General features: G+C 63.4%; 45 protein-coding genes, 1 tRNA gene and 1 riboswitch. Of the genes, 21 read left to right on the top strand and 25 right to left on the bottom strand.

The genetic code is table 11. The features are described from left to right. From B0G62_RS22435 to B0G62_RS31410, 3 genes are all read left to right on the top strand, one after another. The coding region (locus B0G62_RS22435; RefSeq protein ID WP_244193333.1) for a UDP binding domain-containing protein at positions 1-447 on the top strand (447 nt) is incomplete at its 5' end. Positions 448-451: 4 nt separating this feature from the next. Then, positions 452-1,909, top strand: coding sequence for a lipopolysaccharide biosynthesis protein (locus B0G62_RS22430; RefSeq protein ID WP_103706403.1), 1,458 nt, complete (start codon positions 452-454; stop codon positions 1,907-1,909). A 55-nt stretch (positions 1,910-1,964) separates the two neighbouring features. Further along, complete coding sequence (locus B0G62_RS31410) at positions 1,965-2,855, top strand: glycosyltransferase (protein WP_146055342.1); 891 nt, start codon at positions 1,965-1,967, stop codon at positions 2,853-2,855. An 18-nt stretch (positions 2,856-2,873) separates the two neighbouring features. Here B0G62_RS31410 and B0G62_RS22425 read toward each other — a convergent pair whose 3' ends face one another. From B0G62_RS22425 to B0G62_RS22390, 8 genes are all read right to left on the bottom strand, one after another. Beyond that, complete coding sequence (locus tag B0G62_RS22425; RefSeq protein WP_103706402.1) at positions 2,874-3,905, bottom strand: acyltransferase family protein; 1,032 nt, start codon at positions 3,903-3,905, stop codon at positions 2,874-2,876. A gap of 374 nt (positions 3,906-4,279) precedes the next feature. Next, positions 4,280-5,176 carry a M48 family metallopeptidase gene (locus B0G62_RS22420; RefSeq protein ID WP_103706401.1) on the bottom strand — a complete coding sequence of 299 codons (897 nt, stop codon included), beginning with the start codon at positions 5,174-5,176 and terminating at the stop codon, positions 4,280-4,282. Between the two features lie 115 nt (positions 5,177-5,291). Further along, the gene (locus B0G62_RS22415) at positions 5,292-6,053 is read right to left on the bottom strand and encodes a lysophospholipid acyltransferase family protein (RefSeq protein ID WP_103706400.1); all 762 of its coding nucleotides are present in this window, start codon (positions 6,051-6,053) and stop codon (positions 5,292-5,294) included. 43 nt (positions 6,054-6,096) lie between these two features. Next, complete coding sequence (gene gmhB, locus B0G62_RS22410; protein ID WP_103706399.1) at positions 6,097-6,660, bottom strand: D-glycero-beta-D-manno-heptose 1,7-bisphosphate 7-phosphatase; 564 nt, start codon at positions 6,658-6,660, stop codon at positions 6,097-6,099. 35 nt (positions 6,661-6,695) lie between these two features. Further along, positions 6,696-8,795, bottom strand: a complete 2,100-nt coding sequence (glyS, locus tag B0G62_RS22405; protein WP_103706398.1) for a glycine--tRNA ligase subunit beta — start codon at positions 8,793-8,795, stop codon at positions 6,696-6,698. Between the two features lie 17 nt (positions 8,796-8,812). Then, the gene (glyQ, locus tag B0G62_RS22400) at positions 8,813-9,820 is read right to left on the bottom strand and encodes a glycine--tRNA ligase subunit alpha (protein WP_103706397.1); all 1,008 of its coding nucleotides are present in this window, start codon (positions 9,818-9,820) and stop codon (positions 8,813-8,815) included. A gap of 198 nt (positions 9,821-10,018) precedes the next feature. Then, the gene (gene lnt, locus B0G62_RS22395) at positions 10,019-11,683 is read right to left on the bottom strand and encodes an apolipoprotein N-acyltransferase (RefSeq protein WP_103706396.1); all 1,665 of its coding nucleotides are present in this window, start codon (positions 11,681-11,683) and stop codon (positions 10,019-10,021) included. 221 nt (positions 11,684-11,904) lie between these two features. Further along, positions 11,905-12,798 (bottom strand): HlyC/CorC family transporter, encoded by an 894-nt coding sequence (locus B0G62_RS22390; protein ID WP_103706395.1) that lies wholly within the window; start codon positions 12,796-12,798, stop codon positions 11,905-11,907. 302 nt (positions 12,799-13,100) lie between these two features. Between B0G62_RS22390 and B0G62_RS22385 the strand changes: the two genes are divergently transcribed. Genes B0G62_RS22385 through B0G62_RS22375 form a run of 3 tightly spaced genes read left to right on the top strand, consistent with a single transcriptional unit; the run spans position 13,101 to position 14,875 of the window. Then, on the top strand, positions 13,101-13,781 hold the full coding sequence (locus B0G62_RS22385; RefSeq protein ID WP_167401323.1) for a CsgG/HfaB family protein: 681 nt from the start codon (positions 13,101-13,103) through the stop codon (positions 13,779-13,781). A gap of 39 nt (positions 13,782-13,820) precedes the next feature. Continuing rightward, on the top strand, positions 13,821-14,195 hold the full coding sequence (locus B0G62_RS22380; RefSeq protein WP_103706394.1) for a DUF4810 domain-containing protein: 375 nt from the start codon (positions 13,821-13,823) through the stop codon (positions 14,193-14,195). An 8-nt stretch (positions 14,196-14,203) separates the two neighbouring features. After that, on the top strand, positions 14,204-14,875 hold the full coding sequence (locus B0G62_RS22375; RefSeq protein WP_103706393.1) for a DUF799 domain-containing protein: 672 nt from the start codon (positions 14,204-14,206) through the stop codon (positions 14,873-14,875). Between the two features lie 61 nt (positions 14,876-14,936). On the opposite strand, the gene B0G62_RS22370 is transcribed toward B0G62_RS22375, so the two are convergent. From B0G62_RS22370 to B0G62_RS22350, 5 genes are all read right to left on the bottom strand, one after another. After that, positions 14,937-15,644: a gamma-glutamylcyclotransferase gene (locus B0G62_RS22370; protein ID WP_103706392.1), complete on the bottom strand. Its 708-nt coding sequence runs from the start codon at positions 15,642-15,644 to the stop codon at positions 14,937-14,939. 44 nt (positions 15,645-15,688) lie between these two features. Continuing rightward, entirely contained in the window at positions 15,689-16,150 is a 462-nt protein-coding gene (gene ybeY / locus B0G62_RS22365) for an rRNA maturation RNase YbeY (protein ID WP_103706391.1), read from the bottom strand. 22 nt (positions 16,151-16,172) lie between these two features. Then, positions 16,173-17,273 (bottom strand): PhoH family protein, encoded by a 1,101-nt coding sequence (locus B0G62_RS22360; protein ID WP_103706390.1) that lies wholly within the window; start codon positions 17,271-17,273, stop codon positions 16,173-16,175. A gap of 74 nt (positions 17,274-17,347) precedes the next feature. Continuing rightward, entirely contained in the window at positions 17,348-18,721 is a 1,374-nt protein-coding gene (gene miaB, locus B0G62_RS22355) for a tRNA (N6-isopentenyl adenosine(37)-C2)-methylthiotransferase MiaB (protein ID WP_103706389.1), read from the bottom strand. A 240-nt stretch (positions 18,722-18,961) separates the two neighbouring features. After that, a complete protein-coding gene (locus tag B0G62_RS22350) occupies positions 18,962-19,960 on the bottom strand; it encodes a LysR family transcriptional regulator (protein ID WP_103706388.1) in 999 nt (332 codons plus the stop codon). A gap of 122 nt (positions 19,961-20,082) precedes the next feature. On the opposite strand from B0G62_RS22350, the gene B0G62_RS22345 reads away from it, so the two are divergent. The 4 genes from B0G62_RS22345 to ribB all read left to right on the top strand — a co-directional run bounded on the left by B0G62_RS22345 (position 20,083) and on the right by ribB (position 23,988). Next, positions 20,083-20,505 carry a VOC family protein gene (locus tag B0G62_RS22345; protein ID WP_103706417.1) on the top strand — a complete coding sequence of 141 codons (423 nt, stop codon included), beginning with the start codon at positions 20,083-20,085 and terminating at the stop codon, positions 20,503-20,505. A gap of 48 nt (positions 20,506-20,553) precedes the next feature. Further along, positions 20,554-21,753, top strand: coding sequence for an MFS transporter (locus tag B0G62_RS22340; protein WP_103706387.1), 1,200 nt, complete (start codon positions 20,554-20,556; stop codon positions 21,751-21,753). A 163-nt stretch (positions 21,754-21,916) separates the two neighbouring features. Further along, a complete protein-coding gene (locus B0G62_RS22335) occupies positions 21,917-22,774 on the top strand; it encodes a helix-turn-helix domain-containing protein (protein ID WP_407671168.1) in 858 nt (285 codons plus the stop codon). A gap of 140 nt (positions 22,775-22,914) precedes the next feature. Next, positions 22,915-23,087: riboswitch (FMN riboswitch) on the top strand. Between the two features lie 181 nt (positions 23,088-23,268). Further along, positions 23,269-23,988: a 3,4-dihydroxy-2-butanone-4-phosphate synthase gene (gene ribB / locus B0G62_RS22330; RefSeq protein ID WP_103706386.1), complete on the top strand. Its 720-nt coding sequence runs from the start codon at positions 23,269-23,271 to the stop codon at positions 23,986-23,988. A gap of 112 nt (positions 23,989-24,100) precedes the next feature. Here the strand turns inward: ribB and B0G62_RS22325 are convergent, their stop codons facing one another. Continuing rightward, positions 24,101-24,787 (bottom strand): HAD family hydrolase, encoded by a 687-nt coding sequence (locus B0G62_RS22325; RefSeq protein WP_103706415.1) that lies wholly within the window; start codon positions 24,785-24,787, stop codon positions 24,101-24,103. Positions 24,788-25,002: 215 nt separating this feature from the next. On the opposite strand from B0G62_RS22325, the gene B0G62_RS22320 reads away from it, so the two are divergent. Next, entirely contained in the window at positions 25,003-25,398 is a 396-nt protein-coding gene (locus B0G62_RS22320; RefSeq protein ID WP_103706385.1) for a hypothetical protein, read from the top strand. Positions 25,399-25,635: 237 nt separating this feature from the next. Here B0G62_RS22320 and B0G62_RS22315 read toward each other — a convergent pair whose 3' ends face one another. Next, the gene (locus B0G62_RS22315) at positions 25,636-25,833 is read right to left on the bottom strand and encodes a hypothetical protein (RefSeq protein ID WP_027817889.1); all 198 of its coding nucleotides are present in this window, start codon (positions 25,831-25,833) and stop codon (positions 25,636-25,638) included. A gap of 857 nt (positions 25,834-26,690) precedes the next feature. Here B0G62_RS22315 and B0G62_RS22305 point away from each other — a divergent pair. Beyond that, positions 26,691-27,521: a ferritin-like domain-containing protein gene (locus B0G62_RS22305; protein ID WP_103706383.1), complete on the top strand. Its 831-nt coding sequence runs from the start codon at positions 26,691-26,693 to the stop codon at positions 27,519-27,521. 89 nt (positions 27,522-27,610) lie between these two features. Here the strand turns inward: B0G62_RS22305 and B0G62_RS22300 are convergent, their stop codons facing one another. From B0G62_RS22300 to B0G62_RS22285, 4 genes are all read right to left on the bottom strand, one after another. After that, complete coding sequence (locus B0G62_RS22300; RefSeq protein ID WP_103706382.1) at positions 27,611-29,239, bottom strand: DEAD/DEAH box helicase; 1,629 nt, start codon at positions 29,237-29,239, stop codon at positions 27,611-27,613. 281 nt (positions 29,240-29,520) lie between these two features. After that, positions 29,521-30,141, bottom strand: a complete 621-nt coding sequence (gene trhA, locus B0G62_RS22295; RefSeq protein WP_103706381.1) for a PAQR family membrane homeostasis protein TrhA — start codon at positions 30,139-30,141, stop codon at positions 29,521-29,523. 290 nt (positions 30,142-30,431) lie between these two features. Then, complete coding sequence (locus B0G62_RS22290) at positions 30,432-31,727, bottom strand: c-type cytochrome (RefSeq protein WP_103706380.1); 1,296 nt, start codon at positions 31,725-31,727, stop codon at positions 30,432-30,434. A 21-nt stretch (positions 31,728-31,748) separates the two neighbouring features. Beyond that, on the bottom strand, positions 31,749-32,504 hold the full coding sequence (locus tag B0G62_RS22285) for a c-type cytochrome (protein WP_103706379.1): 756 nt from the start codon (positions 32,502-32,504) through the stop codon (positions 31,749-31,751). Positions 32,505-33,085: 581 nt separating this feature from the next. Between B0G62_RS22285 and B0G62_RS22280 the strand changes: the two genes are divergently transcribed. Then, positions 33,086-34,012, top strand: a complete 927-nt coding sequence (locus B0G62_RS22280) for a CopD family protein (protein ID WP_103706378.1) — start codon at positions 33,086-33,088, stop codon at positions 34,010-34,012. Positions 34,013-34,033: 21 nt separating this feature from the next. On the opposite strand, the gene B0G62_RS22275 is transcribed toward B0G62_RS22280, so the two are convergent. Beyond that, complete coding sequence (locus B0G62_RS22275; RefSeq protein ID WP_103706377.1) at positions 34,034-34,333, bottom strand: hypothetical protein; 300 nt, start codon at positions 34,331-34,333, stop codon at positions 34,034-34,036. 295 nt (positions 34,334-34,628) lie between these two features. Further along, positions 34,629-35,861, bottom strand: coding sequence for a galactonate dehydratase (gene dgoD, locus B0G62_RS22270; RefSeq protein ID WP_279629764.1), 1,233 nt, complete (start codon positions 35,859-35,861; stop codon positions 34,629-34,631). Between the two features lie 110 nt (positions 35,862-35,971). Between dgoD and B0G62_RS22265 the strand changes: the two genes are divergently transcribed. Together B0G62_RS22265 and B0G62_RS22260 are read left to right on the top strand one after the other, a co-directional pair. After that, a complete protein-coding gene (locus tag B0G62_RS22265; RefSeq protein WP_103706375.1) occupies positions 35,972-36,625 on the top strand; it encodes a FadR/GntR family transcriptional regulator in 654 nt (217 codons plus the stop codon). 152 nt (positions 36,626-36,777) lie between these two features. After that, positions 36,778-37,380 (top strand): hypothetical protein, encoded by a 603-nt coding sequence (locus B0G62_RS22260; protein ID WP_146055341.1) that lies wholly within the window; start codon positions 36,778-36,780, stop codon positions 37,378-37,380. A gap of 61 nt (positions 37,381-37,441) precedes the next feature. Here the strand turns inward: B0G62_RS22260 and B0G62_RS22255 are convergent. The 4 genes from B0G62_RS22255 to B0G62_RS22240 all read right to left on the bottom strand — a co-directional run bounded on the left by B0G62_RS22255 (position 37,442) and on the right by B0G62_RS22240 (position 41,939). After that, positions 37,442-37,518: transfer RNA gene (locus tag B0G62_RS22255), tRNA-Met, on the bottom strand. A 91-nt stretch (positions 37,519-37,609) separates the two neighbouring features. Then, positions 37,610-39,268: an MFS transporter gene (locus tag B0G62_RS22250; protein WP_103706373.1), complete on the bottom strand. Its 1,659-nt coding sequence runs from the start codon at positions 39,266-39,268 to the stop codon at positions 37,610-37,612. A 283-nt stretch (positions 39,269-39,551) separates the two neighbouring features. Then, positions 39,552-41,174 carry a sensor histidine kinase gene (locus B0G62_RS22245; RefSeq protein ID WP_103706372.1) on the bottom strand — a complete coding sequence of 541 codons (1,623 nt, stop codon included), beginning with the start codon at positions 41,172-41,174 and terminating at the stop codon, positions 39,552-39,554. A 12-nt stretch (positions 41,175-41,186) separates the two neighbouring features. After that, positions 41,187-41,939, bottom strand: coding sequence for a response regulator transcription factor (locus B0G62_RS22240; RefSeq protein ID WP_103706414.1), 753 nt, complete (start codon positions 41,937-41,939; stop codon positions 41,187-41,189). A 293-nt stretch (positions 41,940-42,232) separates the two neighbouring features. Between B0G62_RS22240 and recA the strand changes: the two genes are divergently transcribed. From recA to B0G62_RS22210, 6 genes are all read left to right on the top strand, one after another. Continuing rightward, on the top strand, positions 42,233-43,309 hold the full coding sequence (gene recA / locus B0G62_RS22235) for a recombinase RecA (protein WP_103706371.1): 1,077 nt from the start codon (positions 42,233-42,235) through the stop codon (positions 43,307-43,309). Between the two features lie 338 nt (positions 43,310-43,647). Further along, positions 43,648-44,376 (top strand): recombination regulator RecX, encoded by a 729-nt coding sequence (gene recX, locus B0G62_RS22230; protein WP_407671170.1) that lies wholly within the window; start codon positions 43,648-43,650, stop codon positions 44,374-44,376. A gap of 129 nt (positions 44,377-44,505) precedes the next feature. Beyond that, on the top strand, positions 44,506-45,201 hold the full coding sequence (locus B0G62_RS22225) for a DUF2889 domain-containing protein (RefSeq protein WP_103706369.1): 696 nt from the start codon (positions 44,506-44,508) through the stop codon (positions 45,199-45,201). A 51-nt stretch (positions 45,202-45,252) separates the two neighbouring features. Continuing rightward, positions 45,253-46,419, top strand: coding sequence for an ADP-forming succinate--CoA ligase subunit beta (gene sucC / locus B0G62_RS22220; RefSeq protein WP_103706368.1), 1,167 nt, complete (start codon positions 45,253-45,255; stop codon positions 46,417-46,419). 114 nt (positions 46,420-46,533) lie between these two features. Next, positions 46,534-47,415 (top strand): succinate--CoA ligase subunit alpha, encoded by an 882-nt coding sequence (sucD, locus tag B0G62_RS22215; protein WP_103706367.1) that lies wholly within the window; start codon positions 46,534-46,536, stop codon positions 47,413-47,415. Positions 47,416-47,599: 184 nt separating this feature from the next. After that, entirely contained in the window at positions 47,600-48,304 is a 705-nt protein-coding gene (locus B0G62_RS22210; protein WP_103706366.1) for a TerC family protein, read from the top strand. Positions 48,305-48,387 lie beyond the last annotated feature (83 nt).

The raw sequence follows: 48,387 nt of genomic DNA, 5'->3' as shown, positions 1-48,387 counted from the left end.
GGCGAGGATCTGCGCGGGCGCCACTTCGCGGTCTGGGGCCTGGCGTTCAAGCCGAATACCGACGACATGCGCGAGGCGCCGAGCCGCCGCCTGATTGCCGACCTGGTGTCGCGCGGCGCGACGGTGTCGGCCTACGACCCGGTCGCCACCGACGAGGCGCGCCGCGTGTTCGCGCTCGATCTGGCGCAGTCGCCCGAGCTGCTCGCGCGCATCACGTTCGCGCCGAGCCAGGACGACACGCTCGCGGGCGCCGATGCGCTCGTGATCGTGACCGAATGGACGGCGTTCAAGGCACCCGATTTCGAAGCGCTGAAGGCGGAACTGAAGGCGCCGCGCATCTTCGACGGACGCAATCTTTATGAGCCGGACGCGATGGCGGAACACGGCTTTGAGTACCACTGCATTGGCAGGGTGTTGGTCAAAGCAGCTTCAGAAATAGAGGCATAGCGCGATGTCTAACGTGAATGGTACGTTGCGTCGCAGCGTGCTCATCAATATGGTTGGGCGCTATAGCAATATTGTTATTCAGTTGATGGTAACGGCAATATTGGCGCGCGCGCTGAGCCCCAAGGAATTTGGCTTGATGGCTGTGGTGAGCGTCATTGCCGTCTTCCTGTCGTTCTTGAGCGAAATGGGCCTCGGGCCGGCTGTTGTCCAATTTGGGGAGCTTGTGCCGCGGCAACTTGCAGGCTTGTTCTGGCTGACAGTAGTCGTAGGCATCGCTGCTGGATTGGCGCTCTCACTATGCGGTCCAATGATTTCTCATTTCTACGGGAATGAGATTTATGCAAGCATTGCCAATGGGATTGCGGTCAATATCGCGTTCTCATGCTGGGCAATCGTACCGCTCGCACTTCTTAGAAGACGAAAGCGCTTTCAGACCATCGCCTGGATAGAGGTTTCATCTGCAATATTGTCGGGAATTGGCGCGACGTGGTCTGCGTTGCACGGCTGGGGCGTTTCTGCGCTGGTGCTCAAAAGTACGAGCAACGCGCTCTTTATCTTCTTGTTTTGTTGCATTTGTACCCGGCCACCGCTTCGATCACCGATTTTTTCTAAAATGGGATATGTATTCTCCTATTCGAGTTATCAATTTCTTTTTAATTTTGTTAATTATTTCACGAGAAATATAGATAAACTTTTGATCGGGAAATTTCTGGGCTCGGTGTCGTTGGGTATTTATGATATGTCTTATCGTTTGATGTTAATGCCAATATCAAACTTGACGCATGTTGTAACTCCCGCCATACAGCCGGTTTATGCCGAGCATGTGAATAATCCAGCGATAATTTTCGACTCATATCGAAAACTGATAAGGGTGTTGATCCTAGGTGGCGGATTGCTGGGCGCGATCTGCATCGGCTGTGCGCCCGAAATCATCTCTCTGGGCTATGGCAAACAATGGAGCGCTGCCGTTCCTGTATTTTCGATACTGAGCCTATCCGTTGCGATTCAGGTGATTCTATCTTCCACGGGTTCAGTCTTTCAGGCCCTTGGTGAGACCCGGCTGTTGTTCGTGACTGGCGTTATTTCGACTGCTACGACGGTCTCGGCGATTGTCGCGGGGATTATTGTTGGTGATCTTAAAACGCTTTCTTTGTTGGTGGTCGTCAGCTTCTATATCAATTCCGTGCAGGGATTTTATATATTGGCGCGATTTGGATTTCGGCGTTCCCTGGGAGAGCTTTTTGGTCCCAGTGCGCGAACCCTGATCGGCGTGACGATCGTAACTGTAATCTCGATCTATATACGTGATAAATTTATCACATTAAGTACTTTCTTGTTGTTGTGCTTACTATCGAAGATCTTGCTCATCGGTGGTATCTACTTCGTGATGTTGATAGCGACAGGCGATATAGCGTTCATTCGCCGAGTGATCGCGTTTCGATCGCGGCGCGCAGTTGCGTAACGCAGTCGTTTGACACCGTCTGACGATATTTAAATAAGTCGTTGTGGGATTTAAAATGTTTGTGAGTCGTGTAATAAATAAACTGCGCACAGGCTTCGACAAGCTAACGCCATACTTTGTCGAAATGAAATATCTGATTCGTTCGCAGTTAAGATATTCGGAACACGACCTTCCCGGGCGACTCATCGTTAGTATGACGTCGTACCCACCGCGTTTTCCGACGCTGCATTTGACAATAAAAAGCTTGCTTATGCAGCGTGTTCGGCCGGATTTTTTGGAATTGTGGGTCGCAGAGGATGATTACCATGTTCTCCCTGGTAATGTACGGGAGTTGGAGAATGATGGTCTGATTATTCGTCTCTGTGAAGATTTTCGATCGTATAAGAAAATCATTCCTCGGTTAAAGGAGTCAAAGAATGATTGGGTAGCTATCGCTGACGATGATCTCTATTATTGGTCTACCTGGCTGGAAGAACTTGTTGGGGCTGTGAAACCTGACAAGCGTGAGGTAATTTGTTCACGCTGCCATAAGATCGAATTTATTCGTCCGTCGCTGCCTGCGCCTTATACGGGGTGGATTTTCAACTTTGTCGCGCCAAATGAAAAAGATGTTATTTTCCCAACCGGGATAGGCGGGGTGCTTTATCCACCCGGGGTATTCTTCAAGGATGTTTGTAATCAGAATATTTTTCGTGAGCTATGTCCGACCGGCGATGATATCTGGTTATTCTGGATGGCCGCATTGAATGGTGCGACATTCAGGAGATCTGCCGCACGTCAACGATTCGTGGTGTGGGGTGGAAGTCAAGAGTGCGCCTTATTCAATCAAAACGCACTATTTGACAATTACAACGACAGGCAGATAGCGAACATGTTGAAGAAATATGGTTGGCCGTTTTCTGCTACTGACAGCGTTGCTGGAACGTCAGCAATTAACGAACGCTGAGACTAGAAGAAGAACTGGCTACGTCCGACTGGGAGAAGCGCCTCGTATCGAGTTAGGGGTAGGCGTGATTCTCCTTGCTAAATGAATCAGGTTGCGCTCAAGTACCGAAAAACACACATAGCCAACAGCAATGGAGGCAATCGTCATGATGGCGACCGAGATCACGGGTGCGTTCTTAACGTTTAATCGATTAAGAATGATGCCGATTGATGATAAAACAAAGGGGTGCGTCAGATAAATAGAAAATGAGGCATCACCGATCAATTTCATGATGCGTCCAGGGAATGATGTGGACACCTTTTTTATGATGTGATCTGCGCTCACAAGGCCGGAGAAAAGCATTGCGTAAGGCAGTCCGTATTGCATTACGCGATTTTCAATGTGAGGAGACCCAGAAGAAATTGCTAATGTCGATATGCCGACGAAGATAAGAATCGTATCTATGAAAGAATTTTTAAATTTCGAGTTTATGTAAAGATATGCAAAAATTCCCAACTGGAATTCCAGCAGTAATTTACTCGTCAAAAATTGTAGTGTTGGATTTATGGGTTGAAAAATGGCTCCTGCAGTAGAGAGAAGGAAAATTGTAGATGTGACAAATGTTAGGCGATGTTTGCACCACTTGTTTAATGATGTTGAAAATATTAAATAAAATAAAAATTCATAACTTAAAGTCCAGCCGTTCTGTATTAAGAGCTTGCTTCCGGTTGGGATAAGTGTAAATGAATTAAGGATCGTTGTCGTTCCGCCGCTACTGTTCACTCTGCCAGGCGAAATGAAATAAACAGCGCAAGCAAAAATAGATAGCAGCCAATAGAGTGGAATGATTCGCGCAATACGTGCAATAAGAAAATCACGTGCTGTCAGTTCTCTATGGTCTGTTACATGGAGCATGATGAAGCCGGAAATGATAAAAAAAAGATCGACACCAGACGCGCCGAATGACCATTCATTACCATATCCAAAAATCTGTATATTCTTGTGGGAGGCGTGGTAAACGAGAACGAGTATCGCTGCCAGTCCTCGCAGATACTGTACAGAGAAAAGCATTAAATATCTCGATTATTGTCAAATAGGTAGTTGGATAGTTTTGTTTTTAATAAATTTTGCGAGATCATGCCTGTAATGTAGGGCGTGGTGATATGCGACGATTCCTAAATCGAGTTTTTATTTGATCGATGTCAGGATTAGGAGTCGGCTAGCGGGACTGGATGTATGTTTATTTTTCAGTACGGATTGGCCGGCAAATTTCCGGGCCAGAGATCGGCAGGGGGGGCGTCGCCGCGACTGCCTGGGATAGTTTGGTGAAACGGATTGCGGTTACGGGAGGTTCGCATTTCCTCGCCGTGGTTCTTCACCGGTGAGACTTCATCTACTCATGCTCAATCCGATGAGATTGAATGACGCTGGATGGCCACGCCTCCTCACATCCCCGGCACCATCTCCGGCGGATGCTGCTTCAACTGCTTCCTGGCCTCGCGAAACTCGGGAAAGATCGACTCCACGGTCTGCCAGAACCTCGGACTATGGTTCATCTCCCTGAGATGCGCGAGCTCATGCGCGACCACATAATCCACAATAGAGAGCGGAAAATGAATCAACCGCCAGTTCAAGCGAATCCGCCCTTCGCTTGAACAGCTTCCCCATCGCGTCATAGCCGAAGAAAGCGCATAAGACCGAAACGTCACGCCCAGCCTTTCCGCATAGACCTTAAGCCGCTCGCCAAAGATCCTTGTAGCCTCACCCTGCAACCACCCGGTCACGCGATCCTTGATCTGCTGCGCATCCGCATGCGGCGGCAACGGCAGCGAAAGCACCCGCGTCGCCTCGTCAAAACCCAGCGCACCAGCCCCAAGCCGCACACGCATAGGCTTGCCGAGATAAGGCAATTCTGCGCCGTCGCGCCATTCGACGCGAGGCAGCGCGCGCTGCTCCACCCGCGTTTGCCATTCGACCAGCTTGGTAAAAATCCACCTTTGCTTCTCGACGATAGCGTTCTCGATATCGGCAATCGTCACCCAGCGCGGTGCAGTAATCGTGAGCCCGGTCGCATCGATCGCAAACCCGATCGACTTACGCGACGAGCGCTTGAGCCGATACTGCAGCGTCCTTGCGCCCAGTTCGAGCGTACGCAGCCGCGAGCCATCCGGTGCAAGCGGCGCGAGCGGTGCCTTGGGCGCCTTACCAGGCGACAACGTAGCAGGAGAAGGAGAGGAAGGGGCGGAAGGCGTGAGCACCGCCGCCGGCCCGGAAAAAAGCGGCAGATCGAGTTGCTGATGGTCAAGCGCCGCGTCGTGGCGCGGCGAGGGGGACTTCTGCATCGTCGGGTCGGGTGCGGGTAGGCGTGTGCGCCCCGCGCAGCGGATGGCCTGTCGAATTCGGCGAATAAGCCGGCCGATCAAGCTGACCAGGGAAGCCGGCCAGATAACCCGGCCCTCAGATCTTCGCGGGTTTGGCCGACGTGCCATCCGTTTCGCGGTACGCGTCTGGATCGATGCGGCGCATTTCGGCTTCGATCCAGTTTTCCACGCGTGTATTCACTTCGTCGGGCGTCAGCCCCGTGGTATCGATGGGCTTGCCGATCGACACCGTGACTATACCCGCATATTTGATGAACGAGTTACGGGGCCAGACGTGGCCCGCGTTGTGCGCGATCGGCACCACCGGCGCGCCCGTTTCGATGGCGAAGCGCGGGCCGCCCGTCTTGTACTTGCCCGTCTTGCCCACGGGAATGCGCGTGCCCTCGGGGAACATGATCACCCACGCGCCTTCAGCCATGCGCAGCTTGCCCTGGCGGATAACCGAGGTGAACGCGTTCTTGCCTTCCTTGCGGTTGATGTGAACCATCTTCAGCATGCCCAGCGCCCAGCCGAAGAACGGCACGAACATCAGTTCGCGTTTGAACACGTAACACAGCGGACGCGGCATCAGCGCGGGAAATGCCAGCGTCTCCCAAGCCGATTGGTGCTTGGAGAGCAGCACGGCCGGGCCGTTGGGCAGGTTTTCCATGCCTTCGATGCGGTACCGGATGCCGACCAGCCAGCGCGATGCGAACAGCGTCGAGCGGCACCAGCCCACGGCCATCCAGTAGCGCCGCGTGGCGTTCATGAACGGGAACGCGATGAAGCACGCGGTAGCGTACGGCATCGTGTAGACGATCAGATAAATGAACAGCAGCAGGGAGCGGATAAAGCGCATCGGGTGGGACCGTTCGTGAAAGCGGGGGCGGCCTGAGGTGGTGTCAGGCCGTCTCGTTGGAGAGGAAGTCCAGCGCGAAGGCGCGCAGGTCGTCGTGGATCTGCGTGCCTTCAGGCAGGCCGCCCGCCGCAAGCGTTTTCTGCCCCTTGCCGGTCAGCACGAGGTGCGTTCGGCAGCCGAGCGCGGCACCCGCTTCGAGGTCGCGTAGCGAATCGCCCACCACGGGCGTGTCCGCCGGATCGATCTCGAACCGGTCGGCGATCATCTTCAACATGCCGGGCCTGGGCTTGCGGCAGTCGCAGTGATCCTGCGAGGTATGCGGGCAGAAGAACACGGCGTCGATGCGTGCGCCCACGGCCGCGGCCTGGCGGTGCATCTTCGCGTGCATTTCGTTGAGCGCCGACGTGTCGAACAGCCCCCGGCCGATGCCGGACTGGTTCGTCGCGACGGCGACGCGATAACCCGCCTGGTTCAGGCGGGCGATCGCTTCGAGGCTGCCCGGCAGCGCGACCCATTCGTCCGGCGACTTGATGAACGCGTCGGAATCGGCGTTGATCACGCCGTCGCGGTCGAGGATCACGAGCTTGCGGTTGGAGCTGGTCGGCATGATGTCGTGTCAGGTTTGTCGTGTCACGACGGCCATTACGCCGCAAGCCGCGAGATGTCGGCCACGCTGTTCATCTGGCGATGCAGTGCCTTGAGCAGCGCGAGGCGGTTGGCCCGCAGCGCCGGGTCTTCGGCATTGACCATCACGTCGTTGAAGAACGTGTCGACGGTTTCGCGCAGCGCCGCGAGCGCCGTGAGCGCGCCCGTGTACTCGCGCGCGGCCAGTTGCGATTCCACGCGCGGCGCGACCTGTTCGAGCTGGGCGTAGAGCGCTTTTTCGGCGCTTTCCGTCAGCAGGGCGATCTGCACGCCGCCGTCTTCCGCGCCCTCGGACTTCTTGAGGATGTTCGAGATGCGCTTGTTGGCCGCCGCGAGTGCCGCTGCTTCGTTGAGCGCCGCGAATTCGCGCACGGCGTCCAGACGCGCGATCACGTCGTCGAAGCGCGTGGGGTTCAGCGCCAGCACGGCGTCCACTTCCTGCGCCGCATAGCCGCGCTCGCGCAACTGGCCGCGCAGCCGGTCCATGCAGAATTCGTAGATGGCTTGCGTCGATTCCACTACAGCGTCGATGCCCGCGAATTGCGCGTAGGTGGTGCGCAGCAGCTCAACCAGGTCGAGCGGCAACTGCTTTTCGACGAGGATACGCAGCACGCCCAGCGAGTGGCGGCGCAGCGCGAACGGGTCTTTCTCGCCGGTGGGCGCGAGACCAATGCCCCAGATGCCGACCAGCGTTTCCAGCTTGTCCGCGAGCGCGACGATGGTGCCCGTGGGCGTGCCCGGCAATTCGTCGCCGGAGAAGCGCGGCTGGTAGTGCTCGGAGCAGGCGATGGCCACTTCTTCCGCTTCGCCGTCGTGGCGCGCGTAGTAGGTGCCCATCGTGCCTTGCAGCTCGGGGAACTCGCCGACCATGTCGGTCAAGAGATCCGCCTTGGCCAGGCGCGCGCCGCGCTGCGCAAGCGCGACATCGGCGTTGCACATGCCGGCGATGGCGCCCGCGATCGCTTCGAGGCGTTCCACGCGCTGCAGCGCCGAGCCGAGCTTGTTGTGATAGACCACGTTGGCGAGCAGCGGCACGCGCTCGGCCAGCGTCTTCTTCTTGTCCTGCTCGAAGAAGAACTTGGCGTCGGCCAGACGCGGGCGCACGACGCGCTCGTTGCCTTCGACGATTTCAACCGGCGTGTCGGTTTCGATGTTCGAGACGATCAGGAAGCGCGAGCGCAGACGGCCTTCGTCGTCGGTGAGCGCGAAGTACTTCTGGTTCGTCTGCATCGTGAGGATCAGGCATTCCTGCGGCACTTGCAGGAATTCGTCCTCGAACTTGCATTCATAGACGACCGGCCATTCGACCAGCGAATTCACCTCGTCGAGCAGCGCTTCGGGCATCACGACACGGTCGCTGCCGGCCTGCTCGTCGAGTTGCGCCCGGATCGCGTCGCGGCGCGCGGCGTAGCTCGCGATCACGCGGCCCTTGTGCTGGAGCGTGTGCGCGTAGTCGTCGGCGTGCGTGATGGCGATCAGGCCTTCGGACAGGAAGCGGTGGCCGCGCGTGGTGTCGCCGGCATCGACGCCGAATGCGCTCACGGGCACGACTTCATGGCCATGCAACGCCGTCAGGCGATGCACCGGGCGCACGAACTGCACGTCGCTGCCGTCGGGGCGCTGATACTTCATGACCTTCGGAATCGGCAGCTTGGCGAGCGCTTCGTCGAGCACGGCCTGCAGGCCGTCGGCGAGCGTCGCGCCCGGCGCCGCGTAGCGCAGGAAGAACGCTTCGTTCTTGCCGTCGCTCGCGCGTTCGAGGTCGCCCACCGGGAAGTCGGGAAAGCCGAGCGCCGCGAGTTTCTTCGCGAGCGGCGCCGTGGGCTGGCCGTTGGCGTCGAGCGCGACCGACACGGGCAGCACTTTTTCGCGCACCTGCTTTTCGGGCGCGACGCTGCGCACGTTCTTGATCGTGACGGCCAGGCGGCGGGGCGTGGCGAAGCGTTCGAACGACAGATCGCCTTCGATGAGGTCGCGCGCGGCAAGGCGCTGCGCGATGCCTTCGGCGAAAGCGTCGCCGAGGCGCGCGAGGGCCTTCGGCGGCAGTTCCTCGGTCAGCAGTTCGACGAGGAGAGTGGCTTGATGAGCTTGGGTCATTGTTGTCGGAGATCCGGTCATTCCTCGCCGAACTTGCGTTCGACCTTCAGCGGCGGCGCCCACGCGGGCATCGCGGCGTCCTGTTCGTCGGTGGTCAGGCCCGGTACGCCGTGCACGGGATTGCCGAGCATCGGGAAGCCGAGCTTTTCGCGCGATTCGTAGTACGACTGCGCCACGCTGCGCGAGAGCGCGCGAATGCGGCCGATGTACGCCGCGCGCTCCGTCACGGAAATCGCGCCGCGCGCGTCGAGCAGGTTGAAGGTGTGACCGGCCTTGAGCACGAGTTCATAGGCGGGCAGCGCGAGCTGCTGCTCCATCATGCGCTTCGCTTCGCTCTCGTACGCGTTGAAGAACGTGAACAGGAGGTCGACGTTGGCGTGCTCGAAGTTGTAGGTCGATTGCTCGACTTCGTTCTGGTGGTACACGTCGCCATAGGTGAGGCGGCGGATTTCCGGGCCGTTCGGGCCTTGCTCTTCCCACTCGGTCCAGACGAGGTCGTAGACGTTCTCGACCTTCTGCAGGTACATCGCGAGACGTTCGAGACCGTAGGTGATTTCGCCGAGCACCGGCTTGCAGTCGAGGCCGCCCACTTGCTGGAAGTAGGTGAACTGCGTGACTTCCATGCCGTTGAGCCACACTTCCCAGCCCAGACCCCAGGCGCCGAGCGTGGGGTTTTCCCAGTCGTCTTCCACGAAGCGCACGTCGTTCTGCTTCAGATCGAAGCCGAGCGCTTCGAGCGAGCCGAGGTACAGGTCGAGGATGTTTTCCGGCGCGGGCTTGAGCACCACCTGGTACTGGTAGTAGTGCTGCAAGCGGTTGGGGTTCTCGCCGTAGCGGCCGTCCTTGGGGCGGCGCGACGGCTGCACATAGGCGGCTCGCCACGGCTCGGGGCCGATCGCGCGCAGGAAAGTGTGGACGTGCGAGGTGCCGGCGCCGACTTCCATGTCGATCGGCTGGAGCAGCGCGCAGCCCTGCTTGTCCCAGTAGGACTGGAGCGTCAGGATGATTTGCTGAAACGTGAGCATGTGTGCCTGCAGTGTCTGCGGTGTCTTGTAGGGCGGAAGACGCGGGTTGCGGCGGCGGGCGCGGCCCGCGCGGCGACCGGTGCGTGGCGGCCTGGTGCTAAAACGTGGAATTTTACCGGATTGGCGCGGCCTTGAGACCGGCGCGGGGTTTGCGCGCCGGTTTGATCCCCGGTTCGGTCTCCGCGTTGGCCGACGAGATCAGGCTTTCCTGCGCCCGATGCGCGCCGGCCCGAACGCGAAACCGAACGCCAGCATCAGCAGCGAAACGGCGATCACCGTGTTGTTGCCGCTCGTCACGTAGGGCGTGAAGCCTTGCGTGCCCGCGATGCGCACGTCGATCGAACCCACCGTGAACGCGGGCAGATGCGCGATCACGTTGCCGTGCGCGTCGATGGCGGCAGTCGCGCCCGTATTGGTCGCGCGCAGCATCGGCCGGCCGGTTTCGAGCGAACGCATGCGCGCTATCTGCAAATGCTGGTCGAGCGCGATGGTGTCGCCAAACCACGCCAGATTGGTCGAATTCACCAGGATGCCCGGCGAAACCGGATTCTCGCGCACGGTGCGCGCGATTTCCTCGCCGAAGATGTCCTCGTAGCAGATATCGACGGCCACGGGCTGGTTGTGCACGAGGAAGGGTGGCTGCACCGGCGCGCCGCGCGCGAAGTCGCCCAGCGGGATGTTCATCAGGTTCACGAACCAGCGAAAGCCCCACGGCACGAATTCGCCAAACGGCACCAGATGGTGCTTGTCGTAGCGGTACAGGCCGTTCTGGCCCGGCGTCACGCCGAAGAGGCTATTCGTGTAATCGACCACGCGGCCATCGGGCGTGATCGTGCCGCCCACGGCGCCAAACAGGATCGACGTGTGCGTGCCGTCGGCAAAGGCGCGAATGTCGCGGCCGAACTTCTCCGGGATCTCCTGCACCAGCACCGGCACGGCGGTTTCGGGCGTGACGACGAGATCGGCGGGTTTTGCGGTGATGAGTTTCTGGAACTCGTTGAGCGCGTCCTGCGTGCCGGATTCGGAGAACTTCATGTCCTGCTTGACGTTGCCTTGCAGCAGACGCACGTCGAGCGTTGCGTTTTCGGGATGCGTCCAGTTCACGCGCGGCAGCAAAAGCCCCGCGACGATGACGCCCGCCGCGATGGCCGCCGCCGTGAGCGCGCCGCCGCGCGCGCGGCGCAGACCGACGAGCGCCTGCACCAGCAGGGCCGCGACCAGCGCCAGCACCCAGCCCACGCCATACACGCCGACGATCGGCGCGAACCCGGCGAACGGCCCGTCAACCTGCGCGTAGCCGCTGGAGAGCCACGGGAAGCCGGTGAAGATATAGCCGCGCGCCCACTCGCCGAGCGCCCAGGCGCTGGCGAACGCAAAGGCGCCGTGCCAGGTGGGCGAGTACGGCAGCGCATCCTGAGCGCTCGCGCGGTTCTGGCGCGCATGTCCCGCGCAGAACGACCACAACAGCGCGGCGAGCGCCGGATAGACGCCCAGATACAGCGAAAACAGCCCGAGTGCCGCGCCTGCGAGCGGGGCGGGCATACCGCCGTAGACGTGCATGCTCACATACAGCCACCACACGCCGGTGACGAAGTTGCCGAAGCCGAACGCCCAGCCTGTGAAGAGCGCGCTTTTCCAGCCTGTTGTGCGGGTGAGCCAGAAATAAAGGCCCGCGAAGATCGCTATTTCGAGCCAGCCGCCATGCGGCGTTGGCGCGAATGAGAGCGTGTTCAGCGCGCCTAGCGCGAGCGCGGCGAGATAGTGCCACGCGGGCAACGCGCGGGAAGCGATAGAAGCGTCAGGCGCTGTGGGCTGGGCGGCGCGCGCGCCGTCGCGCGTGCGGGAATCGATTGGTTCGGCCATGGATTTGCGGTGGCGCTGCGGGCGCGCTCGGGGCGCGGGGTGTTTCAATTCGAAGGCGGTCGCTGGCGCGCCATGCACGCAGCGAGCGCAACGATAGCATTTTCGCGCGTCAGGAATTGGCGGCGTCGGACGGCGGCAGCGTAAACCGTTCGGGGACCGATCGCTTCGCCAATGAAAACGCCGGCGCGAAGGCCGGCGTCCATTCAGCGCAAGGCGCGAACTCAGGTGCCCGGCGGCGCGAGCGCGGCTTCGCGCTGGCCGGCCATCGGGTCGCGGCGCACCAGCAGCATGTGCACCTGGCGCGCATCGGCGCGCAACACCTCGAAGATCAGATCGTCGAGGCGCACCTTCTCGCCGCGATGCGGCACGTGCCCGAAGTGATTGGTCACGAAACCGCCGATCGTATCGACTTCCTCGTCCGAATAATGGGTGCCGAACGACTCGTTGAACTGCTCGATCCCGGTGAGCGCGCGCACGCGGAAGCGCCCATCGGGCGAGGCGATGATGTTGCCGCTTTCCTCGTCGAAGTCGTACTCGTCCTCGATATCGCCGACGATCTGCTCCAGCACGTCCTCGATCGTGATGAGGCCGGCCACGCCGCCGTACTCGTCCACCACGATGGCGATGTGATTGCGGTTCTGGCGGAAGTCGTGCAGCAGCACGTTCAGGCGCTTCGACTCGGGGATGAAGACGGCGGGGCGCAGCATGCCGCGCACGTCGAATTCCTCTTCGGCGTAGTAGCGCAGCAGGTCTTTCGCGAGCAGCACGCCAATCACGTTGTCGCGGTTGCCCTCATAGACCGGATAGCGCGAGTGCGCCTTTTCCAGCACGAAGGGGATGAAATCGTCGGGGTTCTCGGCGATGTTGATCGCGTCCATCTGGGCGCGCGGCACCATCATGTCGCGGGCGCAGAGTTCGGACACCTGGAACACGCCTTCGATCATCGACAGCGAATCGGCGTCGATCAGATTGCGCGCGTGCGCGTCCTGGAGGATTTCGAGAAGCTCGCTGCGCGAGTCGGGCTCGGGCGAGATGAAGTCGGTCAGCCGCTCGAGAAGAGAGCGCTTTTCCTGCGGTTTGTCGGTGTGTCGTCGACTGGGATAGGAGTCGTTCATGGTGGTGCGCCCTTGGCCTCTTCGTGGCCGGGCGCGCTGTTGCGGAAGGGAAAGGATACATCATGCGTGTGGCGCGCCCGTGTACGGCATGTCACGCAGCCCATCCTATCGCAGATGCAGCGCGCTCGCCCGGTGGAAAAAAACGGCCGCAGCGCGACAGCGCGCAATGCCGCGGCGGCGACACAGTTCCCACCCTTTTTGAGGGGTTTCTTGACGATCATCAGGCTCCCTGTAGCTTTCTGACTTTTTGCTTTCCGCGATGAGGCTTTAATGGCCGCCCAGTGAAGACTCAGGAGAGCCAGATGTTCAATTCATCATTGCGCCGCGCCGCCTGGTGCGTGCCGGCGCTGCTTGTCGTGCTGGGCGGCTGCGCGACGGAAGCGTCGCGGACCTTGCCGGTTGCGCCGGTGGCCGTTGCCGCCACGCCTTACGCGGGCAAACCGGTGGCCGTGGCGGTCGGCAAATTCGACAACCGCTCCAGCTATATGCGCGGCATTTTCACCGACGGCATCGATCGCCTCGGTGGGCAGGCGAAGACCATTCTCATCACGGCGCTCCAGCAGAGCGGGCGTTTTAACGTGCTCGATCGCGACAACCTCGAGGAGATCCGTCAGGAAGCAGGCTTCGCGAAGCAGACCCAGACCCTCAAGGGTGCGCGCTACGTCCTCACCGGCGATGTCACCGAATTCGGTCGCAAGGAAGTCGGCGACCAGCAACTCTTCGGCATTCTCGGTCGTGGCAAGAGCCAGGTCGCTTACGCCAAGGTCAGCCTCAACGTGGTGGACACGGTGACGTCCGAAGTCGTGCTGTCCGCTCAGGGCGCGGGCGAATACAGCTTGTCGAGCCGCGAGGTGATCGGCTTCGGCGGCACCCAGGGATACGACTCGACGCTCAACGGCAAGGTGCTCGACATGGCGATCCAGGAAGCGGTCAACCGCTTGTCCGAGCGTGTCGATGGCGGCGCGCTCGGCATTACCCGCTGAGCACGGCCAACGGGATAAACGCACAGGGAGACCTCAACAATGAAATATCGATCGAATCGCGCGCGTGCGCTGGCGCTCGCCTGCGTCGCGGCCGCCGCCGGCGCACTGACGAGCGGCTGCGCCACGAAATCCGCGCCGCCGCTGTACGGCTGGGCCGGCTACCAGCCGCAGGTGTACGACTACCTCCAGGGCAAGTCGAGCCCGCAGACCCAGATAGACGCGCTCGAAAAGAGCCTGCAGCAGATCCGCGGCAAGGGCGAGCGTCCGCCGCCCGGCTTCCATGCTCATCTGGGGGCGCTCTACGCGAGTGTGGGCAAGGGCCAGCAGGCCCAGCAGGAGTTGCTGGCCGAGAAAGAAGCGTTTCCTGAATCGTCCGCCTACATGGACTTTCTGTTGAAGAACCTCACGAAATAAGATCGCCCATGTTGAATCTTTCACACCTCAAATCGCTGCTCGTGCTGGCGATGGCCGCGGCGCTTGCCGCCTGCGCGGGCGCACCGAAGCAGGCCGTCGATTATTCCGCGCTGCGTGCCGCCAAACCGCGCACCATCGTGGTCCTGCCGCCGCTGAACGAGACCGCCGACGTCAACGCGACGAACGGCATGCTTTCGCAGATGACGATGCCACTGGCGGAATCCGGCTATTACGTGCTGCCGGTCGCCGAGGTGGCGGAGACGTTCCGCCAGAACGGCCTCACGACGCCCGCGGACATTCAGAATGTCTCGCCCGCGAAGCTGCATCAGATCTTCGGTGCGGACGCTGCGCTTTACACGAAGGTGACGCAGTACGGCTCGGTTTATCAGGTATTCGATGCCAACACTTACGTAAGCGCGTCCGCGAAGCTCGTGAATCTGGGCAATGGCGATGTGCTCTGGCAAGGCATGGCGAGCGCGAGCGGCAAGGAACTCGGCAATGCAGGCGTCGGAGGGGGCTTGATCGTCGCGCTCGTCCAGGCAGCGGTGAAGCAGGTCGCGCATTCATTGAGCGACGAAAGCCAGAAAGTGGCGGGGCTGACGAGCCGCAAGCTGCTTTCCGCCGGACAGCCCAATGGTTTGCTGTACGGGCCGCATTCGCCCAAATACGGCACCGACTGAAGGACGCGGTTCGATTAGAACCTTCGCGTGATGGTTTTTGCCGCGGCGCCGCCGCGGTTTTTTACTTTTGTGCGCAGCGCGCCAGCAACCGCTCCAGCGCGCGGTCCGGCATACCGCTTTCGCGCAGCGCTTCCACGGTGCGGCGCACGTAGTCGAGCGTCGTCCCATAACGCCCGCTTGCACAGCCGAACACGGTACGCACGGTGTCTTCGCCGAGCTTGCCGGTATAGGTGGCCACGTCGCGGCGCATGACGAAGGCGAGCGCCGACACGCGCCGCCCGTCCGCGAGCACGCAGGGCAGCCACGCGGGCCGGTACGAACCCATCGGCATTTCGCGGCGCCACAGCGCTTCCATATGGGGCATCACGCCAGCGGCTGCGAGGCGAAACGCCACGCCCGCACACGAACCGCCGCGATCGAGCGCGAGCACGAGACCCGGTTGCTCGGGCGTGCCGCGATTCACGCGCGACCACAGATACAGCCCGCGATGGTAGCCGTGCACGCGCGAGCGCACGTTTTCGACGGTCGGCAAACCCGGGTTCCAGATCAGCGAGCCATAGCCGAACAGCCAGATGTCGCTCTTGCCGTCCCATTGCTGGAGCGTGCAGTCGAGCGAGGCGCGCAGTTCGTCTTCGCTGAGCAGTCGCGATTCGCCAAGAAATGGCGGATAGCCCGGGCAGGGCGCCGCGCTCTCCACCTGCTCATTCACGGCGGAGCAGGTCACTTCACCAGAAACGTTCGCGCGCTTGTCGTTCAGCTTGTCGTTCATATCGGGCTGGGCAGGAGAGCGGGAGGGATCGTGCGATCGTGCCCTTACTTGTACGGGTCGGGAAAGCCCAGCGAGGCGAGGACTTCGGTTTCGATGCCTTCCATCTCTTGCGCTTCGGCGTCGTCCTCGTGATCGTAGCCCTGCGCGTGCAGGGCGCCGTGCACGAGCAGATGCGCATAGTGCGACGACAGCGGCTTGCCCTGGTCGGCGGCTTCCTTCGCCACCACCGGGCAGCAGAGGATCAGGTCGCCGGTCACGGGATCGTCCTCGCTCTCCGCGTAGGCGAAGGTGAGGACGTTGGTTGCGTAGTCCTTGCCGCGATAGGTGCGGTTGAGCGTGCGGCCTTCCTCGGCGTCGACGAAGCGCACGGTCAGTTCCGCGTCGGCGAAAAGCGCCGCCTTGATCCACGCGGCCACGGTTGCGCGGGGCAGCGCGGCCTTGTGCTCGGGGAACGCCTTCGCGGCGGGGAACTGCACGTTCAGTTTGAGTTTCGGTGCGCGTGCCATGGTGTTCTGTCGATCGGGCGGGTTAGCGCCCGTCGACCTTGGTCTCGTCCTTCTTCAGATGCGCCGCATCGTAGGCTTCGACGATACGCGCGACGAGCGGATGACGCACCACGTCGGCACTCGTGAAGTGCGTGACGGCGATGCCGCGCACGTCCTTGAGCACATGCTGCGCCTCGATCAGGCCGCTCTTGTGGCCGCGCGGCAAGTCGATCTGCGTGGTGTCGCCGGTCACGACCGCCTTCGAGCCGAAGCCGATCCGCGTGAGGAACATCTTCATCTGTTCGGGCGTGGTGTTCTGCGCCTCGTCGAGAATGATGAACGCGTGATTGAGCGTGCGCCCGCGCATGTAGGCGAGCGGCGCGATTTCGATCATCTGGCGCTCGAACATCTTCGCCGTCTTGTCGAAACCGAGCAGATCGTAAAGCGCGTCGTACAGCGGCCGCAGATACGGATCGACCTTCTGCGACAGATCGCCGGGCAGGAAGCCCAGACGCTCGCCCGCTTCCACAGCCGGACGCGTGAGCACGATGCGCTTGACCTGATCGCGTTCGAGCGCATCGACGGCGCAGGCCACCGCGAGATAGGTTTTGCCCGTGCCCGCCGGCCCGATGCCGAAGGTCACGTCATGCGAAATGATCTGCTTGAGGTATTCGCGCTGCGCCGGCGTGCGCCCGCGCAGGTCGGCGCGACGCGTGTAGAGCTTCGGGCCTTGTTCCTCGATGTCGATGTCGAGGCCTGCCGGCTCGTCGAACGGATGGTCGGGATCGCCGCGAAAACGCGGATCGATCGCTTCGTCGGCGTTGTTGCCGTTGCCGCCGTTGCCGCCGTTGCCATTACTGCGCAAGCCCATCGCCGCCGGATGGCGCGCTTCGACCAGCGCGAGCTGGATGTCGTCCACGGACAGCGGATCGCGCGCCTTGTTGTAGAAGTTTTCGAGCGCGGCGAGCGCGAGCTTCGCGCCCCGGCCGCGGATCGTGATGCGATGCCCGCGACGCGCGAGCGTGACGTCGAGGGCTTGCTCGATCTGCCGCAGGTTCTCGTCGAGCGGGCCGCAGAGGTTGGCGAGCCGCGCGTTGTCGTCGTGCGGCGCGGTGAATTCCAGATGCTGCTGATTCGGCTTCAAGGTGTCTCTGAACTCCCGTGTTCCGTGGGGGGCGCGCAGGCGCCCGGTGCGTGATTTAACGCTTAATGCGAGATTTAGTGCGAAACCGCCGCATTGCCCTCGTGCGCGAGCACCAGCTCGCCGCGCAGCGAGTGCGGGTACGCGTGGTTGATCTTCACGTCGATCATCTGGCCGATCAGGCGTGCGTGCGAAGCGAGCGGCGCCGGGAAATTGACGACGCGGTTGTTCTCGGTGCGGCCCGACAGTTCGCTCGGGTCCTTGCGCGACGGGCCTTCGACCAGAATGCGCTCGACCCGGCCGACCATCGACTGGCTGATGCGCTGCACGTTTTCCTCGATCGTGGCCTGCAGATGCTGCAGACGCTTGAGCTTCACTTCGCGCGGCGTGTCGTCTTCCAGATTCGCGGCGGGCGTGCCCGGGCGCGGGCTGTAGATGAACGAAAAGCTCGTGTCGTAGCTCATCTCTTCGACGAGCTTCATGGTCTTTTCGAAGTCCTCTTCCGTCTCGCCCGGGAAGCCGACGATGATGTCCGTCGACAGCGACAGGTCAGGGCGGATCGCGCGCAGCTTGCGGATCACCGACTTGTATTCGAGCACGGTGTAGCCGCGCTTCATCGCCATCAGCACGCGGTCCGAACCGTGCTGCACCGGCAGGTGCAGATGGCTCACGAGCTTGGGCACCTTGGCGTAGGTGTCGATCAGGCGCTGCGTGAATTCCTTCGGATGCGAGGTGGTGTAGCGGATGCGCTCGATGCCGGGGATTTCCGCGACGTATTCGATCAGCGTGGCGAAGTCGGCGACATCTTCAGCGCCTTGCGTGAGCGCGCCCAGATACGCGTTGACGTTCTGGCCGAGCAGCGTGACTTCACGCACGCCCTGGTCGGCCAGACCCGCGACTTCGGTCAGCACGTCGTCGAGCGGTCGCGAGACTTCTTCGCCGCGCGTGTAGGGCACGACGCAGTAGCTGCAGTACTTCGAGCAGCCTTCCATGATCGAGACGAATGCGCTCGGGCCTTCCACGCGCGCGGGCGGCAGATGGTCGAATTTTTCGATTTCGGGGAAGGTGATGTCGACCTGCGCGCGGCCCGAGGCGCGGCGCGCGTCGATCATCTGCGGCAGGCGGTGCAGCGTCTGCGGGCCGAACACCAGATCGACGTAAGGCGCGCGCTGCACGATGGCGGCGCCTTCCTGGCTCGCCACGCAGCCGCCCACGCCGATCAGCAGATTCGGGTTCGCTTCTTTCAACTCGCGCACGCGGCCGAGTTCGGAGAACACCTTTTCCTGCGCCTTTTCGCGCACCGAGCAGGTGTTGAACAGGATCACGTCCGCATCTTCGGGCGTGTCGGTTTTGACGAGGCCTTCAGCCGCGCCGAGTACGTCCACCATCTTGTCGGAGTCGTACTCGTTCATCTGGCAGCCGTAGGTCTTTACATAAACTTTTTTGGTCATCGGGTTTCGCCGTTCGCAGTGGTTCACCTGGGGGCGTCGTCCGGTTGATGCACTCAATGCACGTCGGGACTACGGTGAAAAATGAGGGCTGAAACGGGTGGCCGGGCCGCGAGGGCCGGAGGCGCACGGTGGGGCGGTTCGCTAGCGGCTTTTACTGGTGCTTTTGCCTGAGCATGGGCTTTTTAGTGCCACTGTGTTTGCGGCGCGAACCGTCGTTCAGCGTAATCCGACATTATAGCCTTATGCGCCCACGGCCTTGCGACGCCGCGCCGGGCTTGCGGCGGGGGTTGCCACGCGCTGCGCGGCGTCCGCGTCGCAGGGCACGAGCGCGTTCAATTCGTCCGAAGTCTGCGCGAAGCGCTCGGTCAGGAAGTCCAGCAGGGCGCGCACGCGCGGCGCCAGATAGCGGTTGCGGTGGTAGAGCGCGTGCACGGGCGCGTCCGCGTAGCGCCACTGCGGCATGACGATCTGCAGACGCCCGGCGCGCAGGTCGTCGGCCACGTCCCAGATCGATTTCACCGACAACCCGTAACCGCACAGCGTCCACTGACGCACGGCTTCGCCGTCGGAGCTTTCCAGCGCATCCTCCAGCGGCACGACGTAGGTTTGCGATTCGTTATCGCGCGTGAAACGCCATTCATTGACCGACCCCGCGGGCGAGCCGATCACGATGCAGTCGAAACGGGCCAGATCGGCAGGCTCGCGCGGCTCGCCGCGCTGCGCGATGTATTTGGGCGCCGCGCACAGCACGCGCGGGTTGGGCGCGAGCCGCCGCGCGATCAGCGAGCCGTCGGTCGGCGTGCCGAAGCGGATCGCCAGATCGATGTCTTCCTGCACGAGATTCGAGATCGAATCGGTGAGCGTGAGCGCGAAACGCACTTCGGGATAGCGCGCGCGGAACTCGTCGAGCCACGTCATCAGCAGATTGCGGCCGAAGTCGGACGTCGCCGAAATCCGCACCTTGCCGCGCACGGCGTTCTGGCCCTCCTGAAGCGCGGCCTTGGCGTCGTCGAGCGAGCGCAGCGCGTGCTCGCTACAGGTGAGATAGCTGCGCCCTTCGTCGGTGAGCCGCAACTGGCGAGTGGTGCGCTCGAACAGGCGCGCATGCAGTTCGGCTTCGAGCCGCGCGAGGCGGGCGCTGGCCGCAGCGGGCGTGAGGCCGAGCTTGCGGCCCGCCGCCGACAGGCTGCCGAGCCGCGCCGCCTCCACGAAAAGGCGCACGTCGCCGAGATTGTCCATACGCGATTATTCGATAACGATTGAAAATGCTTCAAATGCTACGCCAATTATCAAAATCGCGTGTAGCGCGGACAATGCGCGTGTTTCAGGGTTTTCCCGCTGCCTGCGGCCAAGGACACGTCATGCAACTCGATCACGTCACCCTCGTCACGCCCGATCTGGAAGGCGCGCGCCGCTTTTTCTGCGATGTCGCCGGTCTGGAGAACGGCCCGCGCCCGCCGTTTTCGGTGGGCGGCTACTGGCTTTATTCGAACGGAGCGACCGGAGCGACCGGAGCGACCGGAGCGAACGGAGCCGATGCTCGCCCCATCGTCCATCTGGTCGAGTCGACGATGCCCGGCGCGCGGCCCGCTCGCGTCGCGCCGCGTTTCGATCATGTGGCGTTGCGCGTCGCGCCCGGCGACGAATGGCAGGCGCTGCTCGCGCGGCTCGCGGCGCACGATCTACCGTACCAGCTCGCGGACGTGCCCTTGAGCGGCGAGCGCCAGCTCTTCGTGGCGCTGGCGCCGGGCGTCGTCGTCGAGTTCGTGACGGCGGCGAGTTGATCCGTACTGACCGTTTATCCAATATCCAGGCTTCAATCGGAGATTTCGATGCCTATCCCCTTGCTCGCGCTGGCGATCAGCGCCTTTGCCATCGGTACCACCGAGTTCCTCATCATGGGCCTGTTGCCCGACGTCGCGCGCGATCTGGGCGTGACGATTCCTGCCGCCGGCCTGCTCGTGACCGGCTACGCGCTCGGCGTGGCCGTGGGCGCGCCGCTGCTCGCCGTACTCACCAGCCGCATGCCGCGCAAGCTCGCGCTGCAACTGCTGATGGGCGTGTTCATCGTCGGCAACGTGATGTGCGCCGTCGCCGGCAACTACTCGCTGCTGATGGTCGCGCGCGTCGTGGCGTCGTTCGCGCACGGTTCGTTCTTCGGCATCGGCGCCGTGGTCGCGGCCTCGCTCGTGCCGCAGGAAAAGCGCGCGAGCGCCATCGCGCTGATGTTCACCGGCCTCACGCTCGCAACCGTGCTGGGCGTGCCGTTCGGCACGGCCATCGGCCAGCAGTTCGGCTGGCGCGTGGCGTTCTGGATCGTGAGCGGTCTCGGCGTGATTTCGCTGATCGGCGTGACGGCGCTCGTGCCGAATAAACACGACAGCGGCCCCGTCAGCCTTGGCCACGAAGTGCGCGTACTGCGCGATCCGCAGGTGTGGATGGCGCTCGGCATGACGGTGCTGGGTTTTGGCGGCGTCTTCGTCGTGTTCACCTACATCGCGCCGATCCTCGAACAGGTGAGCGGTTTCTCGCCGCGTGGCGTCACGCTCATGCTCGTGCTGTTCGGCGTGGGCCTCACGCTTGGCAACACGCTCGGCGGCAAGCTGGCGGACCGCGCGCTGATGCCGTCGCTGATGGGCATTCTCGTCGCGCTCGCCGTGGTCATGGCGATCTTCACGAAGACCAGCCATTCGAGCGTGGCCGCCGCGATCACGCTGTTCGTGTGGGGTATCGCCGCGTTCGCGACCGTGCCGCCGCTGCAGATGCGCGTGGTCGCGAAGGCCGCCGCCGCGCCGAATCTCGCCTCGACGCTCAACATCGGCGCCTTCAATGTGGGCAATGCGCTGGGCGCATGGCTGGGCGGCCTGGCGATCGCGCGCGGCGTGGCGCTCGATGCGCTGCCCTGGGTGGCGGCGGTGGTCGCGATCGCGGCGCTCTTGTTGACGTGGATCGCGGCGCGGCTCGACTCGCGCAACACGCTTTCGGGCGCGGCGGGCGCTGTCAAAGTCGCGGTGCAGCAGGACGCCTGCTGAACCGCTGCGCCCATATCGTCAGGACGCGAAAGCATTCCCGAAATCGCGCTCTGCAATGCTGATATCAGTGTGAAGATAACTTCGTTGGGCGCGGCGGGACCCGATGCTAGTCTTGCCTCCATTCAAGTTCTAGCGCCATTTACGGCGCGCCTGGGAGGCAGCCATGCATTCACCGCTCGCGCTCGTGAGGGACGCGCAGGCCGATCGTCCGGCCGTACATCGCAGTACTACGCATCGGACGACGGATTCGCAACATGATCGGGTTGATGTCGATACGGACGATTTCGCCGCGCAGGCTTCGGCGCTTTCCGCCGATGTGTCGGGCGTCGATACGTCGGGCGGCCATGCGCACGCTGCGGCGCGCGGCGAAGGTCCGTTCGACGCCCTCGAATATCTGGTTGGCGTGAATCTCGCGCGACTGCGCGCCGAGCGGCAACTGTCGCTCGACGCACTGGCCCGCGCTTCGGGCGTCTCGCGCGCCATGCTCGCGCAGGTGGAGTCGGCGCGCAGCGTGCCGTCGATCAAGGTGCTGTGCAAGGTGGCGGCGGCGCTCAAGGTTTCGGTGTCGGCGTTTCTGCGCCGCCATGCCGTGAGCGGCTTCGAGCATCTGCCCGCCGATCGCGCCGCGCGCCGCGTGAGCGCCGATGGCCGCTATTCGGCGCGTGCGCTGTATCCCGAGGACGGCCCGGCCATCGCGGAATTCCACGAACTGCGCATCGCGCCGCTGCACACGGAACCGGGTACGCGCCGCGCGCCGGGCACGACCGTCAATCTCGTGGTGAGCGAAGGCACGCTGGAGGTGAGCGTGCACGACCGCCGCCAGTTGCTCGCGACCGGTGATGCCATCGTCTTCGACGCCGATCAGCCGCACAGCCTGCGCAACCCCGGCGACACCGAGGCGCGCGTGTTCCGCGTGACGCTCAACGCCGAAACGCCGCCGCGCTGGGACGTGCCGCAAGGCCTGGGCGCGAATGTCGGCACGGGCAGCAGCGAAGCGCTGGCCGCGCAGCAGCCGGCGTGAGCGAATCGCGAAGCGGCGTGGTGCACTGCACAAGACCCGTCGCGCGCCCTTTGTCTACTGGTTTTTTACCGCGCTGCACGAAAGCGCGGCCTGTTGTATCCTTTGCCCGCCGGTTAAATCAGGTAGTAAACCGGTAATCAGTGCGTCTTCAGGGCGGGGTGAAATTCCCCACCGGCGGTAAGCCGGCTGCGCCGTAAGGCAACAGCCAGCAAGCCCGCGAGCGCCCGCGCGAATGTGTATGACTTGCGTGGGGTCAGCAGATCTGGTGCGAAGCCAGAGCCGACGGTCATAGTCCGGATGGAAGAAGATGTGCAGATGGTCATGTTTGCCCATCCGCCGCGGCTTTTCGGCCTGCGCGCGTGTCATTGCCGATTGGTCTTATCCGCCGATTTTCGAGATGCGTTGCGTGTGCCGGACGACGTGCGACGGGGATTCCTGTCTGTTTGCAATGCCCTGAAACGTTTTTCGCCCAACTCTTGCGAGGAGCGTTTCACATGTCCTTTACCCGCAATGCTGTATCCGCCGATGCGCCGCTCGACGCCATCGCCGATCTCCCCCTGCTCGACACCGAAGCGGTGCCACCGCGCATTGCCGCCGCGCTGCAAGCCATGCGCGAAGGCCGCCCGGTCGTGCTGCAGGACGACCACGACCGCGAAGACGAAGCCGATCTCGTGTGCGCCGCCGAGCGCCTGACCAACGAGACAATGGCGCTTTTCATCCGCGAATGCAGCGGCATCGTCTGCCTGTGCCTTTCCGACGAGAAAGTGGAAGCGCTCGAACTGCCGCCGATGGTTTCGCATAACGAAAGCCGCAACCGCACCGCCTTCACGGTCTCGATCGAGGCGCGCGACGGCGTGAGCACGGGCGTGTCGGCCGCCGACCGCGTGACGACGATCCGCGCGGCCATCGCCGCCGATGCGAAGCCCGAAGACATCGTGCGCCCCGGCCACGTGTTCCCGCTGCGCGCGCAGCCAGGCGGCGTGCTGGCGCGCCGTGGCCACACCGAAGGCACGGTCGATCTGGCCGCGCTGGCGGGTCTCGCGCCGGCCGGCGTGCTGTGCGAGCTGATGAATCCGGACGGCACGATGGCGCGCGGCAAAGAGGTCGACGACTTCGCGAAGCTGCACAACCTGCCGATGCTCACGATCGCCGAACTGGTCGAGTTCCGCGAGTCGCTGGCGCTCGCGCGCGAGCGTAACGCCGAGCTGGTTTGAGGCGCAGGCTCACGGGCGCTGTGATGCGCCCGTAAAAACGAAAACGGCGCGTGTGGCCCTGGTGGCCCACGCGCCGTTTTGTCCCGCCGTTTTGTCCATCTGGCGGTTGGCGTTACGACTGCACGTCGCCGAACTCACCGCGTACGCCCGCTTCCACGAGCGCGGGCAATTCGTCCATGTGCTCCATGATGCGCGTGATGCCCATCTCGCGCAGCACGTCGGCATAGCCCGACGGGATATGGCTCGCGCCCACGAAGGCGATCGTTTTCATCCCGGCCGCGCGCGCGGCGTTCAGCCCCGAGATGCTGTCCTCCACCACGAGGCAGCGCGACGGCTCGACGCCGAGCGTCTGCGCCGCGTGCAGATAGACATCCGGATAAGGCTTGGGCCGCGCGACCTGCTCGGCGCTGAAGATGCGCTCGCCGAAGATCGTATCGAGTCCGGCGCGCCGCACCGAGGCGTGCACGCGCGTGAGGCGGCTGTTCGAGACCACGGCGGCGGGCAGCTTGACCTGGCGCAGCGCGTCGCGCACGCCATTGATCGGGCTGACCGATTCGGCGATCGCGACTTCGCAGTTGTGATCGATGGTGTCGAGAAAATTCTCGGGCATCGTGAGATCGAAACGCGTGGCGACGTCGGCGAGAAAGCGCGAGGTCTGCTGGCCGAACGCTGCGGCCACGGCGGCGCGGAAATCGACGCCGGGAAACGTGCGGCTGAGGGTATCGAAGATGACGTGGTCGGCAATGACTTCGCTGTCGACGAGCACGCCGTCGCAGTCGCAGATGAGATGGTCGATCATGCGCAAAACGAAAAAAGCGGGGAAGCTCACGGCCTGAATAAGGCGGCAAGCCCGCGTGGGCCGGCAAGGCGGGACATTTGAAGGCCTAATGATACGTGCTTTTGCGCGTGCGGCGTCGGCTGGCGAGGGCGCTGCTCGCGCTGGCCGAACGGCCAGGGTGCCGCGGGCGCCGCGCGATGCGACAATGAGCGATCAATTCGACAGTGGGGAATGCGATGCGTGGACTTGCGATGATCGGCGCGGCGGTGCTTGTCGGGTGCGCGGCCGCAGGCCTGGCCGGGTGCGCGAATACGTCGGGGCTGGTGGGCGGATGGCGTGCGCCGGCCTTCGCCGATCTGCAGCAGATGTGCGGCGCGCCGCAGCCCGATTATGGCGCGGACACGCAGGCCGTTTATTCGGCGGTCTATGACGCCTATGTCGCGAACCGCCATGGCAAGCTGCCGCAGGATCAGTTCTGCGGCTTCCAGGCGGGACTCGCGCAGCATTATTCAGCGAACGCCAGCGGTGCCGGTACGGATGCGCGTAACGCGTGGGTCGCGTATCTAAACGCGCAGCGCGCGCAGGCGCTGACGTGGCGCGCGTCGGCGGACCCGACGTTGCGCGGCGGTTGATCGAGCGGCCAGGACTAACAGCGACAGCGGTAAAAAAATGGTCACGCGGGCATGAAGCGCGCGGGTCCGCGTGACCATGCACTGCAGGCGCAAACGTCTACTGCCGTGCGCCTGCATCGGGGATGGGCTCGACACAGCGTTCTGGCGGACTATCCCGGCGGCCGCACAGGTCGAGAGAATGGGGTCATGCCTAAGCCGATCGTTTGCGGGCAGACAAGCGCGTCGCGCTCGCCCGGTTCAGGAACATCGTTTGATCGCGCGCAACGCAGAATCGCCGATTTCGGTCAGTCGCCATTGCTGAAGGCCGGAGGCGAGGCGTTCCAGTTGGACGAGTTGGCGTTCGAGGAGGGCGTCCAGTTCTTCGCGTTCCATGTCGATCTGGTTGGGCGCGTCCTTCACTAGCAGCAGGGTGGCGAATTCATGCGGACTCAGCATCTTTCTCTCCGTGTTGCCGCATCAGAGGTCAACGCGCGCAGCCGGGCGGGGCGGCGAGCTGACAGTCATGCGGTGGGCGTGCGTGAAAGCCTGCAACGGCGCGATGCGCGTGCCGGATGGGCGGATCGTTTGCTGTCGTGCGTCATCGGCCAGGGAGGCGATCGACGAATCAACCAAACGGCATCCGGCCTGGATCGGCGCCGGGGAACTGCAGTGTAGGCAAACCCGCTGCGTTGTACAAACCACACCCCAAAAATATTCCGTTTGACAATGGACGCGTGCTGCGGCGGTCGAGGCGCGCGCGCAGATCCTTGATTTCACTTGAAGTTCGTACCGCGACGCAAGAATGCGCAGTGGCTCGCGCCATGGGGTGCCGTGCCCGTCGATGCAATGCGCCATCTCGTCGAAGCCGTCGCGTGCGCGGGTGCGCGGCTTGCCCAAGTAACGTCAAGCGACCAGCGTGGAAGGATTCCTCGGTTATGCGTTTTGGCGCGCTCATCAGCTTGAGGTCAGCTTTCAGGCGCGCCAATTGCACGGGACTGCAAACCGATGCATGCCCGCAGCCATCGGGCGCGGCGTGAGGCGTGGCCCCCGACGCACTGGAAAACCAGGTCCGAATCCGCTGTCAGCCGGAATGTGCATAAGTTCGGCTATCCGCCCACGCGAGGCTTACAAGTCGATACTTCCTGGAACTGCGGGGATTGGGATCGGTCTGTCCTATCGGACTGCAGCTTTGCGAAACAGCAGCTAAGATGAAGCAAAAAGGGCTGGTACCTTTCGCTACGCGGACTGGGCGCAAGACCGGGTAGCGAGGACCGGTGCAGCATGGGCCGATACCGCTTTGGGAGCACGACAGAATGCGCAATGATATTGAGCCAGGTCACGTGATGCCTTGGCGCATCGAAGACATCGACCTCACGCGGATCGACCGGCAGCGTGCCGCAGCGAACGAAGACCTGCTGCTGCTGCTGTGCGCGGCCTCGTTCATCGAAAGCGGCTCGGATCTGTACACGAGCAACCTGAGCGTGTTCTTCAACGGTGACCCGGAGGTTTCCGACTGGCTCAACAACGAGTGGGAACACGAGGAGCTTCAGCACGGCCGCGCGCTGAAGACCTACATCAACTACGTGTGGCCGGAATTCGACTGGGACACCGCCTTCAACCAGTTCTTCGAGGAGTATTCGAAGACCTGCTCGTTCGAAGAATTCGAGAAGACGCGTGCGCTGGAAATGGTCGCGCGCTGCGTGGTGGAGACGGGCACGGCCACGCTCTATCGGGCGATCGGCGAATGTTCGGACGAGCCGGTGCTCAAGGAAATCACCGACAACATCCGCACCGACGAAGTGCGTCACTACAAGCACTTTTTCAAATACTTCAAGAAGTACAACCAGGTCGAGGGGCACGGGCGCCTGGCCGTGCTCGGTGCGCTGATGCGTCGCGTGATGGAGATCAAGAACGAGGACTCGGAGATCGCGCTGCGTCACGTGTTCGCGATCCGCTATCCCGACCGCGTGAAGGATTCGGCCTACAACCGCGAACTCACCGCGCGCGTGAACAAACTGGTGCGCCACAATCTGTCCGCGGATATGTGTGTGAAGATGCTGCTCAAGCCGCTCGATTTGCCCGCGCGCATTCAGCCGAGCGTGCACTACCCGCTCACGAAGATCACGCAACTGTTCTTCCGCTGATTTTTCCGCGTCGATAAAGAAAAAGGCCCGCTGATTAGCGGGCCTTTGTGCATCCGGCGAGCGGCTTCGTTGAGCGGCTTCGTTGCCGGTCAGCGGTCGCGCTGACCGTTGCCGTCGCGACGCGAGCCGCCCGGACGGCCGCCGAGCAGGGCGCCAGGGTTCGACTGCGGCTTGCGCTGCGGACGGCCCAGTGCGCTCTCGTGCGAGACACCGCGCTGGCTCTCGCGGCGCGTGTGTTCGCCGCGGTTGCCGGGGGTTGCGCTGTGGCTGGCTGCGCCTTGCTTGACGGGCTTCGCGGTGCGGATGCCGGTCGACGCGGGTTTGGCCGCGCGCTGGCCGCCATTACCACTATTGCCACCATTACCTGCCGAGGCGCGGCCGCCTTCACGACCACCCTCGCGCCCACCTTCGCGATTCCCGCCACGCGGCTCGCGGGCTTGCGCGGGTTTTGCGCCGCCATTGCCACCGTTAGCCCCTTGCGATGCGCCACGCCCCTGACCTTGCTGACCACGCCCTGGCTGTTGACCGCGTCCCTGCGGCTGGCCACGGCGCTGGATCGGCTCGGGCTTCGCGTTCGGGTCCGGCTCGAAGCCCGGAATCACTTCCTGCGGTACCGCGCGCTTGATGAGGCGCTCGATATCCTTGAGCAACTGATGCTCGTCCACGCAGACGAGCGATACCGCCTCGCCCATTGCGCCCGCACGGCCCGTACGGCCGATGCGGTGCACGTAGTCTTCCGGCACGTTCGGCAGGTCGAAGTTGACCACGTGCGGCAGTTGATCGATGTCGATGCCGCGCGCGGCGATGTCGGTCGCCACCAGCACCTGCAGCGTGGCGTCCTTGAACTCGGACAGCGCGCGCGTACGGGCCGACTGGCTCTTGTTGCCGTGGATCGCGAGCGCGCTGATGCCATCCTTCGTGAGCTGTTCGGCCAGGCGGTTCGCGCCGTGCTTGGTGCGCGTGAACACGAGCACCTGGAACCAGTTGTGCTGGCGGATCAGGTGCGTGAGCAGTTCGCGCTTGCGGTCGCGATCGACCGGATAAACCTTCTGCGCGACGGTTTCGGCCGTGGTGTTGCGGCGCGCGACTTCGATCAGCGCGGGCGAGTCGAGCAGGCTGTCGGCGAGCGCCTTGATCTCGTCGGCGAAAGTCGCCGAGAAGAGCAGGTTCTGGCGCTTGGGCGGCAGCTTCGCGAGCACGCGCTTGATGTCATGGATGAAGCCCATGTCGAGCATGCGGTCGGCTTCGTCGAGCACGAGGATTTCGAGCTGCGAGAGGTCGATGGTCTTCTGCTGCATGTGATCCAGCAGCCGGCCCGGCGTCGCCACCACGATGTCCACGCCGCGTTTGAGCGCGTCGATCTGCGGATTGATGCCCACGCCGCCGAACATGACCGTGGACTTGATCTTCAGGTACTTGCCGTAGGCGCGCACGCTTTCTTCCACCTGGGCGGCAAGCTCGCGCGTGGGCGTGAGGATCAGCGCGCGCACGACGCGCTTGCCGTTGGCGGCGGGCGCCGCCGTGTCGGTCAGACGTTGCAGGATCGGCAGCGTGAAGCCTGCGGTCTTGCCGGTACCGGTCTGCGCGCCGGCGAGCAGGTCGCCGCCGCCGAGCACGGCGGGAATGGCTTGCGTCTGGATGGGCGTAGGCGTGGTGTAGCCGAGTTCGTGGACAGCGCGGACCAGCGGTTCGGACAAGCCGAGAGAATCGAAAGACATAAACACCTGTTGTATTGCAGTATCGCGAGCGGCAGGCGCTGCCGTCATCGGGCGCGCTATGCGGCGTGGGCGTCTTGCGCCTCATGCACGCTCAGGGACGTACACCCGGCACGTACGGTCACACACGCCTATCCGCTCGCGTTGATTCGGACGGCGCGCCAGTGCGCGCGCCGCTTGTCGGCGCTTCTCAAGAGCGCCGGCTGGCATGGGTTGCATCGCGCGGCCGCGGACACTGCGGCCGCCGCGCGACGGACTTCGTGCTGATTCCCGGAAGGGACGCGTCAGGCGACGTAGGCCGCGACGCTCACGAATTGACAGACGCTCCCGGCGAGCACGAACAGATGCCAGATTCCATGTCCGTGCCGGATGCGTTCGTCATTGACGAAAAAATAAATGCCGACGCTGTAGATGATGCCGCCGGCCAGCAGCCATGCGGTGCCGGCTGCAGGCAGCGTGCTGATGAGCGGCTTGACCGCGACCAGCGCGAGCCAGCCCATCACCACGTATAGCACCATCGACAACATCCGCGTGCGGCGCCCGAGCGTAAGCTCCTGCGCAATGCCGAGCGCGGCAAGCCCCCAGCTCACGCCGAAGAGCGACCAGCCCCACGGCCCGCGCAGCGTAACGAGCGAGAAGGGAGTATAGCTGCCCGCGATCAGCAGATAGATCGCGGCATGGTCGCACTTTTGCAGCACGGCCTTGATGCGCGGACCGCGTACACCGTGATACAGCGTGGAAATCGTGTACAGCGCGCACAGCATCGCGCCGTAGACGGCGAAGCTCACGACCTTGTACGCGTCGTGATCGAGCGCCCCGAGCGTCACGAGCGAAACCAGCCCCGCGATCGACAACATTGCGCCCACGAGGTGAGTAATGCTGTTCAGACGCTCACCAGCGTGCATGACGACAACTCCTTGTTCTTCTTGCCCCGCAGCGTCGCCATGCCGATCCTGGGTCGTCATGACGATGCGGCGCCGGTGCGACTGCAAACCTGCTTTGCTGCCGCTTCCGTGCGCCTGTCGCGCCGTGCTCAAAAAAACGTTGGTTCAACTTCTTTCAATTACATTTGGCCACTGCCTTTGACCGTTCGCCGCTGGAAAGCCGCGCGAACCGCCAAATAGCGAAGGGCGCAGCCAGCGGCGTTTTGCCGGCTGCGCCCTTATCAGGCAAACGCCACTATAACAAACGCGGCCTAGTCGAGCGGCGCGGAGCGCAGATCGGCCACCTGCTGCGGGGACACCGGCGTGCCCTTGTTGCCCCACGTCATGCGGATATAGGTCACGACCGCTGCCACTTCCTGATTCGACAGCGCTTGCGCGAACGGCGGCATGCCATAGGGGCGCGGATTGCCCTGCGTGCTCGGCGGATAGCCGCCGTTGAGCACCATGCGGATCGGATTCACAGCCGAATGCATCTGGATCGACTGATTGTTCGCGAGCGGCGGGAAATTCGGCGGCATGCCGAGGCCGTTCTCCGCGTGACACTTTGCACACTGGTCATGGTAGATCTTCTGACCTTGCTGTAAGAGTTCGCCACCGAACGTATCCGAGGTCTCCATCTGCATGTTCTCGGGCGCTTCCTTCTTCTGCGGGATGGTCTTCAGATAGGTCGCCATCGCCTGGATGTCGTCATCCGACACATATTGCAGGCTGTTATGGATCACGTCCGCCATCGGGCCGAACACCGCGCCACGCCCCGATACGCCGGTCTTGAGCAGGCTGGAAATATCCTTGATGTCCCAGTCGCCGAGGCCGCCTTCACTCGAGGTGAGCGAGGGCGCATACCAGTTCTGCAGCGGAATCAGCCCGCCCGCGAACGCCGACGAGTTGACCGGCGCGCCCATCATGTTGATCGACGTGTGGCACATGCCGCAGTGGCCGAGCCCTTCGACCAGATACGCGCCGCGATTCCACTCGACCGACTTGGTCGGATCGGGCTTGTACTCGCCTTCGCGGAAGAACAGCGTGCGCCAGCCGATCAGCAGATTGCGGTTGTTGAACGGGAACTTGAGTTCGTGCGGGCGGCTGGGCACGCTCACCGGCGGCACGGAGCGCAGGTAGGCGTAGATCGCGTCCGAATCGGCGCGCGAGACCTTCGTGTAACTCGTGAACGGGAAGGCCGGATAGAGCAGGCTGCCGTCCTTCGAGCGGCCCGTGTGCATGGCGCGGTAGAAGTCGTCGGCGCTCCACTTGCCGATGCCGGCACGGTCGTCGGGCGTGATGTTCGGCGTGTAGAGCGTGCCGAACGGTGTCGCCATCGGCAGGCCGCCCGCGAAGATCTTGCCGCCGCGCACCGTATGGCACGCGATGCAGTCGCCGGCGCGGGCGAGGTATTCGCCCTTCTTGATGAGATCGGATTGATCGGCGGTGGTGGCGGCTTGCGCCGAGCTGTTGTGCAGATAGGTGTTGCCGGTCCACAGCACGGGCACGAGCGCCGCGGCGGCGGCGAGCACGACTGCGGACAGGGCGAACAGGGACTTGCGGTTCATATGGCTGTCTCCCCCGGCGCGTTATTGCGGTTCGCTGCCGCAGGCAAGCGGCGTCTTCAACGAGCCCGCCGCTGCCGGCACGGGATTTTGCGGCGCATTCTGCGTCGAGAGCCAGGCCGCGACCGCGTTCACGTCTTCGTCCGTGAGGCGCGTGGCGATCTCATGCATGCAGTCGGGCGCCTTGGCGTGACGCGAGCCCGAGCGCCATGCGCCGATCTGCGCGCTGATGTAGTCCGAATGCAGGCCGACGAGACCCGGAATCGCCGGCTCCATGCCGGTGAGCTTCGCGCCGTGGCAGGCGGCGCACGCGGGCACCTGTTTGGCCGCGTCGCCATGCAGCACGATGGCCTCGCCGCGCGCGAGCACGCTGTCACCCACCGTTGGCTTCGAGGGCGGCGGATACGGCGGGCGCTGCTGCGAGAAGTACGTGGCGATCTCGTGCAGGTACTCGTCGGAGAGATAGGTGACCAGGTAATTCATCGGAGGGTACTTGCGGCGCCCGTCGCGAAAATTCATCAACTGGTTGTAGAGATATTCGGCGGGTTTGCCGGCCAGCCGCGGGAAGTAGTCGTTGTCGGTCCCCTGGCCGTGCGAACCGTGGCACGCGGTACAGCCCTGCACGCGCGATTCGATCGTGTCGGGGGCTTTCGGTTGCGGGGTCTGTGCGCAAGCAACGCTGAAGATTCCGGTCGTGCCGAACAGCAGTGCGGCTCCCAGCGGCGCGACGAGCGAAATGAGCGGTCGGAGGATACGTCTTGGGGACACGCGTGACTCCATTCTTTATCGTGGACCTGACCAGGCTTCGTGCGGCCCGGCTTGAGGCTGCGCGCGATGAAAGCGAAGAGACCGTGCGCGCTGCGGCAACGCAGCCAACCTTATCGTCGCGACCCGACAGCGATTTTTGCCACGCTCGAGACTGTTTCCGCATTCCGGCAGCTCGCCTGGGCGGGCTTACCCGAACCCGATAGTAGCGGAGGGTCGCAACGACGCCGGTTATGATTCTGCACCTGTTAGCGGATCCGTGACTCGGGATTGTCCCTGCCTTCGCTCATCATTTTTTGCGCGTTCGAGGGTGGGGCGACGAAGTTGTCATTGAGTTGCCATTGAACCGATCCGCACCTCGGCTATCGAAGCAGGCGCGTCTCGAAAAGGCGCGTTGCTCCCTGCAACTTCCCCAAACTGCCCTTGGCCCGTTTTCTTGTTGTTTCCTTGCCACTCGTCTCGATGACTCCAATTGCACTTTCCGCACTTTCTGCACTTTCCGTTTCGATGCTGCAGGCGCGCCCGGATGACCGCGCGCCCCGCGCTTTGCCCGCTGAAATCCGTCTATTCCCTGACCATCGGGAGGACGCCGCCCGATGAAAGCTGACTGGCTCTGGATCGGGCAGGTCGCGATGGCCGCCCTCGTCAACCTCGCCTATGCCTTCGCGCTGGGCTCGGCGCTCTATGGCGCGTGGCTGGAAAAGGACGCGCGCAGCGCCGTCGCGCCCGCGCGCCTCGCCTGGCTGCGCGCGCAACGCTCGCTGCGTGCGTCGGCGTTCGTGCTGGTCGTCGCGCTCGCCATGTGGCTGCTGTACGAGAGCGCGTCGATCAGCGGTGAAACGCTGCCGGGCGCGTTCGGCGTGATCTCGACGGTGCTCGCGCAAACGCACGTCGGTCATGCGTGGAGCATCGCGTTCGCCGGCGCGCTCGTGCTGCTGGCGACGGCGCTGGCCTCGGCCGGCCCGCTGCGCGACGGCGTGCTGTGGCTTGCGATCATCGCCGTGGCGGCGGGGCGCGCGGGCCTTGGTCACGCGGCGGACGCGGGCTTCGCCTCGGCGGCCCTCGGCCTGCATACGCTGCACGTGCTGAGCGCGAGCGCCTGGAGCGGCATCGTGATGGCGGGCGGGCTGGCGGTGCTGCCCGCGCTGGGCGCTTCGACGGCGCGCGGCGTGCTGATCCGCACGGCGGGGCAGGTATCGAACGTGGCGTTTTTCGCCGTCGGTCTCGTGCTGGCGACGGGCGTGTTCAACGGCATTCGCGGCACTGGCGGCTCGATCGACGCGCTGGAGGCGAGCACATGGGGCCATGTGCTGCTCGCCAAGCTCGCGCTCGTCGTGCTGGCGCTGCTGCTGGGCGGCTTCAACCGCGTGGTGGCGATGCCCGAACTGCGCCGCGCGGCCTCGACCGGCGCGGCACGGCGCTTCGTCAACGTGCTGCATCTCGAAGCGCTCGTGATGATGGCCGTGCTGGTGATCGCGGCCGTGCTGGCGCATAGCGTGCCGGGCTATGTGTTGCAGGGTTGAAACGTCACCCTGGTTGCGCGCTCACTCATAGCCCAGGCGATGGCTGAGAATCGGCGAGAAGAACAGGGCTATGGCGCAGCCAATGGCCTTGCCTTCGAGTTCGGCGAGCGCGGCGACCGACGAGGGATGCGCGATCAGGTCGATGAGTTGCGGCGCGCACCACAGAACCGCTACGCCGATAAAGCTCAGCTCCAGCGCCGCGATGCGCCAGCCGCGCGTGCAGGCGACGGCGGCGGCAATGACGCGCGTCAGGCCGAAAACGACGAGTGCGAGCACGGCAGCCTGTTCGCGGATCAGATAGTCCGGGAGCATGAAGTCCATGTGTATCCCCTGTAGCTTTTCGCGTTGATCTCACAGGGGATTCAGCAAGGAGCAGGCCAGCGGCGCGTCCGGCGCGCCGCATCAGGCTCGCAGCGCATTCGCGAGTGCGCGCGCGCCTTGTGCGGCGCGGTTTCGCAAGGAAAAACGTTGTGTGCGGGAATGTGCAAAAACGACAAAGGCCGCGAGCGCCCAGGAGCACTACGCGGCCTGCCAGCCAGAAATCGGCCTCAAACGTTACGGCGCTGAAACATGGCCCGCGCGGACCGTCACGTAACGCCGCGACATCGCGCGCTCATCACCACTCGGCGACGCTGCCGTCCTCGTGGCGCCACACCGGGTTACGCCAGCGGTGGCCGGTCTTCGCCATCTCGCGCACCTTTTCCTCGTTGACCTCGATGCCGAGTCCCGGCCCCTGCGGAATCGACACGAAGCCGTCTTCGTACTTGAACACTTCCGGATTGCGGATGTAGTCGAGCAGATCGTTGCCCTTGTTGTAGTGGATGCCCAGGCTCTGTTCCTGGATGAACGCGTTGTAGCTCACCGCGTCGATCTGCAGGCAGGTCGCGAGCGCGATCGGGCCAAGCGGGCAGTGCAGCGCGAGCGCCACGTCGTAGGCTTCGGCCATCGACGCGATCTTGCGGCATTCGGTGATGCCGCCCGCGTGCGAAGCGTCGGGCTGGATGATGTCCACGAAGCCGTTGGCGAGAATATGCTTGAAGTCCCAGCGCGAGTAGAGACGCTCGCCCAGCGCGATCGGCGTGCTGGTCTGGTTGACGATGTCGCGCAGCGCCTCGACGTTCTCGGAGAGCACCGGCTCCTCGATGAACATCAGCTTGTACGGATCGAGTTCCTTCGCGAGCACCTTGGCCATCGGCTTGTGCACGCGGCCATGGAAGTCCACGCCGATGCCGACGTTCGGGCCCACGGCCTCGCGCACGGCCGCGACATTGTCGATCACGCCCTGAACCTTGTCCCAGGTGTCGATGATCTGCAGCTCTTCCGAACCGTTCATCTTCACGGCCTTGAAGCCGCGCTCGACCACGGCGCGCGCGTTGTTGGCGACGTCGCTCGGACGGTCGCCGCCGATCCACGAATAGACCTTGATCCTGTCGCGCACCTGGCCGCCGAGCAGCGCATGCACGGGCACGCCATGATGCTTGCCCTTGATGTCCCACAAAGCCTGATCGACGCCCGCGATCGCGCTCATCGTGATCGGGCCGCCGCGATAGAAGCCCGCGCGATACATCACCTGCCAATGATCCTCGATCAGGAGCGGGTCCTTGCCGATGAGGTAATCGGCGAGTTCCTGCACGGCGGCTTCGACCGTGTGCGCGCGGCCTTCGACGATCGGCTCGCCCCAGCCGACGATGCCTTCGTCCGTTTCGATCTTGAGAAAGAGCCAGCGCGGCGGCACGACGAAGGTTTCGAGCTTGGTGATTTTCATGGGATGTCTCCGGATCCAGGCTTGAGCGGTAAGGTTCACGGCGCGGGCCGCCTGGCTGGCGTCCCCGCGCGTCCTGGCGCACATGCTACTGCAAAAAACGCCGAAATTCGCGTTAAAGTGCTATTAATAGTATTATTTCTCGCCGATTCCCAATATCCAGGAGAACAGTCATTCAGCGCGATCTGCACGGCACGGTGGCCTTCGAACTCGGCAGCGCGATTCTGCGCGGCGAGCCTGCGCCTGGCGAGATCCTGCCGCGCGAAGCCGAACTCATGGAGCGCTTCGACGTGAGCCGCACGGTACTGCGCGAGGCGCTGCGCACGCTGACGTCGAAAGGACTCGTGGAGTCGCGGCCGAAAGTGGGCACGCGCGTGCGCGAGCGCGCCGCGTGGAACCTGCTCGACGCCGATCTGCTCGACTGGTATGCGCGCGTCGCGCCGCCGCTTGCCTTCGCGCTCAAGCTCCAGGAAATGCGCGAAATGATCGAACCTTACGCGGCGGGACTCGCCGCGAGCGCGCACGACGCCGCGTCGCTTGCCCGCATCGACGAAGCGCACGCGGCGATGGCCGTCGCGCGTAACGTCGACGAATGGGTGCGCGCCGATCTGCGCTTTCATCTGGCCGTGCTGGCGGCGTGCCGCAACGAATTGCTGGTGCCGCTGGGCGTGCTGATCGGGCGTACGCTCGAAGGCCAGTTGCGCGTGAACGCCAAACGCGCTGATGTCTTCAACGCCGCGCTGCCCGACCACACCGTAGTCGCGGATGCGATTGCCCGGCGCGACGCGAACGCCGCGCGCGAAGCGATGGCCGCGCTCCTGCGCGTGACTCGTGGGCGGATTGAAGGGTGAGGCAGAGGGGGAGTGTGGCCGTAAGCGCAAAGCGGTCTGAGTTTGCGCTGGAGCGACCAAGGCTTAAATATTGCGGGTAACTTTTCCGGCGACTGCCATCCTAATACGTGCTTGCGCAATAAAGCGCCAGTCGTTTAGTGAGGAGTCCGGAAATGGCACGAGCCTCGAAGCGTCGCCCTAGCCGTCGAGCAGAAATCCTTGCGTTGATCCGGGAGCGCCCCGGCGCGACCTCGGCGCAGATTGCCGAGCACCTTGGAATTGCCGACCCGGGCAAGATCACTGCCGATATGTGGCCGTCGATCCGTAGTGGACGCGTATTGACGGAGCGCGTTATGCAAGGTGGCAGACACGTCAACGCGTATTACTTACCGGATCAGATAAACGGCGATTCGGTTACGCGAGTCAATCAGCGGGTCGTCGATGCGAGCGAAGTCATTGCGCCGCCCTTGGGCGTTGCCGCACAAACCAGTGTCTTCGGCGGTCCGGTCAAGAAAGCGCAGAAAGCGAAGGTGCGCCGCAAGCCTGTTGTACGACGAGCGACAAGCCCGGTTGAAGCCGGCAAGACTGGCGATGATGCGCAGGCGACCTCTATTCGCGATACAAACGGCTTTGCCTGTGCGCTCAACGGCGATGGCGAACTGCTTTTGATTCGGGGTGGCCAGATCTTGGCCTCGCTGACAGAGGCGGAGGCGGCGTCATTGCAAAAGCTGCTGATCAGGCAAAAGCTCGCGAGTGTCTTCGCGGCAATGACGTAGGTGCGAGGGCGTGAGAAATAGAAAAAGCCGCTGTTTCGAAAGAAACCGCGGCTTTCGCATTTGGTGGCGAATCAGGGATTCGAACCCCGGACCTGCGGATTATGATTCCGTCGCTCTAACCGGCTGAGCTAATTCGCCTAAGAGAAAAAGATTATGCCTACGGCCCGGCACCCTGTCAAGCACCTTCTCAAAACTTTTTCAGGGCGCCGGGTCGTCTCCATCGATGCGCTCAATCCTGCGCATAAATATCCGAATCCTTGGTTTCCTTCACGAACAACATGCCGATCACAAACGTCGCCAGCGCGATGATGATCGGATACCAGAGCCCCGAGTAGATATCGCCTCTCGCCGCCACGATCGCGAACGCCGTCGCGGGCAGGAAGCCGCCGAACCAGCCATTGCCGATGTGATAGGGCAGCGACATCGACGTATAGCGGATGCGTGTCGGGAACATCTCCACCAGCATCGCCGCGATTGGCCCGTACACCATCGTCACGAAGATCACGAGGATCGTCAGGACCACCACCGTCATCGGCCAGTTGAGCTGCGCTGGATCGGCCTTGAGCGGATAACCCGCGCTCTTCAACGCGCCCGAAAGCGTCTTGTCGAACGTCGCGCCCGCCTCCTTGGCGCCTGGCGCCTTGCCGTTATACGTGTCGATGGTCGTATCGCCCACCTTGATCTGCGCGAGCGTGCCCGCCGGCGCGGCCACGTTCGAGTAGTTCAGGCCAGCCTTCGACAGCGCGCTCTTGGCGATATCGCACGAACTGGTGAACTTCGAGGTGCCCACGGGGTTGAACTGGAACGAGCATTCGTCCGGATTCGCGATCACGACGATCGGCGCGCGGGCGGTCGCGGCTTCGAGCGCCGGATTCGCGTAGTGCGTGAGCGCCTTGAAGAGCGGGAAGTAGGTGAGCGCGGCGATCAGGCAGCCGGCCATGATGATCGGCTTGCGGCCGATCTTGTCCGACAGCGATCCGAAGAACAGGAAGAACGGCGTGCCGATCAGGAGCGCCAGCGCGATCAGGATGTTGGCGCTCGCGCCTTCGACCTTGAGCGTCTGCGTGAGGAAGAACAGCGCGTAGAACTGGCCCGTGTACCAGACCACGGCCTGACCCGCCGTCACGCCGATCAGCGCGAGGATCACGACCTTGAGGTTGCGCCATTGGCCGAACGCTTCCGTGAGCGGCGCCTTCGACACCTTGCCTTCGGCCTTGATGCGCTTGAACGCCGGCGATTCGTCGAGTTGCAGACGGATCCACACCGAGACCGCGAGCAGCAGGATCGAGGCGACGAACGGCACGCGCCAGCCCCATGCGCTGAATGCGTCTTCGCCGATGGAGGTACGCACGCCGAGAATCACGAGCAGCGACAGAAACAGGCCGAGCGTGGCGGTCGTCTGGATCCAGGCGGTGTAGAAGCCGCGGCGTCCGGGCGGCGCGTGTTCCGCGACGTAGGTTGCCGCGCCGCCGTACTCGCCGCCGAGCGCGAGGCCCTGCAGCAATCGCATACCGATGAAGATCACCGGCGCGGCGATGCCGATCGACGCGTAACCGGGCAGGAAGCCGACCACGAAGGTCGACAGGCCCATGATGACGATGGTGACGAGGAAGGTGTGCTTGCGGCCCACGAGGTCGCCCAGACGCCCGAACACGATCGCGCCGAACGGGCGCACCGCGAAGCCCGCGGCGAAGCCGAGCAACGTGAAGATGAAGCCCGCGGTGGGATTGACGCCGGAGAAGAAGCTCTTGCTGATGAAGGCCGCGAGCGAGCCGGCCAGATAGAAGTCGTACCACTCGAACACGGTGCCGAGCGACGACGCGAAGATCACGCGTTTTTCGTCACTGGTCATCGGCGCGTGCGAGACTTGTCCGCCAACGGTTGCCATATGTGTCTCCAATTTTGATGTGCGTGTGGGGCCGCGTTCGCGGCGGTCCTGCGCAGCATTATTGGAATGGAAACTTACGGGGTTCTGACGTGCGGGGTCGGGTTTCGGGGCGCATGCGGAAGGCTTTATGTTCGCGCAAATACTTTTAACGATTCGTGAACGCCGTTTAACGTGCGTTTATCGGCGTTGAGTGTGCGATTTTTCCTGCGATGTATGCCGCGCGGCTAAGGGAAAGTCCCAAGCCTGTTTGGTCTCTTCTGACGTCAGTTTTGGCTTACGCGTGTCAGCTGGTCCCGCGCAGACGCAGCGTGACGCGCACAAGCGTGCCCGCCAGGCGCGGCGTTTCCTGATAGACATGGTCGTCGATGGCGAGCGTGCCGCCGTGCATCGTCGCGATCTCGCGCACGATCGCAAGACCGAGGCCGCTGCCGTCGCCGTCGCGTCCCAGAATGCGGTAGAAGCGCTCCTGCACGCGCTCGCGCTCGGCGGCCGGAATGCCGATGCCGGTGTCTTCCACTTCCAGATGCACGGCCCGCGCGGCGGGGTCGGGCCGCACGCGCACGGTGATGCGCCCGCCTGGCGGCGTGTAGCGGATGGCGTTGTCGATCAGGTTCGACAGCATCTCGCGCAGCATCACCGGGTTGCCCTCGACGATCATGGGCGCGCTTGCGCCGTCCTGTGTCTCGCCCTGACTGCCCGCGTCGTCCGGGCCTTCGTAGCCCAGGTCCATCTGCCGCGCGAGCGCGGGCTGCACCCAGTCGCGCACCGCATGGCGCGCGACTTCGGTGACATCGACGGATGTGAAGACCTGGCCCGACATGCGATTTTCGGCGCGCGCAAGCGCCAGCAACTGCGTGACGAGCCGCGCCGCATGTTCGGAACTCATCGCGATCTGTTCGAGCGAGCGATGCACCTCGGGCGAAGCGTCCTGCCGCAGCGCGAGTTCGGCCTGGGTGCGCAGACCCGCGAGCGGCGTTTTCATCTGATGCGCGGCATCGGCGATGAAGCGTTTTTGCAGTTCCATGTTCTGTTCGAGGCGCGTGAGCAGGTCGTTGAACGAGGTCACGAGCGGTTCGATTTCGGGCGGCGCGCGGCGCGCTTCGAGCGGCGAGAGATCGTCGGGGCGGCGCATGCGGATGTTCGACTGCAGCGCGTGCAGCGGCGCCAGCCCGCGCGAGAGTCCGAACCACACCAGCAGGATCGCGAGCGGCAGGATCACGAACTGCGGCAGGATCACGCCCTTGATGATGTCGTTGGCGAGCGCGCGGCGCTTGTCGAGCGTCTCGGCCACCTGCACGAGCACGGGCTGCGAGCCGGTGAGATGCGGCGGCTCGACCGTCGTGTAGGCGACGCGGATATCGGTGCCGTGCAGCGTGTCGTCGCGAAACTCGACGAGGCCGGGCGAGGGCCGGTCGTCGTCGCGCGGCAGCGGCATGTCGCGGTCGCCGCCCACCAGTTCGCCGCGGCTGCCGAGCACCTGGTAATAGACGCTGTCGACGTTGTCGGCGCGCAGGAAGTCGCGCGTGGAATCGGGCAGCGTCAGCTCGGCCACGCCGTTGACGGGGTGGATCTGGCGCGCGAGCACATAGGCATCGGTTTCGAGCGCGCGGTCGAACGGGCCGTTGGCGATCGACTTGGCGACCAGATAGGTGACCGCGATGCTCATCGGCCAGAGCAGCAGCAGCGGCGCGAGCATCCAGTCGAGGATTTCGCCGAACAGCGAGCGCGGGCGTGCCTCGGCGGCGGCTTCGGCCTCGTCTGGCGGGGCGAAGGGATTGGCGTAGCGGGCGTCGCGCGCTTCGTCGTCGAGCGCGCCGGGTGTGTCCGACGTGCCGGACGCACCTTCAGGGCGCGGGCTGGCGGACGAGGCCGCCTTGATGCGCGCGGCGGGAGCGGGCTCGGCCATCGTCGCGCCCGGCTATTTGAAGTAGTGGCTGGATGGCATGACGGGCGGGACGGTTTGAGGTTCCGCGGGGGGAACCTTTGCCGGCGCGCTGGCCGCCGCCGCTTCCTTTTCCAGACAGTAGCCGAGGCCCCGCACGGTCACGATCTGCACGCCGCCCGTCTCCAGTTTCTTGCGCAGGCGATGCACATAGACCTCGATGGCGTTGTTGCTGACTTCCTCGCCCCATTCGCAGAGATGATCGACCAGTTGTTCCTTCGACACCAGCCGCCCGAGCCGTTGCAGCAGCACTTCCAGCACGCCCAGCTCGCGCGCCGACAGGTCGAGCACCTGCTCATGAATGCGCGCGACGCGTCCTACCTGATCGAATGACAGCGCGCCGTGGCGCACGACCGTCGGGCCGCCGCCCGCGCCGCGCCGCGTGAGCGCGCGCACGCGCGCTTCCAGTTCGTTGAGCGCGAAGGGCTTGGCCATGTAGTCGTCGGCGCCGAGATCGAGTCCCTTGACGCGTTCGTCCACGCTGTCGGCGGCGGTGAGGATCAGAACGGGGAGGTTGGAATTGCGCGCGCGCAAACGCCGCAGCACTTCGAGGCCCGGCATTTTCGGCAGGCCCAGATCGAGGATCAGCAGGTCGAAAGTCTGCATCGACAAGGCAGTATCGGCATCCACGCCGGTACGCACGTGATCAACGGCATAGCCCGATTGGCGGAGTGATCGGACCAGACCGTCCGCGAGTATGCTGTCGTCTTCGGCAATGAGGATTCGCATGGTGCGCAAGCGTTGCCTTCGAAGCGACCCGCGTCATGCTGGGGCGCGCTTCGCAGCACCGGCGCCGGTTCGCAGGCTTGGGGCCTGACGGCGGGCGGCGCACGGCGGTCTCCGAAATTCGCGGTTTCGGCACGCGCGTTAGTTGAAAACGAGCTTGCCAAAACTACTGTTTTTTTATACAGTGTCTGAGTTCGTTGGCACCGCTCGCCATTCGTCATCCAGGTTCACCCAGGTGTCGCAGGCGGGGGCGTGCATCGTCATCAGACGCCGTTCATCATAGCAAAGGACGATTCATGGAAGATAGCAAGAAAGGCTCGGCTGGGCTGACTGCTGAGAAGAGCAAGGCGCTGGCCGCCGCGCTCGCGCAGATCGAAAAGCAGTTCGGCAAAGGGTCGATCATGCGACTCGGTGACGGCGACGTGGTCGAGGACATCCAGGTGGTCTCCACCGGCTCGCTCGGCCTTGACATCGCGCTCGGCGTGGGCGGTCTGCCGCGCGGCCGGGTGGTCGAGATCTACGGTCCGGAATCGTCGGGCAAGACCACGCTCACGCTGCAGGTGATCGCCGAACTGCAGAAGATCGGCGGCACGGCGGCGTTCATCGACGCGGAACACGCGCTCGACGTGCAATACGCTTCCAAGCTTGGCGTGAACGTGCCGGAACTGCTCATCTCGCAGCCGGACACGGGCGAGCAGGCGCTCGAAATCGCCGATGCGCTGGTGCGCTCGGGCTCGATCGACATGATCGTGATCGACTCGGTCGCCGCACTCGTGCCGAAGGCCGAAATCGAGGGCGAAATGGGCGACTCGCTGCCGGGTCTGCAGGCGCGTCTGATGTCGCAGGCGCTGCGCAAGCTCACCGGCACGATCAAGAAGACGAACTGCATGGTGATCTTCATCAACCAGATTCGTATGAAGATCGGCGTGATGTTCGGCAACCCGGAAACCACCACGGGCGGCAACGCGCTGAAGTTCTACGCATCGGTGCGTCTGGACATCCGCCGTATCGGCTCGATCAAGAAGAACGACGAAGTCATCGGCAGCGAAACGCGCGTGAAGGTTGTCAAGAACAAGGTCTCGCCGCCGTTCCGCGAAGCCGTGTTCGACATTCTTTACGGCGAAGGCATCTCGCGTCAGGGCGAAGTCATCGACCTGGGCGTGCAGGCCAAGATCGTCGACAAGGCAGGTGCGTGGTACAGCTATAACGGCGAACGCATCGGTCAGGGCAAGGACAATGCGCGCGAATTCCTGCGCGAAAACCCCGATATCGCCCGCGAGATCGAAAACCGCATCCGTGAATCGCTTGGCGTGAGCGCGATGGCCGAAGGCGTGAAGAACTCCGGCGAAGTCGAAGTCGCGGACGAAGAATAAGTCCCGCGAATCCGGAATCGGGGCCCTGAAGGGGGAGCACGACTGTGATGCGCAAGCGCGGGTTTGTCTCGGCACAGCCGTTGGCCGCGAAGGTTTCGTCCTCGACTTCGGACGAGGCGCAGCGCCTGCGTCAAGCAAGCAGCGATGCACGGAGCGTCACCCGGCGCTCCACGGCATCCTCTGATCGGTCCCGGATTTCCCCCCTGGTTTCTCCCCGTTTTACTCCGCAAAGCCGCGACGCCCATTTGGGCGATCGCGGCTTTGTGCATTCCGAGCCTCAACTTTTGTCCGATTCCCCAACGCCTGATCTCGACGACGAAGGCGGCGCGGTGTTCGAAGTGCCGTTCGAGGCGTTCTTCGACGCGCCTGTTGATGCCTCGCCGCAGCCTGTTTCGAACGCAACCGCAACACGCCGCGCGCCGCGCCCCGCCACTCAGGCCTTCACGCGCAGCGCCAGTCGTCGCGCGGATTTCGACGACTCCGAATCGTTCGACGCGCACGATATCGCGCGCGCTGCCGAAAAAGCGCGCGAAGAAGACGGCGACAGTTACGAACGCACCTCCACGCTGCGCGCCGCCCGCAAAGCCAGCGCGGCTTCGGCGAACAAACAGCGCCCCGAACGCTCGCTCAAAGGCCGCGCGCTCGGCTATCTCTCGCGTCGCGAATACAGCCGCGCGGAGCTCTCGCGCAAGCTGATGGCCTACACCGAAGACGCCGACGAACTCGAAGCGCTGCTCGATGCGCTCGAACGCGACGGCTGGCTGTCCGACGCACGCTTCGCCGAAAGTATCGTGCACCGCCGCGCCGCGCGCGTGGGGGCGGGGCGCATCGTCAGCGAACTCAAGCGTCATGCCGTGGGCGAAGCCCTCATCGAGGAAGTAAATACGCAGTTGCGCGAGACGGAACTCACGCGTGCCCGCGCGGTCTGGCAGAAGAAGTATGGCCAGTTGCCCGAGACGCCGGCCGAGCGCGCGCGACAGGCCCGTTTTCTCGTCGCGCGCGGTTTTTCGATGTCGATCATCGGCAAGATCCTTAAAGGCATCGAAGACAGCTTTGACGGCGATTAGTCGGAAAATTGATCCTCGTGGATCAAAAAACGTCTGGAAACAAGCTTCTACTGGGGTTGCGGAATCGTCGCTGTCTCAAATAACCGGTATGCTAAAATCGAGAAGTTTTCCAAACCGGTCTGACCCAGCATGCCGCTTTCTCCGCCAGCGCCTCGCCAGTTGCGTCATCAGCGCGCTATCCGGGCGGTCGCCTATGAGCGCGAAGACGGCCTGTGGGACATCGACGCCTGCCTGACGGACCACAAGCCTCGCGATGTGGCGTTAGCATCCGGTGTCCGGCCTAATGGTTTGCCGATCCATGAACTCTGGCTTCGTATCACGATCGATCGCAAGCTCAATGTCGTCGACGCCGAGGCGTCGTCCGACTGGGTGCCTTACGACGGTCAGTGCCAGAACGCCAATCCCGCCTATCGGGCCCTTATCGGGCTCAATCTCCTCCAGAACTTCCGCCGCGACGCGGGCCGACTTCTCGCCGGCACGCAGGGCTGCACGCATCTCACAGAAATGTTGGGCGTGTTGCCGACGGTCGCCATTCAGGCGTTCGTGGGAGCCGTGTGGGATACATCGAATGGCAATCCGGGCGACGAGTCCGGACCGGATCTCGGCAAGACTGCCGGCGACGAATCCGCCGCCGGTGAGAAACCGCCTTTCCAGCTCGGCCGCTGCCACGCGCTGCGGTTCGACGGCGAGGCGGTCAAGCAGTTTTATCCGCGCTGGTATGGCCATGCGCCGCGTTCGAAAGAGCGTGGCGGGGACGCTGCCAGCGTGCGCGAGGACACAGGACCGGGCCATGAGGGCAAGGCCGACGCCGTCGCGCATGAATAACAACAGCGGAAACGAAGTTCACTCCAACTCTCAGACTGAAGGGAATCACGCATGAAGATTCACGAGTACCAGGGTAAGGAAATCCTGCGGAAATTCGGCGTCGCGGTACCGCGCGGCAAGCCGGTGTTTTCGGTGGATGACGCGGTCAAGGCCGCTGAAGAGCTGGGCGGTCCGGTGTGGGTCGTCAAGGCCCAGATTCACGCGGGTGGCCGCGGTAAGGGCGGCGGCGTGAAAGTGGCGAAGACGCTGGAACAGGTCCGCGAATACGCGAACCAGATTCTCGGCATGCAACTCGTCACGCACCAGACCGGTCCGGAAGGCCAGAAGGTGAACCGTCTGCTGATCGAAGAAGGCGCCGACATCAAGCAGGAACTGTATGTCAGCCTCGTCGTCGATCGCGTGACCCAGAAGATCGTTCTGATGGGTTCGAGCGAAGGCGGCATGGACATCGAAGAAGTCGCCGAAAAGCATCCGGAACTGATCCACCACATCGTCGTCGATCCGAACACGGGTCTGCTGGATGCCCAGGCTGACGACCTCGCCGCGAAGATCGGCGTGCCGGCTGGCTCGATTCCGCAAGCTCGCGCGATCCTGCAAGGCCTGTACAAGGCATTCTGGGAAACCGATGCGTCGCTGGCCGAAATCAACCCGCTGAACGTCACGGGCGACGGCAAGGTCATCGCACTCGACGCGAAGTTCAACTTCGACGCGAACGCGCTGTTCCGCCATCCGGAAATCGTTGCGTACCGCGATCTGGACGAAGAAGATCCGGCTGAAGTCGAAGCCTCCAAGTTCGACCTCGCGTACATCTCGCTCGACGGCAATATCGGCTGTCTGGTGAACGGCGCGGGCCTTGCCATGGCGACGATGGACACCATCAAGCTGTTCGGCGGCGAACCGGCGAACTTCCTGGACGTCGGCGGCGGCGCCACGACCGAGAAGGTCACGGAAGCGTTCAAGCTGATGCTGAAGAACCCGGAGCTGAAGGCGATCCTCGTCAACATCTTCGGCGGCATCATGCGCTGCGACGTGATCGCGGAAGGCGTGATCGCGGCGTCGAAGGCCGTTGACCTCAAGGTGCCGCTCGTCGTGCGTATGAAGGGCACGAACGAGGACCTCGGCAAGAAGATGCTGGCCGACTCGGGCCTGCCGATCATCTCGGCGGACAGCATGGAAGAGGCTGCGCAGAAGGTTGTCGCGGCTGCCGAAGGCAAGTAACTTTCAGCGGATACGAATGACGCAGTGCCGGCGCGAAGCCCGCTACACGTGGCCTACGTGGCATTACGCAGCGGACGACGCGACGCGCGGCGTCAAGCGAACAGAGGTCAATACATGTCGATTCTGATCAACAAAGACACCAAGGTCATCACGCAGGGCATCACCGGCAAGACCGGTCAGTTCCATACCCGTGCATGCCGTGAGTACGCCAACGGCCGCGAAGCATTCGTCGCGGGCGTGAACCCGAAGAAGGCCGGCGAAGACTTCGAAGGCATCCCCATTTACGCCAACGTGCGTGAAGCCAAGGATGCCACCGGCGCGACCGTTTCGGTCATCTACGTGCCGCCCGCAGGCGCTGCTGCCGCGATCTGGGAAGCCGTCGAGGCCGACCTCGATCTGGCGATCTGCATCACGGAAGGCATTCCCGTGCGTGACATGATCGAAGTCAAGGACCGTATGCGCCGCGAAGGCCGCAAGACGCTGCTCCTCGGCCCGAACTGCCCCGGCACGATCACGCCGGACGAGCTGAAGATCGGCATCATGCCGGGTCACATCCACCGTAAGGGCCGCATCGGCGTCGTGTCGCGTTCGGGCACGCTGACGTATGAAGCGGTTGCGCAGCTGACCGCGATCGGCCTTGGCCAGTCGTCGGCAGTCGGTATCGGCGGCGACCCGATCAACGGTCTGAAGCACATCGACGTCATGAAGATGTTCAACGACGATCCGGATACGGACGCCGTGATCATGATCGGCGAAATCGGCGGTCCGGACGAAGCCAATGCCGCAGAGTGGATCAAGGGCAACATGAAGAAGCCGGTCGTCGGCTTCATCGCGGGCGTCACGGCGCCTCCGGGCAAGCGCATGGGCCACGCCGGCGCGCTGATCTCGGGCGGTGCGGACACGGCCGACGCGAAGCTGGAAATCATGGACGCGTGCGGCATCAAGGTCACGCGCAACCCGTCGGAAATGGGCCGTCTGCTGAAGTCGGTGCTGTAATTTCGAAATACACCACCGCTTGCGGCATCACGGATGCGCGGGCGGCCGGCGTTTTTTGATATGCTTGCGGAATCCTTTCACGAGGTTTCCGAACAAAAGCGAGGGAGCCAGTCATGGCTGCCTCGCTTTTTTCATTTGGCGCGCGCTTCGATCAAAAGCGCGCGCGGCTCAACTTCTCGCTCTCATGCTCGAGTTCTTCACGTCGCTCCATTGGGGCGCTGTCATCCAGATCATCGTCATCGACATCCTGCTCGGCGGCGATAACGCCGTGGTGATCGCGCTCGCCTGCCGCGATCTGCCCGCGCAGCAGCGCCTGCGCGGCATTCTGTGGGGCACCGTCGGCGCGATCGTGCTGCGGGTGGTGCTGATTGCTTTCGCGGTGGTGCTGCTCAACGTGCCGCTGCTCAAGTTCGCGGGCGGCCTGCTGCTGCTGTGGATCGGCGTGCGGCTGCTGGCGCCGGCGCATCTCGAACACGCCAATGTGAAGCCTTCCGACAAGCTGCTCGGCGCGATCAAGACGATCATCGTCGCCGACGCGGTGATGAGTCTCGATAACGTCGTGGCCATCGCGGGCGCCGCCGAGGCCGCCGATCCGCGCCACCGCATCGCGCTCGTGATCTTCGGGCTGATGGTGAGCATTCCGCTGATCGTGTGGGGCAGCCAGCTCGTGCTGCGGCTGCTCGACCGCTATCCGGTGATCGTCACGCTGGGCGCAGCGCTGCTCGGCTGGATCGCGGGCGGGTTGATCGTCAACGACCCGGCCGGCGACCGCTGGCCGCTGCTCGATACGCCCGTGGCCGAGTACGGCATGTGCGTGGCGGGCGCGCTGTTCGTGGTGGTGCTCGGGCATCTGCTCAAGCGTCGCAATGCGGCGCGCGCGCATTCCTGACAGCGCCGCGCCTAAGCCATCCGGCCGACTGCCCCGCCAACCAGGGCGCCGATACGATCGAAACGCCTGTTCACCTTCCGGTG

The organism is Paraburkholderia eburnea (assembly GCF_002917095.1).
Lineage (GTDB): Bacteria > Pseudomonadota > Gammaproteobacteria > Burkholderiales > Burkholderiaceae > Paraburkholderia > Paraburkholderia eburnea.
Note: the sequence above shows the minus strand (reverse complement) of the source record. Positions and strands in the feature narration are given on the sequence as shown.

Coding starts and splice junctions, on each gene's coding strand:
- B0G62_RS22430 (WP_103706403.1), top strand. CDS start 452: ATGTCTAACGTGAATGGTACGTTGCGTCGCAGCGTGCTCATCAATATG.
- B0G62_RS31410 (WP_146055342.1), top strand. CDS start 1,965: ATGTTTGTGAGTCGTGTAATAAATAAACTGCGCACAGGCTTCGACAAG.
- B0G62_RS22425 (WP_103706402.1), bottom strand. CDS start 3,905: ATGCTTTTCTCTGTACAGTATCTGCGAGGACTGGCAGCGATACTCGTT.
- B0G62_RS22420 (WP_103706401.1), bottom strand. CDS start 5,176: ATGCAGAAGTCCCCCTCGCCGCGCCACGACGCGGCGCTTGACCATCAG.
- B0G62_RS22415 (WP_103706400.1), bottom strand. CDS start 6,053: ATGCGCTTTATCCGCTCCCTGCTGCTGTTCATTTATCTGATCGTCTAC.
- gmhB (WP_103706399.1), bottom strand. CDS start 6,660: ATGCCGACCAGCTCCAACCGCAAGCTCGTGATCCTCGACCGCGACGGC.
- glyS (WP_103706398.1), bottom strand. CDS start 8,795: ATGACCCAAGCTCATCAAGCCACTCTCCTCGTCGAACTGCTGACCGAG.
- glyQ (WP_103706397.1), bottom strand. CDS start 9,820: ATGCTCACGTTTCAGCAAATCATCCTGACGCTCCAGTCCTACTGGGAC.
- lnt (WP_103706396.1), bottom strand. CDS start 11,683: ATGGCCGAACCAATCGATTCCCGCACGCGCGACGGCGCGCGCGCCGCC.
- B0G62_RS22390 (WP_103706395.1), bottom strand. CDS start 12,798: ATGAACGACTCCTATCCCAGTCGACGACACACCGACAAACCGCAGGAA.
- B0G62_RS22385 (WP_167401323.1), top strand. CDS start 13,101: ATGTTCAATTCATCATTGCGCCGCGCCGCCTGGTGCGTGCCGGCGCTG.
- B0G62_RS22380 (WP_103706394.1), top strand. CDS start 13,821: ATGAAATATCGATCGAATCGCGCGCGTGCGCTGGCGCTCGCCTGCGTC.
- B0G62_RS22375 (WP_103706393.1), top strand. CDS start 14,204: ATGTTGAATCTTTCACACCTCAAATCGCTGCTCGTGCTGGCGATGGCC.
- B0G62_RS22370 (WP_103706392.1), bottom strand. CDS start 15,644: ATGAACGACAAGCTGAACGACAAGCGCGCGAACGTTTCTGGTGAAGTG.
- ybeY (WP_103706391.1), bottom strand. CDS start 16,150: ATGGCACGCGCACCGAAACTCAAACTGAACGTGCAGTTCCCCGCCGCG.
- miaB (WP_103706389.1), bottom strand. CDS start 18,721: ATGACCAAAAAAGTTTATGTAAAGACCTACGGCTGCCAGATGAACGAG.
- B0G62_RS22350 (WP_103706388.1), bottom strand. CDS start 19,960: ATGGACAATCTCGGCGACGTGCGCCTTTTCGTGGAGGCGGCGCGGCTC.
- B0G62_RS22345 (WP_103706417.1), top strand. CDS start 20,083: ATGCAACTCGATCACGTCACCCTCGTCACGCCCGATCTGGAAGGCGCG.
- B0G62_RS22340 (WP_103706387.1), top strand. CDS start 20,554: ATGCCTATCCCCTTGCTCGCGCTGGCGATCAGCGCCTTTGCCATCGGT.
- B0G62_RS22335 (WP_407671168.1), top strand. CDS start 21,917: ATGCATTCACCGCTCGCGCTCGTGAGGGACGCGCAGGCCGATCGTCCG.
- ribB (WP_103706386.1), top strand. CDS start 23,269: ATGTCCTTTACCCGCAATGCTGTATCCGCCGATGCGCCGCTCGACGCC.
- B0G62_RS22325 (WP_103706415.1), bottom strand. CDS start 24,787: ATGATCGACCATCTCATCTGCGACTGCGACGGCGTGCTCGTCGACAGC.
- B0G62_RS22320 (WP_103706385.1), top strand. CDS start 25,003: ATGCGTGGACTTGCGATGATCGGCGCGGCGGTGCTTGTCGGGTGCGCG.
- B0G62_RS22315 (WP_027817889.1), bottom strand. CDS start 25,833: ATGCTGAGTCCGCATGAATTCGCCACCCTGCTGCTAGTGAAGGACGCG.
- B0G62_RS22305 (WP_103706383.1), top strand. CDS start 26,691: ATGCGCAATGATATTGAGCCAGGTCACGTGATGCCTTGGCGCATCGAA.
- B0G62_RS22300 (WP_103706382.1), bottom strand. CDS start 29,239: ATGTCTTTCGATTCTCTCGGCTTGTCCGAACCGCTGGTCCGCGCTGTC.
- trhA (WP_103706381.1), bottom strand. CDS start 30,141: ATGCACGCTGGTGAGCGTCTGAACAGCATTACTCACCTCGTGGGCGCA.
- B0G62_RS22290 (WP_103706380.1), bottom strand. CDS start 31,727: ATGAACCGCAAGTCCCTGTTCGCCCTGTCCGCAGTCGTGCTCGCCGCC.
- B0G62_RS22285 (WP_103706379.1), bottom strand. CDS start 32,504: ATGGAGTCACGCGTGTCCCCAAGACGTATCCTCCGACCGCTCATTTCG.
- B0G62_RS22280 (WP_103706378.1), top strand. CDS start 33,086: ATGAAAGCTGACTGGCTCTGGATCGGGCAGGTCGCGATGGCCGCCCTC.
- B0G62_RS22275 (WP_103706377.1), bottom strand. CDS start 34,333: ATGGACTTCATGCTCCCGGACTATCTGATCCGCGAACAGGCTGCCGTG.
- dgoD (WP_279629764.1), bottom strand. CDS start 35,861: ATGTGCGCCAGGACGCGCGGGGACGCCAGCCAGGCGGCCCGCGCCGTG.
- B0G62_RS22260 (WP_146055341.1), top strand. CDS start 36,778: ATGGCACGAGCCTCGAAGCGTCGCCCTAGCCGTCGAGCAGAAATCCTT.
- B0G62_RS22250 (WP_103706373.1), bottom strand. CDS start 39,268: ATGGCAACCGTTGGCGGACAAGTCTCGCACGCGCCGATGACCAGTGAC.
- B0G62_RS22245 (WP_103706372.1), bottom strand. CDS start 41,174: ATGGCCGAGCCCGCTCCCGCCGCGCGCATCAAGGCGGCCTCGTCCGCC.
- B0G62_RS22240 (WP_103706414.1), bottom strand. CDS start 41,939: ATGCGAATCCTCATTGCCGAAGACGACAGCATACTCGCGGACGGTCTG.
- recA (WP_103706371.1), top strand. CDS start 42,233: ATGGAAGATAGCAAGAAAGGCTCGGCTGGGCTGACTGCTGAGAAGAGC.
- B0G62_RS22225 (WP_103706369.1), top strand. CDS start 44,506: ATGCCGCTTTCTCCGCCAGCGCCTCGCCAGTTGCGTCATCAGCGCGCT.
- sucC (WP_103706368.1), top strand. CDS start 45,253: ATGAAGATTCACGAGTACCAGGGTAAGGAAATCCTGCGGAAATTCGGC.
- sucD (WP_103706367.1), top strand. CDS start 46,534: ATGTCGATTCTGATCAACAAAGACACCAAGGTCATCACGCAGGGCATC.
- B0G62_RS22210 (WP_103706366.1), top strand. CDS start 47,600: ATGCTCGAGTTCTTCACGTCGCTCCATTGGGGCGCTGTCATCCAGATC.